This is a genomic window from Myroides pelagicus, assembly GCF_009711055.1.
Classification (GTDB): Bacteria; Bacteroidota; Bacteroidia; order Flavobacteriales; family Flavobacteriaceae; genus Flavobacterium; species Flavobacterium pelagicum.
In genome coordinates this window covers 1-57,671 of sequence record NZ_WMJY01000016.1, presented here as the reverse complement: position 1 = coordinate 57,671, position 57,671 = coordinate 1, and the positions used below count along the sequence as shown (strand labels likewise).

Genomic DNA, 57,671 nt, shown 5'->3' with positions numbered 1-57,671 from the left:
ATAGAAATGGACAATCGCTATAGCTTATTAAAAGACGCTATGGTTAGAAACATCAAAGAATACAATGAAAAATTCAAACAACGCAAATTAAACCCAGAGCAAGGACACCGTTTCTTGCCTTATATTGTACTTGTCGTTGATGAGTTCGCAGATTTAATTATGACAGCTGGGAAAGAAGTTGAGACACCAATTGCCCGTCTAGCACAGCTAGCCCGTGCCATTGGAATTCACTTAATCATCGCCACCCAACGACCATCGGTAAACGTGATTACAGGGATTATTAAGGCTAACTTCCCTGCGCGTGTAGCTTTTAGAGTAACCTCTAAAATAGACTCCCGCACCATCTTAGATGGTCAAGGAGCAGACCAATTAATCGGACGTGGAGACATGCTATATACACAAGGAAACGACCTAGTACGTGTACAATGTGCCTTTGTCGACACCCCTGAAGTAGAAAGATTAACCGAATTTATCGGTGCTCAAAAAGCTTATCCAGAAGCTTATTTATTGCCAGAATACGTAGGAGAAGAAACAAGCACCGCTATAGATGTTGACATCAGTGAACGCGATAGCTTATTTAGACAAGCAGCCGAAGTAATAGTAACTGCTCAACAAGGATCAGCTTCTCTACTTCAGCGCAAGCTAAAACTAGGCTACAACAGAGCAGGACGCTTAATCGATCAACTAGAAGCAGCAGGCATTGTTGGCCCGTTTGAAGGAAGTAAGGCTAGAGTAGTATTAATTCCAGATTTAATCGCTCTTGAGCAATTCTTCCAAGAAGAAGAACAAAACATGTAAACGATAAAAATACAACTGAATGAAAAAGATAATTAATATATTATTCGCTTTTATACTAGTCATCTCAAGTGGATACTCACAAACTAGTCAAAAAGCCAAGAGTTACTTAGACCAAGTCAGCAAAACGTTAAGCAGCTACAAAAACGTATCTATAGACTTCACATATACTTCTCACAACACAGCTAGTCAAGACATTAGTCAAAAAGGTCATATCGACATCCAAAAAGACCTTTATGTCTTGGACTTTATGGGAATAAAGAAAATATACGATGGTAAAAAAATATACACTATATCAACAGAAGATGAAGAAGTGACCGTATCAAATTTAAACAAAGACAAAGCTGATGGGATATTACCTTCAGATATGCTAACTTTTTTTAAAGAAGGATTTTCATATCAATGGGATATCACAGCTACGGTAAAAGGAAAAAAAATACAGTATATCAAGTTAATACCTACGGATAAAAACTCTGGTATTAAAGATATTCTATTAGGAATAGAAGACGCAACTAAAAACATCTTCTCTCAAGTACAAACAGGTAAAGACGGCTCGAAAATGGTATTGAGCGTTAATTCTTTTGAAACGAATCAGACTTTATCGAAAAATCATTTTACCTTTACAGCATCGAAGTACCCGAATTATTACATTAATACAATAGATTAGTTTTTCTTTCTGTGAAAATAATAGATCGCTATATTTTAAAAAGTTTTGTAACAACACTAGCTACAGTGTTTGCTATCTTATACTTTATATTCATACTACAAGCCGTGTGGCTATTCATCACTGAGCTAGCAGGAAAAGACTTAGATGTATTTGTAGTCATCAAGTTTTTATTACTATACTCCCCTAAGATGGTACCCTTAGTACTTCCGCTATCGGTATTATTAGCCTCAATTATGACTTTTGGTAGTCTAGCTGAGAACTATGAGTTCGCGGCTATGAAAGCCTCAGGGATATCGCTGGGAAGAGCTCTACGCCCTTTGTCAGTATTTATATCAGGGTTAGCATTGTTGTCATTTTGGTTTGCAAACAACGTGATACCTATTGCTGAGTATGAATTCATTAACCTCAGACGAGAGATTATCGCTGTTAAACCTGCTATGGCAATTGCTCCAGGGCAATTTACCGATCTGGGAACATCAAATATCAAAGTAGATAAAAAAACAGGAGACAAAGGCCAATACTTGGACAATGTAACTATGCATATGCGCGGAGGTAACACAGGTGCTAATGATGTAGTTATACGCTCTGTAAATGGAGAGCTAAGCTCTTCGGAGAACTCTAACCTACTATCTCTCCACTTACTAGACGGGAACTACTATAGAGACTTGCCAATCAAAAACTACAAAGACAGAGCAAAAGTTCCGTTTATGAAAGTGAAGTTCGACAAGTATACTGTAAATATGGATCTTGCCGCTTTAAACGAAACAGAGAATACAGAAAAGGTAACCAATACCTATCACATGCTGAATATTAGTCAATTGAGCTACACAATTGACTCATTGAAAAAAGAAGTGAAAGACAATAAAATCTCTTACGCAGACAACTTAATGTTAAGAGTAAACAACTTATACAAAGTAGATCAAGAAAATATAGAAAAAAGTCAACAAGTGAGTGACTCTACAGCCACGGCTAGTAAACTTACTTTTATAGAGACTGCCCCTGAAGATTTGTTAGGGCAATTCAACAGAACAGAAAAAGACCGCGTACTGACTACAGCTGGGGAATATGTGAGTAATCTAGTATTCAACACAGAGACTAATGATGCCTCTATCCTAAACCAAATGAAGAAAGTGAATAGTCACTACTTGGCTTTAAACGAAAAGTTTGTAATCGCTTACTCGTGTTTCTTAATGTTCTTCATCGGCGCACCATTAGGTGCAATTATCCGAAAAGGAGGTATTGGACTACCAATGGTAGCCTCTGTCGCTATCTTTATCACCTACCACTTTATCAATACCTTTGGTAGAAAAGTAGCTCAAGAAGACGGAATGAATGCTATCTTAGGCTCGTGGATTGGAGCATTAGCCTTGACTCCACTTGCAATCTTTGTAACCTATAAAGCCACTACTGACAATGGAGATGTCAACTTTATGGCTGTCTTTGATCCATTTATCGATGGCTTTAACTTTGTCAAAGGAAAAATAAAGACACGATTTGCAAAGAAAGTAAAACAACAAGCAGAATAACTGCTTGATAACTAACATGTATAAACAACAAAAAAACAACTATAATGTCACACAATCATATCAAATTAAACACTATTGAAGAAGCTATTGAAGATATCCGTGCAGGAAAAGTAATCATAGTGGTCGATGATGAGGACCGTGAAAACGAAGGTGATTTTATCGCCGCAGCAGAGATGGTAACCCCTGAGATGATTAACTTCATGGCTACTCATGGTAGAGGACTAATCTGCGCTCCCCTAACTGAGTCAAGATGTAAAGAACTTGATTTGCACCCAATGGTAAGCAACAATACAGTGCTTCACCAAACAGCATTTACCGTATCTATTGACCTAAAAGGTCACGGATGTACTACAGGTATCTCTGTTCACGATAGAGCCAAAACTATAGCTTCGCTAGTGAATGAAAAGACCACAGCAGACGATTTAGGACGCCCAGGACATATCTTCCCGCTAATCGCTAAAGAAGGTGGTGTACTTAGAAGAACAGGGCACACAGAGGCTTCTGTGGATCTAGCTCGCCTAGCTGGATTAAAACCCGCAGGTATCTTAGTGGAAATACTAAACGAAGACGGAACCATGGCTAGACTACCTCAATTAATAGAAGTAGCCAAAAAATGGGATCTTAAAATTATCTCTATCGAAAATCTTGTGGCTTACCGCATGAAATACGATAGCTTAATTGAGAAAAAAGAAGACTTCGAAATAGATACGCGTTTTGGTAAATTCAGACTAAGAGCTTACCAACAAAATACTAATCACCAAGTACATATTGCCCTTACAAAAGGAACATGGGATGAAGATGAAGTAGTACTTACTCGTATCAACTCTATGTTAGGTAATAACGATGTCCTTGATGCTCTAAGTGGTAAACTTGACAAACGTATCGAAGCAGCCTTCGATCGTATCAACCAAGAGGAAAAAGGAGCTATTCTATTCATCAATCAAGAAGAATCGAGCACTAGCCTTCTAAAACGCTTATCCTTAATCAAAGATCAAGGAGCATCATTGACTATGGATACACCAAAATTAGCAACGGATCAAAAGGATTTCGGTATCGGTGCACAGATTTTACACGATCTAAAGATTGGTAAGATTAACTTAATGACAAATTCAGAACATGCCAAAAGAGTTGGAATGACTGGATATGGTTTAGAAATTGATGGATATACTAAATATTAGTACTACAACAAATAATTAAAGATTAAGCAGTTAGAAAATAGTTGTGAAAATTCTTTTATATTCCTTCTATTTTCTATTGCATAATCAAAGAAAACCTCTATATTTGCACTCGCAATACCGAACAAGAGCGTTCGACTGGAGAAATGGCAGAGTGGTCGATTGCGGCAGTCTTGAAAACTGTTGACTGTAACAGGTCCGGGGGTTCGAATCCCTCTTTCTCCGCTAAGAAAACCGATAACATTTATTATCGGTTTTTTCTTTTTTAGGGGTATCGCATTATTTTTAAAAGTGCACCTAAAAAGATTCGGGATTCGGTGCACAAAAAAAATACTTCGTGATACTCAGGTCGAATATAAACAACCTTTTCTGCTCTTGATGAAGGAAATTCATTAATTAGAAAAAGTAGTTGGTATGTATTCTTCCCCATTTTGTAGGCTTCCCTAAAAACCGAACAGTTATTAATTCAAAATTATTACCTTTAAACAAAACTATTTATTGTGAAAGTAATTCTTGAAACCCCGCGTCTATTACTACGCGAATTGACTCCTGAGGATGCAGAGAACTTCTATAAACTAAACGAGAATCCAAATGTCACAAGATATACAGGAGACGGGGCTTTTGATAGCATTGAACATGCTAGAGTCTTTTTAGAAAACTACCAAGACTATATACTAAACGGATATGGAAGATGGGCTGTAATCAATAAACAAGACAAACAGTTCATAGGCTGGTGTGGTCTCAAATACCATGAAATGAAAGGGGAAACCGATATCGGCTTCCGCTTCTTTGAACAGCAATGGAACAAAGGGTATGCCACTGAAAGTGCTAAAGTGTGTTTAGACTACGGCTTTAAACATCTAAACCTAAAGCAAATTATCGGTCGTGCGATGAAAGACAATATCGGATCAATCAAGGTTCTTCAAAAAATAGGTTTAGTATACGAGAAAGATGTTCTATTTGATGGAAAGCAAGCCGTGCTTTACTCAATTGAACAATAAAATACACCTTATAAGGTAACTAAAAAAGGCAGAGACACTTCTACAAATGCTCTGCCTTTAGTTATGTCAAAGTGTTTTTATTGACTTATTAATGTGCGTGTTCAGGTGCTCCTCCTGAAGTTTTTGCTAAATGACTCTGCACATAGTAGGCACCATCAATGACAATTTGACTATCTGCTGGTATAGACTCTAAAATCGTTACTTGTGTATACCCTAATTCGGATACGCCAGACTTCACTTCTACACGCTCAAAGTGATAACTCATTCCTCCTGCTTCCTCTACCTCATCTTCTAGAATAAAGATAAACTCTCGACCATCAGCCTTGATTATGGCTTTATTAGGCAGTGCATCAACTGTCTTTTCTCCGATGTGTATCAAAGCATTCACATATAAGCCTGGTATCAATGTATCTAAGACATTATCAATCTTAGCATGGACAATTACAGTCTTGGTTCCTGGTTCAAATGATTTAGTAATACTAAATATCTTCGCTGTCACGACAGTTTCATCAATATTGGTAAAGCTAAACGATACTTTCTGACCTACTTTCACTAATGGTAAGTCTTTCTCATACACCATTAAATCCAAGTGTAGCTCAGAGTTATCTACAATTGAGAAAAGCGATTGTCCAGCCATCACGCTAGACCCAATTTTAATAGGAATAGCAGAAATGTTACCATTAATAGGAGACACTACTCTAAGTGACTTAGCATTTGCTGCTGCATTAACTAAATTCAACCGATTACTCAACGATTCAAATCGAGCCCTTTCTATCGTTAAGTCAGACTTGGTCTTCTGGTAAGTCTTTTCTGAATTTACATTTTCTTGTCTTAAGGTTTGTTGGCGTTTGTACTCCAACTCTAAATACTCCAAATTACTCTTTGATATAGTGTACTGTTCTTTTAACTGAATAAACTCAGGACTGTCTATTAATGCTATCGTCTGTCCTTTTTTTACATAATCCCCTAAGTTCACATTAATCGACGTGATAGTACCACTCAAAAAAGATGATACATCAGCCTGACTCTGTGCAGGTAACTCAGTACTCCCATTTACACGAATGACATCACTTAAATTCTTCTTCCCCAATATACTTAATTGGATATTTGAAGCATTATACTGCGCTTGAGTCAGTTCGACTTCTTTGTTACCTGATTCACCTTCCGCTACAGCCTCACTACTTTGTTCCGTAGTTTCTACTTTGCTTTCTTCTGCCTTATTCTCTTGTGTTTTTTTACAGCTAAACAATAAAAAACTACTAATAAGAGATAGATATATAATTGACTTTTTCATCTGTTCTAATGTTATTGATTTACTAAATAATGAAGGGTATTATGACTGATATTATACTGTAATACAGCATCTAAATAGTTCATTTGTATAGTCAAAGCTGTCTCTACAGATTGAATATACTCTACATATGAAATATCTCCATTATTATATGATTTCATTGCGTGATCCTTGATCAAGCCAGCATTCTTTAAAGCATTGTCTTGATAGTAATCAATTACTTGTTCTTGTGCTTTAATAATGTCTAATTGCTGCTGAACAGCCTCTTCTAACTGTTTGTATAAATACTCTTTTTGCGCCATAGCCTGCTGAACTTCATACTTCTTCGCACGTATTTTGGCGGATTGACTGCCAAAGAAAATCGGAATAGAGATACCAACAGTAAAACTTGGTACTCTCAACTGTTTTCCATAAGAAAAAGGTTCTCCATTTGTCCCTATTATAGTAGCTGAATTAGACTTAATATTATAGCCTACGGATAGATCAGGAAGAAGTGTAGATTTCTCTAACTTTCTATTTGCTTCTATCGTCTCTACATTATTCTGGGCAAGCTCAATTGTATTATTTAAGTGTAAATCAAACGACATATCCGCATCGTGCTTGTCATAAACAATCGAAGGGTTAACAGGTACAAAGTCTTCTTCTAAATTCAAAAGAGCCTTTAACTTTGAAGTTTCATTATTTATCAATGTTCTGTTTTGGGTAATCATTACCCTTAATTCTTGTTCTTTTGCTGAAGCCACATTACTTTCCATCAGCGTAGTCTCTCCGGTCTGATAACGCAACTTAGCTGATTTTGAAAAGTCTTTTAGCAAAGAAGCTTGCTCTGTTAGAAGCACTTCTTTAGACAAACCATAAAGCAAATTCTCCCAAGCCTGTCTGACAGCATAATCCGTATTATTGACCATGGTTTGCTGTTCCAAAACAGCTGTCTCATAAGCTTTATTTAATACTTGCTTTTTCTTGCCATAGGTAAATGGTGAAAAGGATTGAGTTATTGAAAGATTTATATCGGTATTCTCTTTCGTATCCAAATAGCCAAAACCTGTAGTTATATCTGTCTTAGCCAAGTCTAAGTAACTACCCACCATCTGCTTTTTCGCTTTAGTGTTTAACTCAGCTGCTTTAACACCTTTGTTATTGGCTTTGCTAAGTGCTAATGCCTGCTCTAGTGTTAATTCTCTTACTTGTTGTGCTTGCATTCCTACGCTTACCAGCAATAGTATGACAGAGGCTATAGCTGCTTTACTTCTCTTTCCAAGCCCTAAACCTCTTTCTTCATAATAATAGATGATAGGCAATACTATTAAAGTTAAGAATGTAGCCGTGATCAAACCACCGATAACCACAGTAGCTAATGGCTTTTGCACCTCAGCTCCTGCACTTGTACTCAAAGCCATTGGTAAAAACCCCAAAGAAGCAACCATTGCTGTTAGTAGTACTGGACGCAAACGTATTTTTGTCCCTTCGATAATTCGATCGTATAATTCCATACCTTCGTTTTTTAATTGATTAAATTGTCCTATCAGTACAATACCATTAAGCACAGCCACACCAAATAATGCAATAAATCCTACCCCAGCAGAAATACTAAATGGCATATCTCTTAGCCATAAGGCTGCCACTCCCCCAATAGCTGAAAGTGGAATAGCTGTAAAAATCATTAATGATTGTTTGACCGACTTAAAGGTAAAATACAACAGCACAAATATTAACGCTAAAGCAATAGGTACGGCAATCATCAAGCGATTTGTCGCTTCTACTAAGTTTTCAAACTGCCCGCCATAGGTGATATAATACCCTTCTGGAAGTTTTACTTTTTTATCCAACAAAGCCTGAATGTCGGATACTACACTTTTTACATCCCTCTCACGTACATTAAATCCAAGAACGATACGTCTTTTTCCATCTTCTCTACTGATCTGTTGCGGACCATCTTCATAGTCGACACTAGCGACTTGACCTAGCGGTATTTGCTGACCGTTAGTCAGCGGGATAAATACATTTTTAATATCTTCTATATCTCCTCTATCCCCTTGATTAAGCCGAACAACTAAGTCAAATCTCTTCTCTCCTTCATAGACTGAACCTGCTTTCTCTCCTGCAAAACCTGCACGTACTATTTGACTGATATCAGACACTTTCAAGCCATACAAGGCTAGTTTATTTGGATCGTATTTAATCGATATCTGTGGCAATCCTGTTACGCGTTCTAGTTTAGTACTTGCAACTCCTGGAACCTTAGAGACTATTGCGTTAATTTCATCTCCTATACTAGCCAAACGATCTAGATCTTCACCAAAAATCTTAATAGCTACATCGCTTCGAACACCAGTCATGAGTTCGTTGAACCGCATCTGAATAGGCTGAGAAAACTCTGTTCCTGCACCAGGTATTTCTTCTAAAGCTTCCTCCATTAGCCCAATCAACTCTTCTTTTGTCTTAGCCGAGGTCCATTGGTCTTTTTCTTTTAATATAATAATCACATCTGCGGCTTCCATAGGCATCGGATCAGTAGGAATCTCAGCACTACCAATTTTAGAAATAACCATCTTCACCTCTGGAAAACGATCTTTTAAGATTTGTTCTGCGCGAGTTGTCGTCTCTATTTGTTGTGACAAAGAACTACCTGAGGAAATAATAAGATGAGTAGCTAAATCACCTTCATCTAAAGTTGGAATAAACTCCCCTCCCATTCGTCCAAATACAAACACTGCAAAAGCAAACAAACCAAAAGCTATCAACAACACTAATCGTTTTACTTTGAACGCTGATTCTAACAATGGCTTGTACCAACTATATAGTTTATCAATAATCTTATCACTAAAGTTTGGTTTTTCTTTTCCTGCTTGCTTAGATAAAAACAAAGCAGAAACCATTGGCACATAAGTAAGGGATAAAATAAAAGCTCCTAAAATAGCGAATGATACTGTCATGGCCATAGGACCAAACATTTTACCTTCAATTCCTGTAAGAGCCAATATAGGAAGGTATACAATCAAAATAATAATTTCTCCAAAAGATGCACTAGTTCTGATTTTTGACGCTGCTGTGTAAACCTCTTCATTCATTTGTTTTTGCGTCAGTTTCCTATTTTTACCAGCATGAAGTCTATGGACAATAGCTTCGACAATAATAACCGCTCCATCAACAATTAACCCAAAGTCAATAGCCCCTAGACTCATCAAGTTACCACTAACCCCGAATAATTTCATCATCGAAATAGCAAACAACAAGGCCAAAGGAATAACCGAAGCTACAATAAGACCCGCTCTCCAGTTACCCAATAAAAGCACAAGCACAAAAACAACAATCAATGCCCCTTCAATTAAATTGGTTTGTATGGTACTAACTGTTTTATCAATTAGCTTGGTTCGGTCTATAAAGGGCTCTATTGTGACCCCTTCAGGAAGTGTCTTCTCTATCTGAGTCATGCGCTCTTTAACTGCTTTTACGACTTCCTGAGTATTGGAATCTTTAAGCATCATAACCATTCCACTCACATCTTCCCCTTTACCGTCTTTAGTCACAGCTCCATAGCGGATACTGCTACCAATACGAACATCTGCTACATCTCGTATCAACACAGGTGTACCATTATTGGTCTTCACTACGATCTTTTCTATATCAACAAGGCTCTTCACCATTCCTACACTTCGAATGAAGTATGCATAAGGCTTCTTATCAATATAGGCGCCTCCCGTATTTTCATTATTAGCTTCTAGTGCATTGAAGATCTCCAAAATAGAAGTATCCATACTTTTTAGACGATCAGGCTTAACAGCAATTTCATACTGCTTTAGCTGACCTCCTAAGGTATTTACTTCTGCTACTCCTTTTACCCCAATCAATTGAGGCTTGATAATCCAATCCTGAATAGTACGTAAATCCATACTATTATATTTATCTTCATATCCCTGTTCTGGATATACGACATATTGGTAAATCTCTCCTAGCCCTGTGCTTACAGGAGCCAACTCTGGCACTCCTACTCCTGCTGGAATATTCTCTTGAGCCATCTGTAACTTCTCTGTGATCTGTGCTCTTGCCCAATAAATATCTGTATCTTCTGTAAATACAACAGTAATCACGCTAAGTCCAAAGCGACTAATTGAGCGCAACTCCTTGATATTTGGGATTGGTTTTACAGCCAACTCAATTGGGTAGGTAATAAATTGCTCTACCTCTTGTGTGGCTAATGTTGGTGAAGTTGTAATAATTTGCACCTGATTATTGGTAATATCAGGCTGCGTATCCATTGGCAATGTTGCTACAGAATACGTCCCTAAGATTAGTAATCCTACAACAAATAACCCTATGATAAATTTGTTTCGAATACTAAAATTTATGATTTTATCTAACATCTGAATGTCATATTTGATTTTAGGTAATTTTAAAACACAATTGTATTTATAACCTAGCCAATTAAGTTGGCTACGCAATTGATTCTAAACAAATACGTCTTATGATTATACATTGTCTATAATCAATTATAAATACCGTAAAACTATATGACTATCTTAGGAGGTTGCCAGATGGTAATATCTACCTTTTGAGGCAATTTATCCGAATAAGTGGGTGTCTCCTGAAAAAACAACAAAGAGGTTGTTACAGGTTGAAATACATAGACTTTTGCATTCGACACAGCAGCACAACAAGCACATACACAAAGTGGAGAACACATATCTGACGATGTATGAGTGGATTGCTTTTCTATTGGATTTGATGATTCTGAGAAAACACGCTCTGCCAAAGACTCAGACACAAAATACCTATCCGTACATGGGTACTGAGTAAAGGCTACAACAAGTAATAGCATTAGGATAGACAAAATGTTCTGTGAATTTCTCATGGTATAAAGGTAGGTATATTTAACATACAAAAACAATCCTATCGCTATAATTTGTACTTTTTGCAACAGCATTGCAAAGATAAACACCAATCATTCAATCAAATAAAAGAATACTGACCTGTTTTATTATGAAAAAGACTTTGTATTAAATACGCTATTTATCTTTGTTTAATTACCATTTCTTACTTTTAAATACTCGTATCAACAACTTCCTGCCCGTGAAATTTTTCAAAAACTTTTCAAGCTTATTTCCCTCATTTCTCTTACATTTATTCTCCTTACTATAAGTACATACAAACTATTTAATTTCTAAGCGATGCTAAGTACTATATTTACCTACTTTGATAAGATTTACCTGCTCAAAAACCCAGAAAGTCGTAGCTTACTAAGCAATATTATGCAAATACGAAATTATCGTAAAAACCAAGTAATTCAACAGCCAAATAGCCGGTGTAAAACGCTATATTTTGTCACTAAAGGAGTGGCGCGTATTTATTATTTTAAAGACGCAAAAGACATCACAGAACACTTTGCCTTTGATGCCAATATCATTATTCGAGCTGAAAGTCTTTTTACTAAGAGAACAACACCTAAAGCAATACAGGCATTAACGGATTTAACTGTAGTGGCTATCCCAGCACAAGAACTTTTCTGTTTATTTGAAACAAACCTTGAAGTAGAGCGTCTATTTAATAAAATCTTTATACAAGCCTATATACAAACTACCAAACGCGTAGAAAGTCTTCAGTTCCAATCCGCTACTGAGCGCTATTATGAGCTTCTTACACAAACAAATTTAATCAATCAAATACCACTCAAACACATAGCCTCTTATCTAGGCATTACCCAAGTTAGTTTAAGTAGAATACGAGCTTCTATTTGATCATTTTTTATCATTTGTTAAAGAATATCTCCTGTATTAGAGCCAATTTTGTCTAACAAAATCAAGCATACAAACAAATGAAACAAATAGCGTTAGGACTAAAGGAAAACTGGCAACAATTTGCCTTGCTAATCCTTGTCAACATGTTGGTTGGTGGAATGGTCGGACTTGAGCGAACTGTTGTTCCTCTGGTTGGAACACAGGAATTTAATATACAATCAGACCTTGTCATCTTCTCCTTTATCATTGCCTTTGGTGTGGTAAAAGCTTTTACAAATCTAATATCTGGTGTCTTAGCTGATAAATACACGCGCAAAAAAGTACTTATCGCTGGTTGGATAGTAGGATTACCTGTCCCTTTTTTATTAGCCTTTGCCCCTACATGGAACTGGATACTACTAGCGAATATCTTATTGGGAATGAGTCAAGGACTTGCCTGGAGTATGACAGTAAATATGAAAATAGACCTTGTAGGTAAGAAAAGTCGTGGCCTTGCAATGGGGCTAAACGAAGCGGCAGGGTATGGAGCAGTAGGTCTTACAGCCTTACTTACGGGATACTTAGCAGCCAACTACGGCCTAAGACCCCAGCCCTTTTATGTTGGAATAGTTTATACTATTGCCGGACTATTACTCTCTATTTTCGTTATTAAAGATACCCGAGCTTATACTAGTTTAGAAGCAACCCAATCTAATTCAGACCTTACAGAAGATAAACCAAGCCTTTGGTGGGTATTTAAACAAACTTCTTATAAAGATAAAAACCTTTTTTCCATCTCACAAGCAGGCCTTATCAATAACCTAAATGACGGAATGTCTTGGGGAGTATTTCCCTTGTTTTTCCTATCGTTAAATGTATCGCTAGAGGGTATTGGTTGGATCAAAGCCATCTACCCTATTGTATGGGGGGCTGGACAAATAATTACAGGTCCTCTGGCAGATAAAATTGGACGAAAACCGCTCATTGTCTGGGGAATGTTCGTTCAAGTATTTGGTCACATAATTATTGGAAGCCAATGGTTAGAACCTCTAACTGCAGGGCTGATAGGTTCGATCCTATTGGGATTAGGTACTGCTATGGTTTACCCTGCTTTGTTGGCAGGAGTAAGTGATGTAGCAAACCCTCTATGGCGTGCTTCCTCACTTGGCGTATATCGATTTTGGCGCGATATGGGGTATGCTATTGGTGCACTAATGGCAGGAATTGTAGCTAACGCTTTGAGCCTTACTTGGGCTATTCACCTAGCGGGCTTAATCACGTTTATTTCAGGGATTATTGTTTGGGTAAATATGTCTGAAACCAAAAACTTACCCACTAAATAAAAACATTGAAAATATAAAAAAAAGCGTGTTAATCACTAGATGATTAACACGCTTTAATATATATCAGACTTTAATTGCTTATTAAAAAAGCTATAGTCAATTATTTAATCTCCACAACTTCTAATTCGAAAATTAAATCTTTTCCAGCCAATGGGTGGTTAGCATCAACGATAATTGTATCCTCTTTCACCTCAGCCACGCGTAATTGAATTTCTGATCCATCAGGATTTCTTGAAACTAATCCCATTCCTACTTGTGGTTCCATTTCTTGTGGAAGTTGACTTTTTGGTACTTCCATAAACATTTCTTGTTGAACATCACCGTAAGCTTCACCAAATGGAATTTCAATCGTTTTCTTCTGGTTTACTTCCATACCGATTACTCCATTTTCAAACCCTGGAATTAACTGCCCTTGTCCTAAAGTGAACTCAATTGGTTCTCCTCTTTCCACAGAGCTATCAAAGATTTGCCCATCTGCTAATTTTCCAGTGTAGTGTACACGTACTGTGTCATTTTGTTTAACTTGACTCATAAGTTTTTTATTTCTATTTTAATTGGAACCATATTCTATGGTTATTTCCTTATTCACGAAAGTACAATTTTAAAGAAGTAACACAATAGAAAAGCAAACAAAAAAATGTTTTTTCGTATAAACTTAACATTCTTTAAAAAACAAAACAGGGATATTCTCAAAATAAGAATCCCTGTCTATTTATTATCTAAGTATACCTAATACTACTCAAAGTTTATATTCAGCTCTGTTGGAAAAGCAAATCCTTGACCAATAGGACATAGTTGTTTTGCTTTTTTTGCTGTTTCTTCAAATGTAATTTTATCGATAGTAGCTACTTTTGCCTGTACATTTAGTACAGCTTTTAGCAATTTATTTTCATCGTAATGAATATCACAAGACGTGTCCAAACTTGTAATCTCATATTTTTCAGTTGTCAATAACATCGCTAATGTCATATTAAAACACCCCGAATAAGCTGCTGCTAAAAACTCCTCTGGCAATACTGCCTGTTTATTTGGGCGATTCATAAAGTGATAGGTCACTCCATTGAGCAATGGATTCTCCGATGTATATACTCCTTCTCCTTTTTTAAAACTCTCTGACCAGTTGGCACTAATAGTTGCTTTCATATCTATGTGATTTAATTAAAAGACAAAATTATCACCACAGGCACTGCTGTTCAATGGACATAAGCGAAAAGTATAGGACTTTTCTTACTCCATAAACTAAATTTCAAGAAACATTTAGTTTCTTCTATCACGGAATTCTAAAGGTGTACACCCACTTTGTATCTTAAAATAGCGATTGAAATACGAGGTATCAATGTACCCTAAACTATGTGCTATTTCTTTCACGCTCTTATCGGTATAAACTAGTAAACGCTTTGCTTCAAGCATAATTCGACCTACAATAATACAGCTTGGCGATTGCTCCTCATCACTGCTAATACGTTTATTGAGCGTTGCCGTTGATACATTCATAAGTGCTGCATAGTCTGACACCTTGTGCTTACTGGCATAATATTTATCTACCAATTGACTAAACCGTCTAGTAAACTCTCTTTTCTCGACTATTCTTTGTCTTTCATCTTTTGACTGGCTTACCCAAAGCCTGGTCGATTCAATCATAATAAACTTTATAAGAATACGTATCTTCTCCTGACTCCACATATCCTTATTAATCAGCTCTTCTTTAATTTGCTGAAACAAATTTGTAAATAAGAGGGTCTGCCTTGAACCCAAACCTATTTGAGGAAGAGATAGCACATTACTATACAGTATTCCATCACAGGCTAATTCCTTATCGTGTATTTCTATACAATAAAAATCACCGTGAAAATAGAGTAATTCTCCTCTAGCCTTATCATCAATACCAAAGAGTTGATCCTCATTAAAAAAAAATAGAGTGTCTTGCTCACAACTATAAGTTTCAAAGTCAACCTCCACACAAGTACCCTTACACGCATAAAGAATCTTCAACACTCCTAAATGCGTCTTACCTATATCTGTTAGAGCCTCTCTGTGCTGTAAATCTGTTATTCCAACTAATTCCATGTTTTTACCCTAATTTTTGAGACACCTATAACTACGCCATCGTATTGACGATTAGTCCAATATGTGTGAAATAATTAAGAGCACCGAACAACAACCATGTCCACCCTACTAATTGCAATAAGATATATCCATATTTAGCCAAGCGATTTTCATAGTCTCCTGTTGCAAATCGCTCCAATATAAAAGGAGTAATAATCGATGCAACTCCAATTCCTGCATAAACAAGAGAAATACAAACGGCCTCTACCATAGGATAATCTGCTAACATTCCAGAAATAGGTTCTTCTTTGGGAGCTGCAAACAACTGGAAGATAACACCAGCAAATGCAATACCTATCATTCCCAACCCTATACCTATCATAATGTATTTGAAATGACGTAAATCAGCCGATACTTGTTTTAAACTATCACTATCCTCCACAATAGAAATTCTATTTTTGTAAAAGTAAAAAGCAATAACTAATAAAAGAACTCCTAGAACCAAACTAGGCTCTCCAAAAACGATATTATCAAAAGGAAAATACTTCGCCAAAGGCCATACTACAGTCATGTGTAATCCTGTTGTCACTAAGATTATAGCTAGTGCAAATAAATTGATTGCCCAACCTTGAGGATTTACTTTTTCTCTGCTAATCAAATTCTTCCCTATAGCTGCTATTGAAAGTAATGCTGCTCCTGAGGCTAAAGCCATAACAGTATTATACGTCGGCATTTGCTCCCAATCAATAATCAATGGTTCCATATTAATTGTTTTTTTAAGTTTAATGCTAAACTTACTAAAAATATCAAGACCTATGAACTGTTTTACTCACCTAATCAACTGGATTGTATTTTTTCATTTCCCCCTACTATATTATTTATTTTTAAACAACTAAAAACCAACCACATAAAGTCATTAAAATTACATCCAAGACATTTTTTTTACAAAAAACGAAAAAATACGTTTCAAACAATTGTGTATTAATTAAATCTGTATTATATTTGCACCACAATATCGCGGGATAGAGCAGTAGGCAGCTCGTCGGGCTCATAACCCGAAGGTCACAGGTTCGAGTCCTGTTCCCGCTACTAAGTAAAAGCCGCTTAAAAAAGCGGCTTTTTTATTTTATATCGTTAGTATCTATAAAAGTGAACTACAATTATCTCTATAAACTGAAAATAAACTTTTGTAAATAATTGTCTTACTTTTTTTACTAGTTAACTTTTGATTAGCTGCAAGTCTCCGTGCAGTATTCCTTCAGAATACGTGCACTTTCCTTGCCGAGGAGTTGCTTCTGGGCTAGTATACTGCAGGAATACTGCACTTATAGCACTAGCTTGGCAAGAAAATAATAGCAAATAGACTTGAATAACCACATAAATACACTTCTAAATAAGCAAGTGATAGTTAAAAATAAGTAGCTATAATTCTTTCGAATGACAAAAAAACATCTAGTGTACTTATACATAAAGAAGCTTACACAAAAACAAATGATGTTTTCTATCTTACTACTTCCTTTCTTTGAATTGTTGCTTGCGATACACAGACATACTAACAGAATGATATCGCTTGAAAAATTTATTAATATGACTTTCATCTGTAAAGCCAAATTCATCTGCTATTTCACCGATACGCATTGAACTAAAACGCAGACGGTGCTCAATCAACCTAATTTTGTATTGAGCTATATACACCTGCAAAGACTCACCACAATGTTTGCGAAAATAACTCCCTAAATAATTTGGTGCTAATGAAAAATAAGCCGCCATCTCCTGTACCTTTAATTTATCAGGCTCGCGAATATATTGTTGAATATAATTAAGAATACCCCGAATTTTAGAATCGGTCTCTGTCATAGCAGTTTCAATTTGTCGAATAGCTATATTTCGCGCAGCTATGACAATGACTGCATTGACCAAGTGACCAATAATATCCTCATTATACATTGCTTCTTGTGTAACCACCTGCTTCAAAGTTTGCATTAACTGAGCGATAATATCCACATCATCACTATTAGAGAGTAGTGATTCAGATAATTCGGAAGCGTAATATAACAGACATTCAATATGATCGATACTCTTCCATTGGTATTCACGGATATAGTGCTCTCCAAATCGAATAACCATAAACTCACACTCCCCTTCCAAATCAAACTCATGACAATCATTGGGGGTGAGTAGAAATAAATCACCTGCCTGATAATCGATACAATTACCATTGACTGTATGGGTACCAATACCTGAGATCACATAGACGAGTTCAAAGAAGTTAAATTGTCTATTGCGCAAAGGGCACACCGTCACTTTTTCGTAATATACCTCTAAAGGGTTGTACATATTTTCTCTTGCCATAGTGTAAAGCTACCGAAAAACAATGAAATTATACCTTATAAAAACCTAAAACTCGGTATATTTTTGTGTTTTTAAAACAATGAAATTATGAAAGCAATTATATTAAACGACTTTGGTGGAGTAGAACAATTAGTTTACAAAACAGTTGAAAAACCAATAATTGAGCCTCAGGAAGTTTTAATCAAGGTAAAGGCAATTAGCATAAATCCCGTTGATGTAAAAGTAAGAGCAAGATTGGCACCTTTAGCAGAACAACTACTCGACCAGCAGCCGCTTATTCTAGGATGGGATATTGCTGGAGAAGTTGTTGAAGTAGGAGGTGATGTAACTGACTTTTCTATTAGGGATCAAGTATTTGGCATGGTTAATTTCCCTAAACACGGTGCAGGTTACGCACAGTATGTCGCAGCTCCAAGTGAGCACTTAGCTCACAAGCCCAAAAACATAACATATGGCCAAGCAGCTGCCTCTGCTTTAGCAGCTCTGACAGCTTGGCAAGCCTTTACTAAATACGGAAAACTGCGTCCAAATGACCGACTACTCATTCATGCCGCTGCCGGTGGAGTGGGCCATTTTGCCATACAAATAGCTAAATATCTTGGCGCTTATGTCATCGCCTGTTCCTCTTTGAAAAACAAAGACTTTGTACTTTCGTTAGGGGCTAACCAATACTTAGACTATCAAAATACCGACTTTGAAGCAGTATTGACAGATATCGACTTTGTACTAGAATCTATTGGAGGGGATAATACTATCAAGTCTATTAATGTACTAAAACCGTTTGGCACACTAGTGAAACTTCCCTCAGGTGAAACAAACAAAGAGCTAGAAATTGCCCTTGAAAAGTCCTTACACGCCTGCTTTTTTATGTCGGTCTATGCCGACAAACACGATATCAATCAAATAGCTGATCTATTAGCTAAAGGTATCATCAAACCACATGTTGATCAAACATTTGGTTTTGATCAAATTCGACAAGCACACCTAGCCATAGAAACAGGAAGAACAAAAGGAAAAATAATAATTGAAATAGATTAAACTATGAATATTGACCAAGAACTATTACAGGCCATTGCAGCGAGTGATTTCAATCAAATTGATTATGATTACTTATTAGCCCACAACCCCGCGAAAATAGGCATAGAAGAAGCTCGTATTACCGCCGAAAACACCACCACATCGACAGCTGTTGATATTACCATCACTAGTCTATCAATTGATAGTGAATGTGGGGATCATCAAATCCCTTTGCGCATTTATAGCCCTAAAGATATTACCCAAAAGCCTGTCATGTTGTACTTTCACGGTGGTGCTTTCATCTTTGGCAGTCCAGAACAATATGATGATTATTGCATCGATCTAGTCCAGCGCTTGTCCATTAACATCGTCTCTGTAGATTATCGCTTAGCTCCAGAACACCCCTACCCGGCAGCTATTTTTGATGGTTATGATGCCTTAGTTTGGATTGTAGCCAAGGGATCTACATACGACATGGATACAGCCAATATTACAATAGCTGGTAGCAGTGCTGGTGGTGCATTAGCAGCATCTATTACACACTATGCTAGGGATAAAAATAATCATAGTATCCAACAGCAGTACCTCCTCTATCCTCCACTAGATGATAGCCTTAACTCTGATTCTATGCAGCGCCTGGCAAATGCTCCTATGCAATCAAAAGCATCTGCTGAGTTAATGTGGCGCCACTACCTAGCAGACCTACCTAAGGATACACCAAACTACGGGGTACCACTAAAACAGAATTGCTTTAGAAACCTTCCTTCTGCTGTAATTGTAGCCTGTGAGTTTGATCCCTTTTTAGACGAAGCAAAGGCATATGCAGACAAACTTATAAAAGCTGGTGTACCTACTAGATTTATTCAGGTAAATCAAGCTGTACATGCCTTTGATTTCTTTGAGACTAAGCTAACTCATGCTTTTCTTGAGCAACAAAAACAAATACTTCACCAACTTATTTATTCGGTATAAAAAAAGTCCTATTCATTCGTGAATAGGACCTTTAAACTTGTATAATTAACTACAAATTATTTTTTTGAATCTTCTAATGAAGCTTTTCTAAACTCTTTCATTAGTTTTTCTAAAGACAAAGATGATTTACGAGCTCTTGTACCAGCAGCTTTGTTTCCGTTCTCAACTTGTAATGCTGCATCTTTTTGAAAAGCTTCGTACTCAGCAGAAATTTTTTCTAGTAATTCTTTCATGGTATTTTTTACATTAATTTTTAATAATCACAAATGTATAAGAATATGAATACAATTGCTCCTTTTTTTGGTTTTTTTTCACAACAAATCCTACTATTTATAAGCCTTCCAAGCGTTTTTATCTCCAAGTAATCTAGTTAATTTCCTTTTTCGCAATACGATATTTATTCGATTTTACTATTCTCAAGACAAGAACTGCCATTTTAAGACCAAACGTGAATTATATGTTATTTTTAATTTAAAACAACTTATTTTCCGATTTAAAGTTAAAAAATAACAATATAATTAGTAGCTTTATACAGTACCAAGAAGATATTCAAACCAAATTATTCATTCAAATTGATTCAATTATGACTATAAAACCAATAAGAACACAGGAGGACTACCACATGGCCTTAATAAGGATCAAATATTTAGAAGGTTCTGCTAATAATACACCAGAAGCGGACGAATTAGAGGTTTTAAACATTTTACTAGAGCACTATGAAAGAGAAAATGCCCCGATGGGTATGCCTGATCCCTTGGATAGTATAAAAATATTTAATAAGTATCTCAACGATTAAAAAGAACAAAGAGTTTATAACCTATACAGCATAGGTTATAAGCTTTACTATAGATATAAATTTTTTCCCCTTGTATTATTGACAAGTTACACAATAGCCTAGTCAAAACTTCATTATTATGTACTACCCTAGATTCAGTTAACTATGCTTAAAAAAATTACTGCTGTCATTTACCCCCTACTCTTTAGTGGATTAATATTGGGTACATCGGGTTGTCAGGATAATAAAACAACTTATCAAACTGATTTAGATTATTTATATTCAACTAAACCTACTGAGGGTCAAAGAGATTCTATAAGTAAAGCAATAGAACCTCAAACCTTACGTGCATTAAAAGTAAAAAATATCGAATCTTCGCTACCTTTAGTTGATAGCGTACTTGACCAATTGAGCTGGACAGGCAATAAAAATGCTTTCCTTTCACTTAGCCAAAGTGTTATCAAATTTGCTCAAAAAAACAAGGACTTAAATAGAGAGGCTAAAGCCTATCAAGACATCGCTTTTTTTTATAACAACATTGAACAGTCTGACAGTGTATATCACTATTATCTAAAAGCTGAAAACGTCTATAGTATCGCTCAAGACAGCCTGGCCATGGCTGAGAATAAATACTATCAATCGCGATTGCTCTATCGACTTGGTTTGTTTTCAGAGTCTAAAAAGAAACTAACCCAATCAATAGACTATCTGGACCGAAATAAACCAAAAAGCCCAATACTTATTGAAGCCTATCAACTCATGATCTTTTGTCAAACAGAAGAACTATCACTTGATCAAGCACAAACACTATTTGATCAAGCCTTAGATAAGTTAACAAAAGACGAAGGGAGATTCGAGATTTTGACACAACAAAAATATTATTCAGCACTTACTGGCTTATACACAAATCTTGCGTCCTATTACCTAAATATTAATGAATATAAACAAGCAGAATTAACAGCTCAGCAAGCATTAACTTATTTAAACAAAGAATACTCAGCGATTAACTATGCTTATATTCACTCTATTTATGCCTTAGCTAAATATTATCAAGGCAATAATGAAAACATTATTGAGGACTTACTGCTGTCCTACGACATTCAAAAACGTTTGGACTATACAAATTACCAAGTAGAAACAAGCTTAACCCTAGGAGATATTTACAACGACCTAAAGCAGAAACAGGAATCATTGGACTGGACGATGAAGGCGTACACTCTTGCCAAAGAAAACAATCTTTTCAGGCTGCAGAAAGAAGCTATTGAACTACTTCTACTCAACGATAAAAATAAGGCGACTGCCCTATTAATCGACGAATTAATTCACTTAAACAGAAAACTCGACCTCCAACAACAGACCACTAGAGAGAAATTTACTGAAATTGAATATGAAAGTTTCACTTTATCTAAAGAAAATGAGCAACTTAAATACCGTATCACTATTATCATAGGCGTAGCTACCGTACTTACTATATTATTGGTTTTCGTTATTCTATTCTTTAGACTAAAAAGCCGTAATAAAGCATTGGAAAGTCTGAACTTGCGAAAATCAAAAGATCAAGAAATACTAAATCTCTTAATCGAGAATAATAACATAGAGCAACAAGCCGTTCAAAACGAACGCAATAGAGTAGCAAAAGACTTACACGATGGGGTGATTAATAGTTTGTTTACCATTCGGTTTAACTTGCAACAACTAGAGTCTAAAAATACTGATATGCAAACTCTATTAATCAATGAGTTACTTTCACTAGAGCAAATTGTCCGTGATATTTCTCATGCTTTAGCCCAAAGTAACTTGTTTAAAAACAAGAGTTTTGAAAACTTAATTGTAGAACTGGTTCAAAAACAATCCAACTCATTTAAAACAGTATTCAATCTACACATTGAGCAAAACTTAACCTTTGACTGTATTACAACGATTCAAAAAGTGAATATTTACCATATATTACAAGAAGCATTACAGAATATCAATAAACATTCAAAAGCAACTGAATGCCTGATCGATATAGCGATGCAGGATCATCATTTAGTTGTCTTAATCAAAGACAACGGGGTAGGTATCGCTAAAAACAAAATTAACGGTCTAGGTCTTGCTAGTATGAAAGAACGTGCAAAAGTAGCACAAGCCACTTTAAATCTATCTTCCAAAATACAAAAAGGCACAAGTATAACACTGACTATTGACACCAAACAGGCAGAGAGCTAAAACATTACAAAGTAATTATTACTTAAGAATATTGGTTAACCAAGTAAACCTTATCTTTATTTTCATCAAGAAAAGCAAAAATATGATTGCCATCACCAAAAAAAGACTCAGACCAGCATACTCCTAATGGACGATCGACTCCGCCAGCTTCTCTATAGTCAATAATTTCCTCTCCAATTGCAATGAAGTGCTCCTCATTGAACAAAGAGAAAACAGCCTTATCAATCGAATCATAAGGTAAGAAGCCTTTCTCTACACACGCTTGTTTACGCATTGTGTATTCATAGTAAGTCTCGATATAATACTCTTTATCAAAATCTCCTAACTTATGGGGGTAACTTGCTAAGACAGCCTCAATAAAAGCTTGTTTACTCTCATGTGTTTGTGACAAATGCTTAAATTCTCTTTCCATAAATTTGTATAGTGCTTGCACATATTTCCAACCACTAAAGTTTGTCAGCGAACCAGTTAATTTATACTTGTCACCTATTCGATCAAACATAGAAAAAGATTCGTAGGGATTATTGGGCTCGCCTTCCTCTGCAAACCACAAACCATTATGTGAAACAATATGGACTGTTTCTGTGGTTTGATCGCCTTTCCATTGAAACTGTAAACTACACAAGGGGTAATAAAAACCTAAACACTGCTCTGTAACAAATACCTCTGTATAAGCTGGAAACAATTTAATCTTAATACTATCAGTTGCTATATAGGTCAATGTATCACTGCATAATTCACGCCATTGCAAACTGCGCTTTAAACTGTGATCTTGATTACACGATAGACACATTCGAGTTCCATTGTGAATAGTACTAACACCATAAACAACCTTATGACATACCTGACACTGTTCAGTAATCATACCTTTGGCACATAAAGCACACATACCATCGTTTTTTTTTGCTGTCGTAGGTAATATTAGATGACCACAAGTCTTACAGGCTAACTTTTCCATATCGTAAGATGATTAACTTTTCAAAGCCAAAATACAACATATACAATAAACCAACAGTAAATTGTAGTTTAAATCTTCTTTAAATCATTTCGATAATAACAGTATGCACTAACCCTAAATAAAAGAACAACTATTCACAAGTAAGCATTGTTTTAGTCGCTCCTTTCGCGTTGTTTGAGATAGATAAAGCAGGTGTGCTAAGTAAGAAATCAATATGGAATGTTTTGATTTCTTTAATTTCTTTGGGTTTGATAAAAATAGAATGTTCTCCTTGTTTGGCGTGATTAGTGCCATAATACACATGTTCAAATGTCAAGGTATGTGAAGACTTATTGACAATATAAGTATGCTGTCCAAAAGCGGCCTTATACTTCCCTAGAGAAACGGGAAACAAAATAACCTCTTCTTTATATGCAGTACAAGAATAAACGGTCAAAAGTCTAGGGGGAAACAAGTACAATAACCCAATAATCAAGGCAAAATCTAAAAACACCCAATTACTTTTTAATATTCTTTTACTGAATCGATACCGTTGAGAAAGAACTAACCCTGTTAGTGCTAATATTCCTAATAAGATATAAAAAGTATGTATAGAAATTGCCATAGTATATTTTATTATGCTATTGATATCAATTAAAAAATAAAAACACCTCCATACACTGTTTCAATAAGGTATGGTAAAACACTAGTGTAATAATTTTCTATTCACACAAACCAAATATACTATTTTAACTTAAAACACATAAACAATATTACTATTTTAATATAAATACAAAATCAAAAAAAAAAAAAACACTTCTAATTCACATATATACACCTTTATATCTGCTTAATATCTATTTGTTCTCCGCGTATAAGTAGTACTTGATGATTACTAAGTGGAACAAGTGGTAATTGATCCATAAAATCCTCAATAATCTGATCGACTACCTCGGCAAATGGAGCATTCTTAAAATGAGCTATAGGATATTTATCTATAAGACCAAGAGCTGTGGTACCTTCTAATAAGAGAGCCTTTGCTCGCTCATCCATTGCTTCTATATACTTAATATCTGGAGACATCACCATACTTCCGGCAGAAGTTCCTATATATACTTTACCCTGAGCTACCTGATCTATAATTATTTGGTCAGCACCACTTCGTTTTAATTCTTGTAACAAAAAGAAAGTATTGCCTCCTGAAACAAAAATATAATCATTGCTCGTAAGCTTTTCTAGAATCTCCTCTAGAGTAGCATTGGTTAATTCTAACACATCAACTTTAATTCCTAATGCTTCAAATGCTAATTGGTCATTGCTTACATGTCCTGTATACTGCTCTATAATACTTGCTGTTGGAATAAAAGTTACGCTCTTTCCCTTAACCTGTTCTCCTACAAATTCAATAAACAAACTCATGACATCACTAAAAGACGCCGCTAAAAACATTCTTTTCATTACTTCAAACCTTATTATTCAAACCTTAATTGAAGTTGATCCTTTTGATTAAATTCTTTATTCTCTAGTGTTAGCAAAAACTCCTTTCTCCAAAGTCCTCCTCTATACCCCGTCAAACTACCATCGGTTCCGATAATTCGGTGACAAGGAATAAGTATAGCTATTGAGTTCATTCCATTGGCATTAGCTACTGCACGAATACTTTTGGGGATATCAAGGTAATCTGACTGTTGCTTATACGATCTTATCTCACCATAAGGAATTGATAATAACCCCCGCCATACTTTTTGTTGAAAATCTGTACCAATCAAATCTAAAGGAACCGAAAAATCCGTTAACCTTCCTGAAAAATACGCTTCAAGCTCCTGTTTTAACTGCTGAATATATGGATGATCACGTTGAACAATTACAGCTTGTTTTGCCTGAGTTAAACGTTGAAGTTCTTTATCTAAGTCTGCTAAATCAGCAAATTCAAGCAGACATATTCCTTGTGCACTCGCACAAACCACTACTGTACCAATAGGGGTTTCTATTTGTTCTAAATTAATTATTTCTTCCTCCATATCTACCTTACCAGAATTCCTTTTAAATTATTCGTAAATGTAATTATTTTTAAAAGCGCTCTATCAATGCAAATTGCCCTTTATAATAGCAAAAAATAGGTCCCCTTTATTCGAGGGAACCTATTGTTTAATTTATACTAGTTACATTTCTAACCGATTATCTCTTACCCGACAATATGAGTAAATAGCGCCTGATTATCATTTAGGTATTGATAATTAAACGCGTGAGCATCTAACTGTTTAATCAAGCGTTTATAATCATCTTTATTAGCTAGTTCAACACCGACAACAGCTGGTCCTTTTTCTCTATTGGTTTTCTTGGCAAACTGAAAGTATGTGATGTCATCGTTATCTCCCAAGACCTGATTAACAAACTCTTTTAGCGCTCCAGGGCGCTGAGGAAAATTGACAATGAAATAATGCTTCAACCCTTCGTGTAAAAGGGAACGTTCTTTGATTTCCTCGGTACGAGTGATATCGTTATTACTTCCACTAACTACACAGACAACGCGTTTGCCCACCAAGTGTTCCTTATACAAATCCAAAGCAGCAATACTCAATGCTCCTGCAGGTTCGACCACTAATGCCTCTTCATTATACAATTTGAGGATAGTTGTACAAACTTTACCTTCTGCTACTGTCAATACTTCGTGCAAATTTTCCTTACAAATCTCAAAGGTCAATTCGCCTACTCGTTTAACGGCTGCTCCATCAACAAAAGTATCTACACTTGACAAAGTAGTATTAACTTTATTAACCATAGACAATTGCATAGAAGCAGCCCCTTGAGGTTCTACACCGATGACTTTTGTCTGTGGACTCAACTGTTTAAACACTGTACTTACACCAGCGGCTAGTCCACCTCCGCCAATTGGTACAAATATGTAATCAATTGGTTGCTTGATCATCTGTAAAACCTCTAACCCTACAGTTCCCTGACCAGCTATAACTTGTTCATCATCAAATGGGTGTATTAATACTGCCTTAGATAAATCACAAAATGCTTTTGCCTCTACAAAACAAGCATCAAAAGTATCTCCTTTTAGAACAATCTCGACCATTTCTTTTCCAAATAGCTTCACTTGATCTATCTTTTGCTTTGGCGTGGTAATCGGCATAAATATAGTAGCGTGAATACCTAATTGATTACAAGAAAAAGCAACCCCTTGTGCATGATTTCCAGCACTTGCACAGACTACTCCAGTAGCCTGCTGCTCTGGGGTAAGTGTACTTATTTTATTATACGCTCCTCTTAATTTATAGGATCGAACAGGCTGTAAATCCTCCCTTTTCAGATAAATATCTGCCTGATACAGCCCGCTGAGGTTTAGGTTTTTTATTAAGGGGGTTTCTACCGTGACTCGTGCTATATTTTGTTGAGCTTGGTATATTTTAGTGATTAGGTTCATGATTTAGATGGTCTTAGTTTACGTACTTCAGCGCCTGCTTGCCATAGTTCACTTTCTCTGAGTTCTTTCAATTCTTCCTCTAACTTCGCTCTATAGTCTTTTTTACTATTAGCCTCAATTACAATCTCTGCTTCACGTCCAGAAGCAACACTTTCATACAAATTTTCAAATACAGGGGTTGTAGCGTCTCTAAACTTGTCTTTCCAGTCTAGTGCTCCACGCTGAGCTGTAGTTGAACAATTTGCATACATCCAGTCCATACCGTTATTTGCTACCAAAGGCATTAGGCTTTGAGTTAATTCTTCTACGGTCTCATTAAATGCCTCACTTGGCGTATGTCCTTTGCCTCTTAATACATTGTATTGCGCTTCAAAAATTCCAGCAATAGCTCCCATCAAAACACCACGCTCACCAGTCAAGTCACTATACGCCTCTTTTTGGAAGGTCGTCTCAAACATATAACCCGATCCGATGGCAATCCCTACAGCCAAGGCACGCTGCTCTGCACGACCTGTTGCATCTTGATAAATAGCATAACTTGAATTCAACCCACACCCTTCTAAAAACAACGTTCGCAATGAAGTTCCTGATCCTTTTGGCGCAACTAAAAAAACATCAATTCCAGCAGGTGGAACAATACTCGTTTTCTGATTAAACGCTACTCCAAATCCATGCGAAAAATACAGTGCTTTCCCTTTAGTTAGTTGTGCTTTTACAGTATCCCATGTATGTATCTGTCCAGCATCTGATAGTAAGTTCATAACAATCGTTCCGCGTTGACAAGCCTCTTCTATATCAAACAAATTTTTTCCTTCTTCCCATCCGTCAGCTACAGCTTTTTGCCAACTGTCCGAATTCTTACGCTGACCAACGATAACATTAAATTTATTATCTCTAAGGTTTAACGCTTGACCTGGACCTTGTACACCATATCCAATTACTGCTAAAACCTCGTCTTTTAATACTTCTCTTGCTTTATCTAATGTAAACTCTTGTCTTGTTACTACGTTTTCCAGTGTTCCTCCGAAATTAATTTGTCCCATATTATATGTTTTTTAATTGTGTTATTTTTATTATTAAAACCCTTTAATGCTATTCTATCATAGCTTTATTAATTGCTACTCTTCCTGATCGAGTAAACTCAAGGATACCGAAGCTAGATAACTTCGCAAATAAACTTTCTATTTCTTCAATATATCCTGTCTTTTCGATCGCTATAAACTCTCTATCAACTGTAAGAATACGAGCCTGACTCTCTCTGATGATCTGTTCTACCGCGCCATTAGAAAGTAGATCTGTCTTTACCTTATACAAGGCTAATTCCTGATAAATAATTTCTGTATTCTTATGAGCAAACACCTTAAATACTTCCACTAACCGCTCCAACTGACCAATTAGCTTATCGATTTGTTCCTGTGTACTTTTAAAAACAACAGTATACTTAAAAACCTGTTTCACTTCTGACTCAGATACTGTCAAACTATCTAGATTAATATGTCTACGTGTAAACACATTGGTAATTCTGGTAAGCATACCGATACTATTTTCTGTAAATACCGATAAGGTAAATTCTTCTTTCATCGCTTTAATTTTCTAATTTAATAATACCTCTGACACACTTGCTCCTGTAGGAATCATCGGATACACATTCTCCTCTTTTTCAACAATAATCTCTAATAAATAAGCTCCAGGAGCTTCCAATAATTCTACTATAGCCTCTCTTAACTCTGTCTGTTCGCTAATCTTTTTACCTGGAATATTGTACGACTGTGCAATACCTACAAAATTAGGGTTAGTCATCTCGGTAAAGCTATATCGCTTCTCAAAGAACAATTGCTGCCATTGCCTGACCATACCAAGAAAACTATTATTTAAAATAATCATCTTCACCCCAATATCACTTTGCATAATAGTACCTAACTCTTGTATATTCATCTGAAAACCAGCATCACCTGCAATAGCAACTACTGTTTGATCAGGTGAACCTAGCTTGGCACCAATGGCTGCTGGTAAAGCAAACCCCATTGTACCCAAACCACCCGAGGTAATATTTGTATTATTCTTATTATAGGCATAATTACGTGCTGTAATCATCTGATGCTGTCCAACATCACTAACAACAACTATCTCTCCTCCAGTTAATTCCGTTAAAACTTTCAAGGCATCTTCCATCATAATTTTAGTAGAATCATGCAATTGTTTGTTCTTAGCCAATTGAGTTTGTTCATAATCCTTTCCTAATCTAAACTCCTCTAGCCAGTGAGTATGCTGCTTCGGCTCTACCAACCCCATCAATGTTTGTAAAGCGTACTTTGCATCAGCATGAATAGCTACTTCTGCTTTGATAATCTTATTTAGTTCAGCGGCATCAATATCAATATGAATAACCTTTGCCTGTTTGGCATACCTAGAAACATCTCCCGTCACTCGATCGTCGAAACGCATACCGATTGCAATTAACACATCACATTCATTTGTCTTAACATTAGCCGCGTAGTCCCCGTGCATACCAAGCATACCACAGAAGTTAGCATGATTATTAGGCAAAGCACCTAACCCTAAAAGTGTAGAAGCTGTTGGTAATCCCGTCTTCTCTACAAACTGTCTTAACTCTTCTTCAGCCTTTGACAAGACAATTCCTTGTCCGATTAACAAATATGGTTTTTTTGCCTTATTAATCAATTCAGCAGCCTTGATAAAACCTGCCAGATCTGGCTGGGGACTAGGTGCATAACTTCGCACATTCAGACAGCTTTTATAATCAAATGTCGTCTGATCAAACTGAGCATCTTTGGTTATATCGATTACCACAGGCCCCGGTCTGCCTGACTTGGCTAAATAAAATGCTTTAGCTATTGTTGGTGCAATCTCTGAAGCCTTAGTTACCTGGTAATTCCACTTAGTAATAGGCATAGAGATACCTATCACATCCGTTTCTTGGAACGCATCTGTCCCCAACAACTTAGAAGTTACCTGTCCAATGATACACACCACAGGAGTTGAGTCGATATAAGCATCTGCTAACCCTGTGATTAAGTTCGTAGCACCAGGTCCAGAAGTAGCGAAAACAACACCTACCTCCCCTGAAACTCTAGCAAAGCCTTGTGCGGCATGTATAGCTCCTTGCTCGTGACGCACTAAGATGTGATTTAATTCATCCATCTTATCATACAGCGCATCATAGATAGGCATAATCGCCCCACCAGGATATCCAAATACAGTCTGTACTGATTCGCATAACAAAGCGGATATAACTGCCTGAGCCCCTGTTATTTTTTCTTGTTGCATAATTTATTATTTGTGTTGTTGGTCTTGGTTTAGGAACCTCTGTCCTTAAATCTTTTATTTAATCCTCTTTATCAGTAATACAGCCTTCTGAAGCATCAGAAACACTCTTTAAATATTTATATAATATCCCTTTGGTAAACTTCAATTCTGGTCTTTTCCATTTCGCACGGCGCTGTGCTAACTTCTCATCACTGACCAATAATTCTAACTTGCGCTTTTCCACGTCAATTAAAATCTGATCTCCATTTTCTACTAAGCCAATCACTCCTCCATCATACGCCTCTGGAGTAATGTGTCCAACAACAAAACCGTGAGTTCCACCAGAGAATCGACCATCAGTAATCAGCGCAACACTTCTACCTAAGCCAGCTCCCATAATAGCAGAAGTCGGTTTCAACATTTCAGGCATTCCAGGCCCTCCTTTTGGTCCACAGTAACGAATCACAATTACCTCACCGGCCTGTACCTCACCAGCTGAAACACTTGCGATCACGGCATATTCATCGTCATATACTCTAGCCGCTCCTTGAAAAAACGTACCTTCCTTACCACTGATCTTCGCTACACTACCTTTAGTAGCTAAATTGCCATAGAGAAACTGTAAGTGTCCACTGCTTTTGATTGGTTTATCTAAACCTAAGATTACTTCCTGTCCCGCTAGTAAGTCCTCTGCCTGTTTTAAATTTTCAGAAACAGTCTTTCCCGTTACTGTTAGACAGTCTCCGTGTAAAAGTCCTTTACCTAGTAAATACTTCATAATCGCTGGAACACCACCAATCCTGTGTAAATCTTCCATCAAGTACTTTCCACTCGGCTTTAGATCAGCAATAACGGGTACACGATCACTTATCGCTTGAAAATCTTTTAGCGTAATTCTAACATCAACTGCATGAGCCATGGCGATTAAGTGAAGTACAGCATTGGTTGATCCTCCTAAAGCAATAACCATCGTCATCGCATTTTCAAAAGCTTCACGAGTCATAATATCTCTGGGCTTTATGTCCTTTTCTAACAAATGATAAAGAGCGGCTCCTGCATCTATACACTCCTGTTTTTTCTCTTGACTCAATGCGGGATAGGAAGAACTATGTGGTAAACTCATACCCAATGCCTCAATAGCAGAAGCCATCGTATTAGCTGTGTACATTCCTCCACAAGCACCAGCACCAGGACAAGCATGTTTAATCACACCTTTGTAATCTTCTTGTGAAATCTGATTGCTAAACTTCTTGCCCAATGCTTCAAAAGCAGACACAATATTTAGTGATTCACCCTTGTACTTCCCCGAATGGATTGTTCCCCCATACACCATTATTGCTGGTCTATTTAGTCGTCCCATGGCGATAATCGCTCCAGGCATATTCTTGTCACAACCCGGAATAGCTATCACCGAATCATACCACTGAGCATTAACCACTGTCTCAATCGAATCAGCAATAATATCACGAGACACTAGTGAGTATTTCATTCCTTCTGTCCCGTTAGAAATACCATCACTCACACCAATAGTATTGAAGATCAGACCGACCATATCACACTGACTAACACCCTGTTTGACGTATTTTGCCAAGTCATTCAAGTGCATATTACACGTATTGCCTTCATAGCCCATACTGACAATTCCAACTTGCGCCTTTGTCAAGTCCTCTTCGCTAAGCCCTATTCCGTAGAGCATCGCCTGTGCGGCTGGCTGTGTTACATCTTGTGTAATTACCCGACTGTACTTGTTTAGGTTATTCATTGTATTTATTTTTTAATTGGTTGTTATTGCTTGATTAATTAGGTATTACTAGACTATTGGGTACAAAAAAAGCCTCCCGATATCGGGAGGCTTTAGTAATACTGTATCTCTATATAAAAACAAAAATTAGCATAGCGGCTCCCGTGCAAATGTGTTAATCACAATCACAATAATTAGGACCACTAGAATGCTAACTAAATTTCTCATTTCTTTCTTTTGTATAGATCAAAGTTAAAAATAGTTTTAACACCTACAAACATTACTCATCTTTTTTATCAATAAAAATTCAAAGATTAATCACAAACAACTTACATTATTCAAACTTACTCGTTATAAAACATAAAAAAATCAACACCAAAGACAACAAACTAAAAAATACTAACATTCAAACAAACCTAATACTCTATTAAAATTTTAGCAACCCAAAGTATAACAAGTGCTAACTCGCTGTTTCGTTTTAATAAAAAGGACAATATACTTCGTCATTTAAACGCTATTTACAACTAAAAAAAGAAGGGAAAAAGGCTCTTTTAGCCTTATTATAAAATCGAAGAAGAAAAGTTCATGAAAAGGAACAAATCACTTTTGATAATAAAAGGTCTATTAACAAAAAAGACACCGAAGGGTGTCTTTGTATTTTGAATGTTAATAATTTTAAAGGTTTGCCCCGAAGATAGTCGAGGCACTAAATGTTTTCACAACGGAATAATCCTTATTGTGAATTGCTTTCATTATTGTGTTACAAATATATAATCTTTTTTACAATATAAAAGTATAATTATTCAAATAATTTATTGTAATATTATATAGTATTCAATATTTTACTGACAAAAATTAGCAATTATGAAAAAAATACTTGGTTTAGACTTAGGGACAACGTCAATAGGCTGGGCTTACGTACATGAAGCTGAAAATGAAAAAGAAACCTCTTCAATACAAAAACTGGGCGTTCGAGTAAATCCCTTAACCGTTGACGAACAAATCAACTTTGAAAAAGGTAAACCTATCACTACTAATGCTACAAGAACAGAATCACGTTCTGCACGTCGCAATCTACAGCGATACAAATTAAGAAGAGAGCATCTAACAAAAATTCTTACGGAGAACAATTGGATAAGTGAAGCTTCTATTTTAACTGAAATTGGGAACCAATCTACATTTGAAACCTTTCGATTAAGAAATAAAGCTGCCTCTGAACAAATATCCTTAGAAGAATTATCACGTGTACTTTTAATGATTAATAAAAAACGAGGGTATAAGAGCAGTCGTAAAGTTAATAATACGGAAGATGGTCAATTAATTGACGGTATGGCTATTGCTAAAAAACTTTACCACGAACAGTTAACACCTGGTCAATTATCTCTTGAATTACTTCAAAAAGGTATAAAGAAATTACCAGATTATTATCGTTCCGATTTAAATGAAGAACTTGATTTAATATGGTCATTTCAACAAAAGTTTTATCCTGATATACTTACAAAAGCTTTTAAAGATAACATAAAGAACAAAGGTTCAAGAGCAACCTCTGCCCTATTCTGGGTTACCTATAACTTTAATACTGCTGAAAACAAAGGAACAAGAGAGGAGAAAAAAACACAAAGTTACCAATGGCGTGTTGAAGCTTTAAGTAAACAACTAACAAAAGAAGAAGTAGCCTTTGTTATTGCTGAAATCAATGGACAAATACATAATTCATCTGGGTATTTAGGAGCTATAAGTGATCGTAGTAAGATATTATACTTCAATAAATGGACTGTAGGTCAATACTTATATAAGCAGCTACAAGAAAACCCTCACACCCGTCTTAAAAGTCAAGTTTTTTATAGACAAGATTACTTAGATGAATTTGAAACAATATGGAATACCCAATCTAAGTACTATCCAACTCAACTAACTTCTGTACTCAAAAAAGATATAAGGGATACCATCATTTTTTATCAAAGAAAACTAAAATCACAGAAGGGATTAATAAGTTTTTGTGAATTTGAACAAACACAAAAACTTATTAATGGAAAAGTAAAAATAGTTGGTAACCGTGTCATTCCTAAATCTTCACCTTTGTTCCAAGAATTTAAAATATGGCAACAATTACACAACGTAACTTTAAGAAATAAAGAGACTAATGAAACTTGTTATTTAGCAGAAGAACAGAAGGTTCATTTATTTGAAGAACTAAACTTGAAAGGAAAGTTAACAAGTACCCAAGTTCTAAAACTAATAGAAAGTAAACCTAAAAAATGGGAATTAAACTATTCAGAATTAGAGGGAAACAACACTAATAAGGTGTTATACAATGCATATCTTGATATCATCGATGATGAAGGATATGATGTGAGAAATGAGTTAAAAATAAAACTAAACAAAGATGATATAGAATTAACTGATTTAGATGTCGATGCATCTCAAATCAAAGAGATGATTTACACAATTTTTAAAGATTTAGGTATAGACACTACTATCTTAGAGTTTAATGCTTTGTTAGAAGATAAAACCTTTGAGAAACAACAATCTTACCAGTTATGGCACCTTCTTTATTCTTATGAAGAAGATGACTCACCAACTGGCTTAGAGAGACTATATACACAGTTACAGAACAAATTCAGCTTTACTTTAGCACAAGCCAAACGATTGGGTAATATCTTATTTCAGGATGACTACGGTAATTTATCAACAAGAGCTATTAGAAAAATATTTCCTTTTATTAAAGACAATAAATATAGTGATGCTTGTAATTTAGCAGGATATAGACATTCCAAACACTCTCTTACCAAAGAAGAAATTGAGAATAGAGAGCTAAAGAATAAATTAGACTTATTAGCTAAAAATAGCCTAAGAAATCCTGTTGTAGAAAAGATACTAAATCAAATGATTAATGTAATTAATACATTAATTGATTCTGAAAACAATAAACTAATTGCAGAAGGCAAAAAACCTAACTTCCAATTCGATGAAATTAGAATAGAATTAGCACGTGAACTAAAGAAGAACGCTAAAGAACGTGAAGAATTCACAAACTCTATTAATAAAGGAAAAACAGATCATGAAAAGATTATCAAGATTCTACAAAAAGAAGATGGAATTAAGAACCCTAGCCGAAATGACATTATTAGATATAAATTATATCAAGAATTAAAAAACACTGGGTATAAAGATTTATACACCAATGAATACATCGAACGTAAAGATATTTTCACTAAAGAATATGATATTGAACACATCATACCCCAATCCAAACTATTTGATGATAGTTTTTCCAATAAAACATTAGTGCGTCGAAATATAAACCTAAAAAAAGGCAATCAAACAGCATATGATTTTATTCTTACCGAATATGGTAAAGAAAAAGCAAATGACTTTGAGCAAAGAGTTACTGACTTATTTAACCTTGGACAATCAGAAGGTATTTCTAGAAGCAAGTATAAAAAACTTTTAATGCGGGAAAATGAAATTGGAGAGGGCTTTATAGAGAGAGATTTAAGAGACACTCAATACATTGCGAAAAAGGCTAAGTCAATGTTGTTCGATATAACAAGACGAGTAGTTTCTACTTCAGGTAGAATAACAGATCGTTTACGTGACGATTGGGGGCTAATTAATGTGATGAAGGAGCTAAATATTCCAAAATATCGAGATGCAAGCCTTACAGAGTTTATCGAGATGAAAGATGGTAATAAAAAGGAAGTTATAATAGATTGGACAAAAAGAAATGATCATCGCCATCACGCTATGGATGCTTTGACTGTTGCTTTTACTAAACACAATCACATTCAATATCTAAATAATCTTAATGCTAGAAAAAATGAAAACACTGAAAAACATAGTAATATCATTGCTATTGAAACAAAAGAGACTCACATTGTAAAAGATGATTTAGGGAATATAAAAAGAGTGTTTAAAGAACCTATTCCAAACTTTAGACAAGTTGCTAAACAGCACTTAGAAAGTGTTTTAGTTTCTCATAAAGCTAAAAATAAGGTTGTAACCAGAAATGTTAATAAAATAGCAGGGCGAAAGATTGGACAACAAACACTAACTCCTAGAGGGCAATTACACAAAGAAACGGTATATGGTAAAATACGTCAATACGCTTCTAAAGAAGAAAAAGTAGGACCTAAATTTGGCATAGAAACTATACAATTAGTAAGTAATCCAACTTATAAAAAACTATTATTAAAACGATTAGAAGAGAACAATAATGATCCGAAAAAGGCTTTTGGAGGAAAAAATGCTCTTGCTAAATCTCCTATTTATGTAAACTTAGAAAAGAATATTACTATTCCAGAAAAAGTTAAATTAGTTTGGCTAGAAGACAATTATACAATACGCAAGGAAATTTCTCCAGACTTAAAAATAGACAAAGTGATTGATGAGGGGGTAAAGCGAATCTTACAACAAAGACTAAAAGCTTATGATAATAACTATAAATTAGCATTCGCTGATTTAGACCGAAACCCTATATGGCTAAATAAAGAAAAAGGAATAACTATAAAGCGTGTAACAATATCTGGTGTCAAAAATGCTTTACCATTACACACTAAAAAAGACCATTTAGGAAAGCCTATTTTAGACAATAAAGGGCGTGAAATCCCCGTAGATTTCATTAACACCGGAAATAACCACCATGTAGCAATATATGAAGATGAAAAAGGTAACCTTCAAGAAAGTGTTGTTTCGCTATTTGAGGCAGTAAGTAGAGTTAATCAACAGTTGCCGATTATTGACAAAACATATAATCAACATTTAGGTTGGAAGTTTTTATTCTCAATGAAGCAGAATGAATTATTCTTGTTTGCTTCTGATGAGTTTAATCCAAATGAAATTGACTTATTTGATAAAAATAACTACCACACAATTAGTAAGTATTTGTTTAGGGTACAAAAAATATCTACAAAAAATTATATGTTTACTCATCATTTAGAAACAAAAGCTATTGATGGTGAAACTCTAAAAAGCAAAAAAGCACTGGCTGAAAAAAATTATTATTTTGTTCAAACTCCTGAAAAACTACGTAACATACTAAAAGTACGAACTAACCATCTTGGAGAAATCATACATATAGGCGAATATTAACCTAAATTAATACTATGCTCAAAAGAACTATCTATATTGGTAATCCCTCCTATTTAAAATTATCGCATCGTCAACTTAAGATTGACGATGCTTTAACAGGAGATACAAAAGGAAGTATTCCTATTGAAGATATAGGCTTCTTAGTATTAGACCATCCGCAAATAACAATATCACACCCCGTTATACAATATCTACAGCAGCATAATGTAGCTATTATCAGTTGTGATGAATCGCATTTACCCTTAGGGTTAATGTTACCCATTAGTGGTCATATTGAGCATTCAGAACGATTAAAACAACAAATAAACACCTCAGAACCCTTAAGAAAACAGTTGTGGAAACAAACGGTTGAGGCTAAAATATATCAACAAAAAGAAGTATTATGTAAACAAGGCTTAATAGTTGCCCCAATGCTTAAATACCTCAATGATGTAAAGTCGGGAGATAGTACAAACATGGAAGGGATAGCCGCACAGTATTATTGGAGCCAACTCTTTGAAAACTTTACGCGAGAACGAAAAGGTAGCTCCCCTAATAATTTTCTCAATTTCGGTTATGCCATTCTTAGAAGTATGGTTGCAAGGGCTATTGTATGTAGTGGCCTTCACCCTACTATAGGTATCTTTCACCGCAATAAATACAATGCCTACTGCCTTGCTGATGATTTAATGGAACCTTATCGCCCTTATGTGGATGAATTAGTCATACACTGGATTAATAATCCTCTTAATCCATTAGAAATTACCAAAGAAGCAAAAGCACATTTACTACAAATTGCCACAAAAGACGTTTACATTAATGGTCTTACACGCCCTTTAATGACAGCACTAAGCATTACGACAAGTTCTTTGTACAAATGCTTTACAGGAGAAAGTAGAGTTATACATTATCCAATGATCAAATGAGTTTCAGTAGATATAATGCATATAGAATCATGTGGGTACTAGTATTTTTTGATTTACCAACAGAGACCAAGCGACAGCGTTCGGCGGCAACAAAATTTAGAAAATCGTTAATAGACGATGGATTCAACATGTTTCAGTTTAGTATTTACTTAAGGCATTGCCCCAGTAAAGAAAACGCAGAAGTCCATATTAAACGAACGAAAAGACAGCTACCAAAAGAAGGAAAAGTAGGTATATTATGCATTACTGATAAGCAATTTGGACAAATGGAACTCTTCTTTGCAAAAAAAGAAACGGACTTACCGATTATGCCACAGCAATTAGAACTCTTTTAATAGAAACAAAAAAATGCTATAATTCTCTTTAGAGATATAGCATTTTTTTGTTTTTTATTATCGTATAATCCACTCTAAAGCACTATTATAATAGACTTTAACATGAGGTTGTGTGATTACACGATAAAGTTACAATAATTTGAAAGCAATTCACAACTTTATTGTGATGAGTATTTATACTCGCATCGTTGTGTGATTACACGATAAAGTTACAATAATTTGAAAGCAATTCACAACCAAATGATAACGATAGACGAAGTAATAACGGTTGTGTGATTACACGATAAAGTTACAATAATTTGAAAGCAATTCACAACTAGTTACAATAAACAATAATTATTTTTTTAGTTGTGTGATTACACGATAAAGTTACAATAATTTGAAAGCAATTCACAACCGGAAGCGGTTAAGGATGGGCGTAAATTAGGTTGTGTGATTACACGATAAAGTTACAATAATTTGAAAGCAATTCACAACTTGCAAGTCTTGTTTATCCCATCCTAAAAAGTTGTGTGATTACACGATAAAGTTACAATAATTTGAAAGCAATTCACAACTAAGGCACCAAATGGTAAGGCAGGCTAAAGGTTGTGTGATTACACGATAAAGTTACAATAATTTGAAAGCAATTCACAACGTATAACGTAATAAATAAATTAACAAACAAGTTGTGTGATTACACGATAAAGTTACAATAATTTGAAAGCAATTCACAACTATAAGCTGTTCCATTGGTTTGCAATTTCAGTTGTGTGATTACACGATAAAGTTACAATAATTTGAAAGCAATTCACAACCCAACTATAGGGTTTGTGTGATTGCCTTGTGTTGTGTGATTACACGATAAAGTTACAATAATTTGAAAGCAATTCACAACGATTTTTTACGTAACTTAACAGCAACAAAAGTTGTGTGATTACACGATAAAGTTACAATAATTTGAAAGCAATTCACAACATACACACACTCGTTATTGTCTGTACATTTGTTGTGTGATTACACGATAAAGTTACAATAATTTGAAAGCAATTCACAACACGATATACTAGTGTTAGATTCTAATACTAGTTGTGTGATTACACGATAAAGTTACAATAATTTGAAAGCAATTCACAACTAAATAGTTTTTCTATTGATTTTTTACTTCGTTGTGTGATTACACGATAAAGTTACAATAATTTGAAAGCAATTCACAACACGCTATATACTCATTTGATAACTCGTGAAGTTGTGTGATTACACGATAAAGTTACAATAATTTGAAAGCAATTCACAACTTAAACTAAAATGACTCATGCTTTTTATTAGTTGTGTGATTACACGATAAAGTTACAATAATTTGAAAGCAATTCACAACACTATATAAATGTTAAAAAATGAGTTGTTTGTTGTGTGATTACACGATAAAGTTACAATAATTTGAAAGCAATTCACAACATTACAAGAGTATTATCTGAGTTATTAGGGGTTGTGTGATTACACGATAAAGTTACAATAATTTGAAAGCAATTCACAACAGAAAAGTACCATGTACCCCTCCTGTTTTAGTTGTGTGATTACACGATAAAGTTACAATAATTTGAAAGCAATTCACAACGCGCTCGCACGATCTACAACAGCGTAAGTAGTTGTGTGATTACACGATAAAGTTACAATAATTTGAAAGCAATTCACAACAGGTATTGAGATAATGGAAGATGGAGAGTGGTTGTGTGATTACACGATAAAGTTACAATAATTTGAAAGCAATTCACAACAGTTATCCCAAAGCATTCTTTCCATATTTTGTTGTGTGATTACACGATAAAGTTACAATAATTTGAAAGCAATTCACAACATTCCTTTATGTGTATAATAGGGGTATGGTGTTGTGTGATTACACGATAAAGTTACAATAATTTGAAAGCAATTCACAACGATTAACAAACAAATCTTTTTTGATTATTTGTTGTGTGATTACACGATAAAGTTACAATAATTTGAAAGCAATTCACAACTCGCTTAGGCAATGAAGAAAGCCTTTGGAGGTTGTGTGATTACACGATAAAGTTACAATAATTTGAAAGCAATTCACAACGCCCTTAACATCATATACATTATCTTCCTCGTTGTGTGATTACACGATAAAGTTACAATAATTTGAAAGCAATTCACAACATATGTATTATTATTATTTTTAATAGTTATGTTGTGTGATTACACGATAAAGTTACAATAATTTGAAAGCAATTCACAACCGGTATTACTGCTTTTTCTGATAACTTTTTGTTGTGTGATTACACGATAAAGTTACAATAATTTGAAAGCAATTCACAACAGTTATTCCAAAACATTCCTTCCATATTTTGTTGTGTGATTACACGATAAAGTTACAATAATTTGAAAGCAATTCACAACATTTACTTGTGTATAATACTTTGTCGGAACGTTGTGTGATTACACGATAAAGTTACAATAATTTGAAAGCAATTCACAACATCTTTAATGTAGACAAACCCAAGCACATTGTTGTGTGATTACACGATAAAGTTACAATAATTTGAAAGCAATTCACAACTTATTGATTTTACACAAGATAACGTAAGTCGTTGTGTGATTACACGATAAAGTTACAATAATTTGAAAGCAATTCACAACATACCATTAATGGATTTAGTCATATCCTGAGTTGTGTGATTACACGATAAAGTTACAATAATTTGAAAGCAATTCACAACCCGATAGTAAAGTAACCGAGTTATCACTCCGTTGTGTGATTACACGATAAAGTTACAATAATTTGAAAGCAATTCACAACTACCCACTTCATTGGTAAGAAGTGTTTCTGGTTGTGTGATTACACGATAAAGTTACAATAATTTGAAAGCAATTCACAACACTTCGTTTGTTGTACCTGCTAATATAGCTGTTGTGTGATTACACGATAAAGTTACAATAATTTGAAAGCAATTCACAACCTTTAAATAACTATGTAGATTATAGCGATGGTTGTGTGATTACACGATAAAGTTACAATAATTTGAAAGCAATTCACAACGGTTCAACTGTAGGGTGGTTTAGTTCAACAGTTGTGTGATTACACGATAAAGTTACAATAATTTGAAAGCAATTCACAACCTCCAATCACCGTGTATTCGTTCTCAATGAGTTGTGTGATTACACGATAAAGTTACAATAATTTGAAAGCAATTCACAACTGTAACATCTGGCATACCTACTATTCTGTTGTTGTGTGATTACACGATAAAGTTACAATAATTTGAAAGCAATTCACAACCTTTAGATGTAGCTATCAAAGTGATAGAGTGTTGTGTGATTACACGATAAAGTTACAATAATTTGAAAGCAATTCACAACCATTGAAAAGGGAACCGGTAATGCCGGTGGGTTGTGTGATTACACGATAAAGTTACAATAATTTGAAAGCAATTCACAACATGAAGCGTAGCGAAAATGTAATACGTTTTGTTGTGTGATTACACGATAAAGTTACAATAATTTGAAAGCAATTCACAACATTACCAGTAGTTAAGATATAGCAGCATGAGTTGTGTGATTACACGATAAAGTTACAATAATTTGAAAGCAATTCACAACCATGCTTAAACCTTCTTATTAAAATTATTAGTTGTGTGATTACACGATAAAGTTACAATAATTTGAAAGCAATTCACAACTAATAACCTCTTTGATGTTTTAACATAAGTGTTGTGTGATTACACGATAAAGTTACAATAATTTGAAAGCAATTCACAACAATGGGGTTGGTTTTATGTGATGCTTCCTTGTTGTGTGATTACACGATAAAGTTACAATAATTTGAAAGCAATTCACAACAGTGGTTGACAGACTGTGAAAATTCGAAAAGTTGTGTGATTACACGATAAAGTTACAATAATTTGAAAGCAATTCACAACCACAACATCTAATGCTTGTATAAATAGATTATTCCCGTTGTGTGATTACACGATAAAGTTACAATAATTTGAAAGCAATTCACAACCAAACCCCTAAGATTGCTAATAGATTGCCAGTTGTGTGATTACACGATAAAGTTACAATAATTTGAAAGCAATTCACAACTAATCATACCATTTAGGAATTGAAATGTTTGTTATATGATACTCGATAAAGGTACAATAATTTGAAATATTTCTCCAACTTATTTAGGGATTAAGATAATAGTAAAGTATTTAGATATTCATGAAGTTAAAAAATAGGCAATCCATTCAGTACACTAGTCTCTCTATTTGTTGCGAAAAAGAGCCTTTTAATGAAACAAGTTACGAACAAGAGCAAAACCAAACAGGAACCCAAAAGCAGTTCTTTTGATTCTTCTTTCAAGCCCTTAGTCTAGTTTTTTATGAAGTAGGCTATAGTACCACAAGAATTCCCTTTAGACTTTTTCTTCTACTGGGTCTAATTAGTTGCTTTAATCAGAAAAAAAACTAAAAGGATATTTTTTCGATTTACTCCCCTTTACCTCCTTTTACTATCTTTTATCATTTCTTTAAACATTGCTCTTTCAAATAATCAGTAACTTTCCTTCTAAGAACGAAAGCCATAAATATTATGAAAACACAAATACCCTACTCTTTCTTAGACTTAGCAATCATAGGCCAAGACAAGAGCACAACAGCAACTTTACAAGATGTTCTAAAAGTAGCACAAAAAGCCGAAAAAGTAGGTTTTACGCGTTTGTGGTTTGCCGAGCATCACAATATGCCGCATATTGCTTCGTCTGCTACAGCTGTACTTATCGGCTATGTGGCGGGTGGAACTAATACCATACGTGTAGGCTCTGGTGGGATCATGCTGCCAAATCACGCCTCATTAGTCATCGCTGAGCAGTTTGGTACCTTAGATGCCCTATATCCTGATCGCATTGACTTAGGACTCGGTAGAGCTCCTGGTACTGATCAAGCAACAGCCATGGCTCTGCGCAGAAATGACATGCATGCAGTCAATCATTTTCCTCAACAAATAGAAGAGCTCAAACGTTACTTTAGAGGTGATGATCAGGCTAAGGTAAGAGCCTTTCCTGGCGAGGGAGCGAAGGTACCGATGTGGATACTGGGTTCTAGTACAGATAGTGCCTACTTAGCTGCCGAATTAGGTCTTCCGTATGCATTTGCAAGTCACTTTGCCCCAGAACAGATCATGCAAGCTGCCAATATTTACCGCAAAAACTTTGTGGCTTCTGAGCATTTGGACAAACCTTATTTTATGCCTTGTGTCAATGCCATCGTATCTGATAGTTTGGAAGAATCTTTTCGCTTGGCTACTTCTTTCTATCAAATGTTTTTGGGAATTATTCGAAATGATCGAAAGCCTATGCAACCTCCTTGTGATTCTATGCAAGGGCTATGGTCGGAGGTTGAAGAATACCATGTTTTGCAAAAAACGTCTTTATCTTTCATCGGCGACAAAGAAACAGTCAAGCAAGAGCTTCAAAATTTCTTTACCATCGTCGAGCCTGATGAGGTCATGATTACAACGCCTATTTATCATACTGATGATCGCGTAAAAAGCATTGCATTGTTTGCAGAGATTATGCAATCCTTCTAAATACATCAGCCCCCAAAGAATCATATACCTTGGGGGCTGTTTTTATGTTTATTCGAAAAAAAGCGATGCCACTATCACCTACTCAATAGTGTTTAATTCGCTGACCTCCATGACGTACTTCACAATTAGCTGAGGAGGGGTCACACCGCTCTGACGCCAGTAGATATCCCCCTGTTTGTTAAGCAAAATAAGCGTAGGCACACTGCGTATATAGAACTCCTCTACCCACTCGCGATCCTTGTCTAAATTGACCATACGCAAGTCTACATACTCCTCTATATCAGCCTTGATATGATTAACTACCCCGGTCTGCGTACGACATGGCGCGCACCAATCTGCGTAAAACTGCAAGAGGATTGGTCTGTCCAAATTGTCAAAATCTATTGTATTATCCATGGTCTGTATTCTGGTGTTATTGATTGTCTGCTTGATCTCACAATCCGATAGCTATTTTTTATAAATGGTTTGGCGATATTGTTGTCCCCAGTCCATAATCTCTTTGATTACTTTCTCCAAAGTCTGTCCGTATTCGGTCAGCTCGTATTCTACCGAAATTGGCTTTGTGTTTAATACTGTACGTTTAATCAAGTGATTAGCTTCTAGATCTTGAAGTTCTTTAGAAAGCATCTTCGTGCCAATCCCTTCTACTTCTCGCTTGAGATCCATAAAGCGCATCTTTCCACCATGCATGAGTGTTCCTAAGATATATACCTTCCATTTGCCAGAAAGTAGACTCATTGTATCCTTTATCGCTACTATTCTCACCTGACATTGAGGCGAAGCATTCAACAGCTCTTTTTTACTCATATCACACTTAATTAATTGGCTAAAATTACGCTTTTTGTAAGCAGTACCCAAAAGGAAAGTAGTTTCCAAAAGGGAACTTATAGGAATATCTATACAGAGAGTCTTTAAGTTTGTCATTGGAAACAATAAAATAAAATCTTATGAATAAACAAAAAATTGCCTTTTGGGTATCGACTGTACTGTTTTCAGTATTCATGCTATTTAGTGCCTACAATTATATCGCCTCAGAAGAAATGAAGCAAGCCTTTGTACACCTGGGATTCCCTGATTACTTCAGAGTGGAGCTAGCCGTAGCGAAGGCTATTGGCTCAGTGGTGCTTTTACTTCCTATGCTACCGCGTACCCTGAGAGGCTTTGCCTACGCAGGTTTTGTCATTAATATCGTATCCGCTGCCGTTGCTCACCTTGCTATCGGGGAACCTGTAAGCTCTTTGGGCTTCGTATTAATCGCAGCTATCTTATTAACTATTTCGTATTTCAGCGCTTTTTGTCCATGTGCAAAAAAATGCTAATCCTCGTACGGGCGAATTGATATCCCTCGTACGGGCGAATTGCAATTCGCCCCTACATTATTTCGCGAATGCCTTTTCGCACATACGATTCCTCGACGGGCGAATTGATATCCCTCATACGGGCGAATTGCAATTCGCCCCTACATTATTTCGCGAATGCCTTTTCGCACATACGATTCCTCGACGGGCGAATTGATATCCCTCATACGGGCGAATTGCAATTCGCCCCTACATTATTTCGCGAATGCCTTTTCGCACATACGATTCCTCGACGGGCGAATTGATATCCCTCATACGGGCGAATTGCAATTCGCCCCTACATTATTTCATGCTTATGATATATTTTCTAAAAACTACTTATACGTAATTTCAAGGCTTAATAGACCGTACTCTTTTTGAATACTGAGTCTCATCTGATCACTTTCATAACTATCAGTCGCTGTCTTAACGAAATTTGTCAACTTCAACAATAACTCTTCTTCTAGTAAATCTATTCTTTTATTCATATTACCTGTTAGGTAGATATCGTATTTTAATCCAGTCGGTTTGCTAGCTAACGTTGTCGAATCTATTAGATGACCAATTGTCGAAAAGGAATAAGAAACATCAACAGACACCGTTTTTTTGTTAATCAACAACTGACTTGAAGAATTCTCATAGTTCTTTGGTGATAAATCTAGTAAAGCAAAAATAGCCTCATAGGTCATTATTGGTGTCACTCCTTCTAATTTCTCTAGCTTCATTCTATCTAGAATTTCACCTACATTAATATATTCGCTAAATACCATTCGAAAATGTGTATCTAATAAATATGTCTGAGTAGCAATATCAAACGGAACCTCTATCCTAGCAGGTGGTATTACGTAGTTTCCTTTCTTGCCTATAAACCCTGTATAGCCATCTTGAGTCACTGGTGCAATATCGCCTAAAAACATATACGCATTTGTATATCTTGGCTCAATGATCATCTCTCCTTTTTTATTAATATACCCAAACAAATTATCCAGACGCACTAAGGCAAGGTCTCTGATAGAGAAAGGATGTATCTCTTGGTAGATAGCAGGAATAACAACGGCACCTTCTCTGTCTAACCAGCCAAACTTATTCCCTTGTTCAAACATATAAAGGTCTCCATCGACATGCAAATCCACAAAATTATCTGTCAATAAGACCTTGCCTTCTTTATCTATAACAGCTACACTATCTATACTATGGTACACGACTGCTACGCCATATCTAAACATTTTGGCGAAATAGTATTGAGGCTGAATGACAAAATCTCCATTTGTATCAATATATCCCCACCCTTTCTCTTGATCCTTCACTGGAGCTAGCCCTTCATTAAAACTCTTTACCTGCTCATAAATAGGCTGCACAACTACCTCTCCTTTTTTATCAACAAATCCCCAGCGCAAGAGACCTTCATCGTTATACACCGCAAACTTAGCTAAACCATTGGTGTAATTCCCTACTACCTCTGCAATGTCCATTGTGAACAATTCTTCCCCTGATTGGTTTAAAGCAATAGGGCGACTATCCTCTCTTGTTCCCCAAGCAATCCCTTCAGAAAAAACGGAAGCATTTACATAGGTTGGAGGAATTACATATTGGCCTTTTGTATCAATATACCCCCACGTCTTTTGCTTGTTATCAGCCTGCACTAGAGCGAGTCCCTCTCTAAAAAGAGAACCTTTCAGATAGTTGTTTTTTAAAACGGTATTGCCCTTTTGATCAATATATTCTATATATATTCCTCTCATGATTGGAATTAACTCTGTGCTATACTTGGTTGCATAACTAGAAAACAAAAGTGAGATTACTGATAATACAACAACTAATTTTAAAGTCTGTTTCATAAAATTATTTAATTCTATCCTCCTCACTATCAATTATCGTGCTACCATTCTTCTATTAATACCTATATTTGACCAAGTAAACGAACAATATTCCATCTATTTTAAAATTAATTGTTTAATTCAACACCAATTTCTCTAAAGTAAAATCAAGTTTGACAGGAAAGTCATAAATAACTATCAATTAGCTTTCTATCGTTAAAAATTCGAGAACTCAAATACAATGTATTGCTCCTATTCAAAAAAAAAAGCCTAACTACACTTGTAGTTAGGCTGATATATCATAAAACTTTTTTTTCTTATTGCATGCTCTCTACACACATGATGGCACATTTTTCTCCGTCAATAGCAGCTGATATGATACCACCTGCATAACCTGCACCTTCTCCACAAGGGTAAAGTCCTTTAATCTGCGGGTGGACTAAGGTGTAATCTTCACGAGGAATACGTACAGGAGAAGAAGTTCTACTCTCTGGAGCATGAAGGATAGCTTCGTTGGTAAAATACCCCTTCATTGACTTACCAAACTCTTGGAAGCCCTCTCTCATGATTTGCGTTAAGAATCCAGGAAACACTTCACCCAACTCTGTAGAAGTTGTCCCTGGCACATAAGACGTCTTCGGTATAGAAGACGACACTTTAGACTGTGAGAAATCAACCATGCGCTGTGCTGGTACTCGCTGTGTCTCTCCAGCCAATAAGAAAGCTCGCTGCTCTATCGCTTTTTGAAACTCCATACCTGCTAAGGCACCGTGTTTCTCAAAAGGCTTAAAGTCCTCTAGTCTCAACTCTACTACGATACCTGAATTAGCAGTTGGCTGATCTCGTTTTGACGGTGACCATCCATTGGTTACTACTTCCCCTGGAGCTGTCGCACAAGGAGCAATCACCCCTCCCGGACACATACAGAATGAGTACATTCCACGTCCATTGACCTGCTTTACAATAGAATATGGTGCAGGAGGTAGGAACTCCCCTCTGTAGTCACATGAATACTGTATCTTGTCAATTAAAGACTGTGGGTGCTCTGCACGTACCCCTAAGGCAAATGGCTTCGCTTCAATTAGTACTTGCTTACGATCCAACAATTCGTATATATCACGAGCAGAGTGCCCCGTAGCTAAGATTACTTTCTTCGCTTCGATGACATCTCCTCCATTGACTACTACACCATGTATTTCACTTGCTTTAATAATAAAGTCAACTACTTTTGTTTCAAACAAAACTTCTCCGCCAAACTCGATAATTTTAGCGCGCATATCCTGCATAATCTTTGGTAACTTATTCGTTCCGATATGTGGATGAGCTTCTACTAAGATATCTTGGGTAGCCCCGAAAGCCACCAACAACTCTAAGATACGGTTGACATCACCTCGCTTTTTAGAACGCGTATAGAGCTTACCATCTGAATAGGTACCTGCACCTCCTTCTCCGAAACAATAATTCGAATCAGGGTTCACAATGTGATCTCTATTAATAGCTTTTAAATCTCTACGACGACCTCGAACATCTTTTCCCCTCTCTACAACGATGGGCTTTACCCCTAATTCAATCAATTGTAAAGCAGCAAAATATCCTGCAGGTCCTGCCCCTACAACAATTACTCTTGGAGCGTCTTGAACACTTTTATATTCGGGAAAGCCGATGTGTCTATGCACAATATCTTCGTCTGCAAAGAATATAGCTACCTTCAAATTAACCTTTACGGTGCGCTGTCTAGCATCAATCGATCGTTTAAGGATTGTAATATGCTTAATGTCTCTAATTGGACACTTTAATTGGTTGGCAACGTACTGAGTCAATAGATCAGCAGTACCTGCTACTTCAGGAAGAACTTGTAACTGTAATTCTTGTGGCATTTTGTTATAAAGCAAATAAAAATTATGCGACAAAAGTAAACCAAAAAAGCTATCATTTTCCACCTTTTATTAAATGAAACCTATTTTTTTTACAATTGACTAAATAAAAAAACCACAACACCTATAAAACATTGCATTAAGGTCAAACAAAAATGTCTTATTTCATAAGCTGTTTACTCAATTCCCCTAATCGCTGTAACTTTTGATCAACTGATATAGACCATGGAAGACCAATACACAAACGAATACAATTTTGAAACTGTTCTTGTACAGTAAACATCCGTCCTGGTGCAATACTAATTCCTTCAGCAATAGCCAAATCGTATAATGCTAAAGCATCGATACGCTGATCTAGTTCTATCCATAGAGACAATCCTCCCTGTGGACGATTGATTTTGGTATGTACAGGAAAACTGGTAATAATTGTATTGAGATATTTCTGGTAATTCTCATAAAGACCGTGTCTCAGTTTTCTCAAATGCTTATCGTACTTTCCCGTACGCATAAAACTAGCCACTGCCTCCTGCATCAATCCCGGGGTAGAAATCTCATGCAACAATTTTTGGCGAAGGATCTGCTCTTTATATTTACCTGGTGCCACCCACCCCACGCGATACCCTGGCGCCAATGTCTTAGATACCGAACTACACCAAAGTACATTACCTGTCTTGTCATAAGCCTTACAACAACTAGGTCGTTGATTCCCAAAGTATAGATCACCATAAACATCATCCTCTATCAAAGGAATATTATGCTGATCCAATAGGGCTACTATCTCTTTTTTGTGGGACTCAGGCATACAACTCCCCATAGGGGTATTATAATTAGAAATAAGTAAACAAAGATCAATATGATCTATAGCCTCTCTAAGCGCACTAACCTTAATCCCAGTGACTGGATCTGTAGGCAACTCGACCACTTTAAACCCTAAATCAATCGCTAACTGAAACACACCTGGATAGCAGGGACTCTCAATAGCAATGGTATCTCCAGGTTTACCAAGTGCTAATAGACACATGGATATAGCACTCATACTCCCGTTAGCAGTAACAATATCCTCTTCCATCAATGAACCTCCCCACGTGATAGATCGCTGAGCAATCACTCTTCTCAAGTTTAAATTTCCCGAAACAGAATCATATTCAATTCCTCCATTAACCAGTGTCCTAGAAGCAGCGAGCATCTCCTTTTTCATTTTCATCACTGGCAAAAAATCGTCGTAAAGTGTACTATAAGAAAATAAAGTCAACGAGCGATTGCCCATATTACTATATACTTTTCGAATAATCTCTTTAGGCTCCTTATTATTGGCGAGCAAAACCGGCTTACTAACTTCCGGCAAAGGAATATCTACAAAAGAAAGATTAGTGACAAAATAACCCGATTGCGGTTTTGCCTCTACCAATCCATTAGCCTCTAACTCTTGGTAAATGCGCGAAGCTGTATTCATACTCACTTTATAAGTGGTACAAAGCATTCGCACCGAAGGTAATCTATCCCCGGGCTTTAATACACCACCTCTAATCTGATCAGCTATCGAAGTGGCTATTCGCTGATAAATGTATTCTTGTTCCATAACAATTGCAACTGTACTCGTATAAATATACAAAATTGATACTGTACTTACCACTATAATAAGCGAAGTTTGCTGAAAAGAAATGAAAAAAAATGAAACAAGTATTAAGTACATTAGACAATACATCAGCGATGACCAATAATACTAATGGTTGGATCAACGGATTTATAGGTGTATTGCTATTCAGTGGATCAATGCCAGCGACAAAAATAGCGGTATTATCGTTAGACCCGTTGTTTGTAACAGCTTCAAGAGCAGCTATTGCAGGGGTATTAGCCCTAATCTGCTTATTAGCCTTCAAAGAAAAACGACCAACGAAGCAACAAATATTACCTTTACTAATCGTCGCAATAGGGGGTGTTATAGGCTTTCCACTCTTATCAGCTTTAGCCTTACAACACATTACTTCAGCACATTCGCTTGTATTTTTGGGAATACTACCTATGAGTACAGCCGTATTCGCGGTAATAAGAGGAGGAGAAAAACCAAAACCAATCTTTTGGTTATTTTCAATTATGGGAAGTCTATTAGTTATTGGATTTGCCGTTTTACAGGGAGGTACGAGTTCACTAATAGGAAATGTACTCATGTTACTCGCTATCATACTATGTGGACTAAGCTATGCAGAAGGAGCAAAACTATCCAAATCATTGGGTGGTTGGCAAGTTATCTCTTGGGCAGTCGTGTTATCACTTCCCATCTCAATTGCTTGTGTAGTAACAACACTGCCAATAGCAGCTACATTAGTACCAGTAAGTGCATGGGTAGGAACTGCTTACTTAGGGGTGTTTAGTATGTTTGTTGGATTTGTCTTTTGGTATAAAGGCTTAGCTCAAGGAGGAATAGCCCAAGTAGGACAATTACAATTACTACAACCATTCTTTGGATTAGCACTAGCTGCATTTTTACTAAACGAACAGGTAAGTTCTAATATGTTATTGGTAACCCTAGGGGTTATCCTATGTGTGGCAGGTAGCAAAAAATTCGCTTAATACGCCAAACCAAATACACAGCGAAAAGCAGTATCGAGTTAATCCTTTGTACTGCTTTTTTTCGTTACTATCTACGCAGGTGAAAAGGACTCAATCTGCATTGATTTGCCTTTATCGAATCACATGAATCACTCTGCTTTTGCAACAAAACTTCCCTCTGCGCCAACTGATCCTGCCATTGTTCCTTGTAACACAAAAGGCACACAATACCTTTAACTCTAATTCGATTCTCCAATGTCGCTTTGTTTAGACCTTGCTTAACTAATTCGTCAATTGCTGGATTGAGTAAGTCTATCTGACCTTGTTTTAACTGTACGGCATTCTGATCAAGTGTCTGTTCAATTCGCAAGAGATAAGGTAACACTCTATCAGATATTGTCTTGATCTGCTGTTGGTCTTCAATACTCATTCGATAAGGTTGTGCCTGAGCCAATACAGGTAGTAAGACCAATAAAGAAATACTCAAAACTCTAAACATAAATACAAATATACCCTTAAATATACAAATAAATCGATTAATGCTTAACAGGTAAACCCCGTTTAGATTAGTGAATTAATAGTATCTTTGCTCCATAATAGATGAATATATGATATTAGAAGATACTATAGTAGCTCTAGCTACCCCATCAGGAGCAGGAGCTATTGCCATCATAAGGGTATCGGGTAAAGACGCAATCACACTGGTAAATGGCATCTTTAAATCGATAAAAAATAAAGACCTAACAAAGCAAAAAACGCATACACTCCACTTGGGACATATCGTCGATGGAGACCGTGTAATAGATCAAGTATTAATCTCTGTATTCAAAGGGCCTAACTCTTATACAGGAGAAAATACAATTGAAATTTCGTGTCATGGATCAACCTTCATTCAACAGCAGATCATTCAACTATGCCTTCGAAAAGGGGCAAAAATGGCACAAGCTGGAGAATTTACGATGCGTGCATTTTTAAACGGCAAGTTAGACCTCTCACAAGCAGAAGCTGTAGCAGACTTAATCGCTTCAGATAACGAGGCAAGCCATCAAATCGCAATGCAGCAAATGCGTGGAGGGTTCTCAAGTGAGATTGCCAAACTGCGTGAGCAATTGCTAAATTTCGCTTCGTTAATCGAATTAGAACTAGACTTCTCAGAAGAAGACGTAGAGTTTGCTGACCGTACTCAGTTCAAAGAACTAATTGATCGCATTGAATTCGTCTTAAAACGACTAATCGACTCTTTCGCAGTAGGTAACGTAATCAAAAACGGTATTCCAGTTGCTATCGTAGGAGAACCAAATGTAGGTAAATCCACCCTATTAAATGCTTTACTGAACGAAGAACGCGCAATCGTATCAGATATCGCTGGAACTACCCGTGATACAATTGAAGATGAATTAGTCATCGATGGTATAGGCTTTAGATTTATCGATACGGCAGGTATTCGCGAAACAAAAGATGTTGTCGAGAGTATTGGTATCCAAAAAACTTTTGAGAAGATAGAGGCTGCCCAGGTAGTCATCTATTTAATTGATGGTGCCAAATTAAATAGTAGTTCATTAGAAGAAATCAAACTTGAGCTTGAAAAACTGAAAAATAAATACCCTCTAAAACCTCTTCTTGTCGTATGTAATAAGAGAGACTTACTAACTGCTGATCAAATCACTCAGTATCAAGCAAACATTGAGAATTTAATGCTAATGTCTGCTAAAGATAATATAGGTGTGGAGGAATTAAAACAAGCTCTATTAAGCTTTGTCAATACAGGTGCTCTTCGCAATAACGAGACTATCGTGACTAATACCCGCCACTATGACTCTCTGCTGAAAGCTCTAGAGGAAATCGAAAAAGTAAAATGGGGGCTTCAGACGAATTTATCTGCAGACCTTATGGCTATCGATATCCGCCAAGCCTTATACTTCTTCGGTGAAATAACAGGACAAGTTACCAATGATGAGTTATTAGGGAATATTTTTGCGAACTTTTGTATCGGTAAATAACCTGTCTTTTTAATACTTTTATTTGATTTAAAATGCTTTGAAAATCAAATAGTTGTGTGTTAAATGTTTTTATAAGATGTCCTTATTTTCTATATTAGTCACAACATATTCACAACATAATAAAAAAGTGTTGTGAAAGTGTTGTGAAAAATCGGTCTCCCTTAACCTAATATAGATATTATGAACATCACACTTAAACAACGAAAACTACCTAGTGGAAGAATAAGTCTTCTAATTGAGTACACAAAAGGAGTTGAAGTTACTTCTACTGGAAAGAAGAAGTATATCAGAGAATTTGAAAACCTAAAACTCTTTTTACATGGCGCTCCTAATAGTCCAAAGGAGAGAAAGGAAAACAAAGAAGCCCTTCAAATGGCTGAGAATATCTTAGCTATTCGACAAAGTGAAAACCTTAGAGGTAAATATGGAATTAAGAATAAGCATAAAGGGCAACGTTGCTTCCTGGATTTCTTTCTTGAAAAAACAGAAGAGAAATATGAAAGTCCTAAAAACTACGGAAATTGGACAGCTTCTTTTCTTCATTTAAAACGCTGTGTCTCCCCTACTTTTACTTTTGATGAAGTAGATGATGAATTTTTAAAAAAAGTCAGACATTACTTTGATACAAAGGCGCTTACTAAAAGTAAACTCCCTTTATCATTAAACTCAAAATACTCTTATCTCAATAAGTTTAGAGCTGCTCTTAGATTAGCCTTTGAAGAAGGTTATCTAACAATTAACTATGCTCAAAAAGTAAAGAGTTTTAAGCAAGCTGAAAGTCAGAGAGAGTACCTTACGTTTAATGAAGTGCAAAGCCTGGTAAAAACTGATTGTAAATACGAAGTACTTAAACGAGCCTTTTTATTTTCTTGTTTAACTGGTCTTCGTTGGTCTGATATTAATAATCTAGTTTGGTCTGAAGTAAGAGATGAAGATCATGTTTGTAGAGTCATCTATAGACAAGAGAAAACAGAAGGTGTTGAATACCTTTATATCTCCAAACAGGCAAGAGAACTCTTAGGAGAAAGAGAATCACTTAACCAGCGCGTTTTCACTGGTCTTAAATACTCAGCAGTTTACAATAACGAAATTGTTCGTTGGTGTAACAGAGCAGGTATTCACAAACATATTACCTTCCATAGTGCTAGACACACTAATGCGGTACTACTCTTAGAGAATGGAGCGGATATTTATACGGTTTCCAAGCGCTTAGGACATCGTGAAATTAGAACTACTCAAATCTATGCTAAAATCATAGATAGTAAAATGAAAGAAGCCTCTGAGCTTATTCCAGAGCTTAAATTTGGATTTTAAACCAAAGGATTAATTACAGATTATAATTATGCTAAAGCCAAGTGGTACTTAAAAGTACACTTGGCTTTAGTCGTTTATGATATAATAGTAGTTTGCTTCAAAATCTAAAAACAATTGATTATGGAAACTATTAAACTTATACTTGAAAAACTTGATTATCTAGAGCAACTTATCATCTCTAATAATAAGGAAATTCTGTCTGTGGAAGAACTAGAGAAATACACTGGTTTTAAAAAATCGTATATCTATCACCTGGTTCATTACAGTAAAATCCCCTACTCTAAACCGAATGGTAAATACTTGTTCTTTCAGAAGTCTGAAATTAATGAGTGGCTGCTAAAAAACAAGTCTTTTGGAAAGCTTTGGAGTTCTTCTCCAGTTTTAAACTGTTTGAAAAACTCATCCGGAAATAGTTCTTTTGTTTCCATAACTATGTAAATATTAAATATATAAAAAAATTCTACTCAGTTTTAACCCAAGCAGAATTTTATACTTACACAGTTTTCGGTATAGTGTCACTTGAAATTTACATTTGGAAGTAAAAATTACTAAACGTGTCATTCTATTACATCGAAAAAACACTATCCTTATAGAATCCTATAACTCCCTTGTTATAAACATATTCATATTTTGCCTTGATTAACTCTCCTTGAGTATTAAAATAATCTTTTTGTGTCAATAACAATTCTGTCAAACTAATTTTGCCATACTCATATTTCAACTGATCAGCTTCAAAAGATTTTTGAGCAAATAGTAGAGCACTAGACACTGATTTCAATTTCTCTTTAGACGCGACTAAATCATTATTTGCCTGACTTAAGACCTTAATCAATCTGTTTTTTTCTATATCGGTTCTAACCAAACTCTGCTTATGTTGAACTTTAGCTCTTTTAACATTATAGCGAACAGCAAAACCATTGAATACAGGAATAGATAAGGATAAACTAAATCCATAATTCTTATTGTTATTCCATTGTTCATTAAAACTAAAATTGCTATTACTATCACTATAAAAAGATCCATAATTTAGCTGTAGATTTAAAGATGGTAAATAAGCAGATTGACTAATTTTAATATTTAATTTTGCACTCTCTTCTTGTTTTTTAACCATCAAAAAACCTGGAATTTCCTCATATTTTTTTTCTACATCAATTTGATAATCATCATCAATTTCTCCAAACTCCTCTACGTTTAAAGCCTGCAAATGAATGCTAGATTGGATTGAAATATTAGCCAACTGTTGCAAATTTAAATAATACATCTTCAATGTATTTTCAGTTGTTATCAAATTTGAATACTCAGATGCTATTTGTGCATCAAGCTTGAATAATTCACTTTCCGCTATTACACCCTCTTCAAACCTTACTTGCAAAAATTCTTTTTGTCGTTTTGAAATTTCATTTTGCTTCTTATAGCTTTTTATCAATTCTTCAGTATACAGTATCGCCGTATACAATGAAGCCACTTCAATGGTTATATCATCTCTAATCTTTTCAATTATAGTTTTTTGAATATCAATCCCAGCTTTCGCCATTTTTATGCTGTTGCGTTTTGAAAAACCTTCAAACAAAACAAGATTACTTGCTAGACTTCCAGAATAAGATTTAAACTTTGTATCAATGTATGAATTTGAATAAGGATCTATACTTCTTCCAAAAGCATTATTATTAGAAGCACTAGCATTTAAACTTGGATAAATATCTTTTCTAGTCTTCTGATATTGAATTACTGCAAGTTCCTCTTCTAATAAAGCTTCTTTTAGCTCTAAGTTATTTTCTAGAACTAAATTCAAACAATCTTTAAAAGTCAATGTATCTTGTCCATACATTAAGTTTAATTGAAAAAACAAAAAGAATAAAATACACTTTCTCATCCTATTGTCGTTTAAATAAATCTCTAAATTGATACAATAATCGTTCGATAAGCTTTAAATCATCAGTAACGATGTCAGCTCTACCCGACATTTCTTGTTGGAATACTAATTCTTTATTATATGATGTTCTTAAGCCATTTGGTAAATCAATATCGACCAATAAATTGTTTTCTTTATCGGGTATAAGAGCGAATGATTTCACTTTACCTTTTATTATACCAAATTCTCTGTCAGGATAATTATCTAATCTAATATTTACTGTTTGTCCCTCCTTTATTTTTCCAGAATTATGCACTGTCGCTTTCACCTTTCCAATAAAATTATTATTTTGAGGAATAATAACAAACACATTTTCTTCAGCCACAATGTTTTGATACTCTTTCCATATCTGTAAAAAGGAGATTCTTCCATCAATAGAAGACCGAATTACATAGCTCTGTTCCCAATCAAAAATTGACTTTTCCAATTTATTAAATGATAAAATAACATCTCTTTTCAGTTTCAATTGATCCTTCGACTCACTCAATACAGTCGTTTTTTTATTTTTATTCAAATTATTCAGAGAAGAACGTATCAATATTATTTGTGACTCCAAATCATTAATACTTTTTTGTTGCTGCAGAAACTCCATATTTTTAGTCTCCCATTCTTGACTAGGAATTACACCTTTATCAAATAATCTTTTATATCGATCTAGTTCCGTTCTTTTATACGTGGTTATTTCGGTCGGACCATGCCACCTATTTCGGT

General features: G+C 35.6%; 46 protein-coding genes, 2 tRNA genes and 1 CRISPR repeat array (1 of these 49 running past the window's edge). Of the genes, 22 read left to right on the top strand and 26 right to left on the bottom strand.

The features are described 5' to 3' along the window. The 6 genes from GJV77_RS08475 to GJV77_RS08450 all read left to right on the top strand — a co-directional run. Positions 1–798, top strand: the end of a protein-coding gene (locus GJV77_RS08475; RefSeq protein WP_155035937.1) for an FtsK/SpoIIIE family DNA translocase. Its footprint begins 1,740 nt before the window's first position; only the last 798 of its 2,538 coding nucleotides appear in the window; the start codon falls outside the window, past its left edge; the stop codon is at positions 796–798. A gap of 19 nt (positions 799–817) precedes the next feature. After that, the gene (locus GJV77_RS08470; protein WP_155035936.1) at positions 818–1,462 is read left to right on the top strand and encodes a LolA family protein; all 645 of its coding nucleotides are present in this window, start codon (positions 818–820) and stop codon (positions 1,460–1,462) included. An 11-nt stretch (positions 1,463–1,473) separates the two neighbouring features. Further along, positions 1,474–2,988, top strand: a complete 1,515-nt coding sequence (locus GJV77_RS08465; RefSeq protein ID WP_162521596.1) for an LptF/LptG family permease — start codon at positions 1,474–1,476, stop codon at positions 2,986–2,988. 44 nt (positions 2,989–3,032) lie between these two features. Further along, a complete protein-coding gene (gene ribB, locus GJV77_RS08460) occupies positions 3,033–4,166 on the top strand; it encodes a 3,4-dihydroxy-2-butanone-4-phosphate synthase (RefSeq protein ID WP_155035935.1) in 1,134 nt (377 codons plus the stop codon). A gap of 137 nt (positions 4,167–4,303) precedes the next feature. After that, positions 4,304–4,388, top strand: a tRNA-Ser gene (locus GJV77_RS08455). A 275-nt stretch (positions 4,389–4,663) separates the two neighbouring features. Beyond that, complete coding sequence (locus GJV77_RS08450) at positions 4,664–5,164, top strand: GNAT family N-acetyltransferase (RefSeq protein WP_162521595.1); 501 nt, start codon at positions 4,664–4,666, stop codon at positions 5,162–5,164. Between the two features lie 88 nt (positions 5,165–5,252). On the opposite strand, the gene GJV77_RS08445 is transcribed toward GJV77_RS08450, so the two are convergent. The 3 genes from GJV77_RS08445 to GJV77_RS08435 form a co-directional block, all read right to left on the bottom strand. Continuing rightward, positions 5,253–6,458 carry an efflux RND transporter periplasmic adaptor subunit gene (locus tag GJV77_RS08445; protein ID WP_155035934.1) on the bottom strand — a complete coding sequence of 402 codons (1,206 nt, stop codon included), beginning with the start codon at positions 6,456–6,458 and terminating at the stop codon, positions 5,253–5,255. Between the two features lie 11 nt (positions 6,459–6,469). Continuing rightward, positions 6,470–10,819: a CusA/CzcA family heavy metal efflux RND transporter gene (locus GJV77_RS08440; RefSeq protein ID WP_155035933.1), complete on the bottom strand. Its 4,350-nt coding sequence runs from the start codon at positions 10,817–10,819 to the stop codon at positions 6,470–6,472. A 143-nt stretch (positions 10,820–10,962) separates the two neighbouring features. Continuing rightward, positions 10,963–11,307: a hypothetical protein gene (locus tag GJV77_RS08435; RefSeq protein WP_155035932.1), complete on the bottom strand. Its 345-nt coding sequence runs from the start codon at positions 11,305–11,307 to the stop codon at positions 10,963–10,965. 397 nt (positions 11,308–11,704) lie between these two features. Here GJV77_RS08435 and GJV77_RS08430 point away from each other — a divergent pair, with 397 nt between their 5' ends. Next, positions 11,705–12,190 carry a Crp/Fnr family transcriptional regulator gene (locus tag GJV77_RS08430; RefSeq protein WP_205012525.1) on the top strand — a complete coding sequence of 162 codons (486 nt, stop codon included), beginning with the start codon at positions 11,705–11,707 and terminating at the stop codon, positions 12,188–12,190. A gap of 77 nt (positions 12,191–12,267) precedes the next feature. Further along, on the top strand, positions 12,268–13,512 hold the full coding sequence (locus tag GJV77_RS08425) for an MFS transporter (protein WP_155035930.1): 1,245 nt from the start codon (positions 12,268–12,270) through the stop codon (positions 13,510–13,512). A gap of 100 nt (positions 13,513–13,612) precedes the next feature. Here GJV77_RS08425 and GJV77_RS08420 read toward each other — a convergent pair whose 3' ends face one another. From GJV77_RS08420 to GJV77_RS08405, 4 genes are all read right to left on the bottom strand, one after another. Continuing rightward, a complete protein-coding gene (locus GJV77_RS08420) occupies positions 13,613–14,044 on the bottom strand; it encodes an FKBP-type peptidyl-prolyl cis-trans isomerase (RefSeq protein ID WP_155035929.1) in 432 nt (143 codons plus the stop codon). A gap of 203 nt (positions 14,045–14,247) precedes the next feature. Then, on the bottom strand, positions 14,248–14,655 hold the full coding sequence (locus GJV77_RS08415; RefSeq protein WP_155035928.1) for an OsmC family peroxiredoxin: 408 nt from the start codon (positions 14,653–14,655) through the stop codon (positions 14,248–14,250). A gap of 114 nt (positions 14,656–14,769) precedes the next feature. After that, on the bottom strand, positions 14,770–15,579 hold the full coding sequence (locus GJV77_RS08410) for a helix-turn-helix domain-containing protein (RefSeq protein ID WP_155035927.1): 810 nt from the start codon (positions 15,577–15,579) through the stop codon (positions 14,770–14,772). A 31-nt stretch (positions 15,580–15,610) separates the two neighbouring features. Then, positions 15,611–16,321: a DUF981 family protein gene (locus tag GJV77_RS08405; RefSeq protein ID WP_155035926.1), complete on the bottom strand. Its 711-nt coding sequence runs from the start codon at positions 16,319–16,321 to the stop codon at positions 15,611–15,613. Between the two features lie 253 nt (positions 16,322–16,574). Here GJV77_RS08405 and GJV77_RS08400 point away from each other — a divergent pair. After that, positions 16,575–16,647, top strand: a tRNA-Met gene (locus tag GJV77_RS08400). 420 nt (positions 16,648–17,067) lie between these two features. Here the strand turns inward: GJV77_RS08400 and GJV77_RS08395 are convergent. Beyond that, on the bottom strand, positions 17,068–17,910 hold the full coding sequence (locus tag GJV77_RS08395) for an AraC family transcriptional regulator (RefSeq protein WP_193563677.1): 843 nt from the start codon (positions 17,908–17,910) through the stop codon (positions 17,068–17,070). A gap of 87 nt (positions 17,911–17,997) precedes the next feature. Here GJV77_RS08395 and GJV77_RS08390 point away from each other — a divergent pair, with 87 nt between their 5' ends. Both GJV77_RS08390 and GJV77_RS08385 read left to right on the top strand, forming a co-directional pair. Next, on the top strand, positions 17,998–18,948 hold the full coding sequence (locus tag GJV77_RS08390; RefSeq protein WP_155035925.1) for an NADP-dependent oxidoreductase: 951 nt from the start codon (positions 17,998–18,000) through the stop codon (positions 18,946–18,948). Positions 18,949–18,951: 3 nt separating this feature from the next. Next, the gene (locus GJV77_RS08385; protein ID WP_155035924.1) at positions 18,952–19,899 is read left to right on the top strand and encodes an alpha/beta hydrolase; all 948 of its coding nucleotides are present in this window, start codon (positions 18,952–18,954) and stop codon (positions 19,897–19,899) included. A gap of 56 nt (positions 19,900–19,955) precedes the next feature. On the opposite strand, the gene GJV77_RS08380 is transcribed toward GJV77_RS08385, so the two are convergent. Beyond that, positions 19,956–20,132 carry a histone H1 gene (locus GJV77_RS08380; protein WP_155035923.1) on the bottom strand — a complete coding sequence of 59 codons (177 nt, stop codon included), beginning with the start codon at positions 20,130–20,132 and terminating at the stop codon, positions 19,956–19,958. 389 nt (positions 20,133–20,521) lie between these two features. On the opposite strand from GJV77_RS08380, the gene GJV77_RS08375 reads away from it, so the two are divergent. Continuing rightward, positions 20,522–20,695, top strand: a complete 174-nt coding sequence (locus GJV77_RS08375; protein WP_240142842.1) for a hypothetical protein — start codon at positions 20,522–20,524, stop codon at positions 20,693–20,695. Between the two features lie 144 nt (positions 20,696–20,839). Next, the gene (locus GJV77_RS08370; RefSeq protein ID WP_155035921.1) at positions 20,840–22,882 is read left to right on the top strand and encodes an ATP-binding protein; all 2,043 of its coding nucleotides are present in this window, start codon (positions 20,840–20,842) and stop codon (positions 22,880–22,882) included. A gap of 22 nt (positions 22,883–22,904) precedes the next feature. On the opposite strand, the gene GJV77_RS08365 is transcribed toward GJV77_RS08370, so the two are convergent. The 9 genes from GJV77_RS08365 to ilvD all read right to left on the bottom strand — a co-directional run bounded on the left by GJV77_RS08365 (position 22,905) and on the right by ilvD (position 32,278). Continuing rightward, the gene (locus GJV77_RS08365; RefSeq protein ID WP_155035920.1) at positions 22,905–23,840 is read right to left on the bottom strand and encodes a hypothetical protein; all 936 of its coding nucleotides are present in this window, start codon (positions 23,838–23,840) and stop codon (positions 22,905–22,907) included. A gap of 130 nt (positions 23,841–23,970) precedes the next feature. Next, entirely contained in the window at positions 23,971–24,444 is a 474-nt protein-coding gene (locus GJV77_RS08360) for a hypothetical protein (RefSeq protein ID WP_155035919.1), read from the bottom strand. 215 nt (positions 24,445–24,659) lie between these two features. Further along, positions 24,660–25,277: a Type 1 glutamine amidotransferase-like domain-containing protein gene (locus tag GJV77_RS08355; RefSeq protein ID WP_240142841.1), complete on the bottom strand. Its 618-nt coding sequence runs from the start codon at positions 25,275–25,277 to the stop codon at positions 24,660–24,662. 14 nt (positions 25,278–25,291) lie between these two features. After that, the gene (locus GJV77_RS08350; RefSeq protein WP_155035918.1) at positions 25,292–25,840 is read right to left on the bottom strand and encodes a methylated-DNA--[protein]-cysteine S-methyltransferase; all 549 of its coding nucleotides are present in this window, start codon (positions 25,838–25,840) and stop codon (positions 25,292–25,294) included. 164 nt (positions 25,841–26,004) lie between these two features. Then, on the bottom strand, positions 26,005–27,249 hold the full coding sequence (gene ilvA, locus GJV77_RS08345; RefSeq protein ID WP_155035917.1) for a threonine ammonia-lyase IlvA: 1,245 nt from the start codon (positions 27,247–27,249) through the stop codon (positions 26,005–26,007). Further along, positions 27,246–28,292, bottom strand: coding sequence for a ketol-acid reductoisomerase (gene ilvC / locus GJV77_RS08340; RefSeq protein WP_155035916.1), 1,047 nt, complete (start codon positions 28,290–28,292; stop codon positions 27,246–27,248). Before ilvC ends, ilvA begins: the two co-directional genes overlap by 4 nt. A gap of 49 nt (positions 28,293–28,341) precedes the next feature. Then, positions 28,342–28,830: an acetolactate synthase small subunit gene (gene ilvN / locus GJV77_RS08335; protein WP_155035915.1), complete on the bottom strand. Its 489-nt coding sequence runs from the start codon at positions 28,828–28,830 to the stop codon at positions 28,342–28,344. Positions 28,831–28,842: 12 nt separating this feature from the next. Next, on the bottom strand, positions 28,843–30,537 hold the full coding sequence (ilvB, locus tag GJV77_RS08330; RefSeq protein ID WP_155035914.1) for a biosynthetic-type acetolactate synthase large subunit: 1,695 nt from the start codon (positions 30,535–30,537) through the stop codon (positions 28,843–28,845). A gap of 58 nt (positions 30,538–30,595) precedes the next feature. Continuing rightward, positions 30,596–32,278, bottom strand: a complete 1,683-nt coding sequence (gene ilvD, locus GJV77_RS08325) for a dihydroxy-acid dehydratase (protein ID WP_155035913.1) — start codon at positions 32,276–32,278, stop codon at positions 30,596–30,598. 843 nt (positions 32,279–33,121) lie between these two features. Between ilvD and cas9 the strand changes: the two genes are divergently transcribed. From cas9 to GJV77_RS08305, 4 genes are all read left to right on the top strand, one after another. Next, entirely contained in the window at positions 33,122–37,348 is a 4,227-nt protein-coding gene (gene cas9 / locus GJV77_RS08320) for a type II CRISPR RNA-guided endonuclease Cas9 (protein ID WP_155035912.1), read from the top strand. Between the two features lie 14 nt (positions 37,349–37,362). Next, the gene (gene cas1 / locus GJV77_RS08315; protein WP_155035911.1) at positions 37,363–38,253 is read left to right on the top strand and encodes a type II CRISPR-associated endonuclease Cas1; all 891 of its coding nucleotides are present in this window, start codon (positions 37,363–37,365) and stop codon (positions 38,251–38,253) included. Next, complete coding sequence (gene cas2, locus GJV77_RS08310; RefSeq protein ID WP_155035910.1) at positions 38,250–38,588, top strand: CRISPR-associated endonuclease Cas2; 339 nt, start codon at positions 38,250–38,252, stop codon at positions 38,586–38,588. The genes cas1 and cas2 overlap by 4 nt, the downstream gene beginning before the upstream one ends. 107 nt (positions 38,589–38,695) lie before the next feature. Continuing rightward, positions 38,696–42,671: direct repeats of the CRISPR family, unit length 50 nt; unit sequence GTTGTGTGATTACACGATAAAGTTACAATAATTTGAAAGCAATTCACAAC. A 489-nt stretch (positions 42,672–43,160) separates the two neighbouring features. After that, positions 43,161–44,156, top strand: a complete 996-nt coding sequence (locus GJV77_RS08305) for an LLM class flavin-dependent oxidoreductase (RefSeq protein ID WP_155035909.1) — start codon at positions 43,161–43,163, stop codon at positions 44,154–44,156. 78 nt (positions 44,157–44,234) lie between these two features. Here the strand turns inward: GJV77_RS08305 and GJV77_RS08300 are convergent, their stop codons facing one another. Continuing rightward, complete coding sequence (locus GJV77_RS08300; RefSeq protein ID WP_155035908.1) at positions 44,235–44,552, bottom strand: thioredoxin family protein; 318 nt, start codon at positions 44,550–44,552, stop codon at positions 44,235–44,237. A gap of 51 nt (positions 44,553–44,603) precedes the next feature. After that, complete coding sequence (locus GJV77_RS08295) at positions 44,604–44,963, bottom strand: winged helix-turn-helix transcriptional regulator (RefSeq protein ID WP_155035907.1); 360 nt, start codon at positions 44,961–44,963, stop codon at positions 44,604–44,606. A gap of 140 nt (positions 44,964–45,103) precedes the next feature. On the opposite strand from GJV77_RS08295, the gene GJV77_RS08290 reads away from it, so the two are divergent. Further along, positions 45,104–45,475 carry a DoxX family protein gene (locus GJV77_RS08290; RefSeq protein WP_155035906.1) on the top strand — a complete coding sequence of 124 codons (372 nt, stop codon included), beginning with the start codon at positions 45,104–45,106 and terminating at the stop codon, positions 45,473–45,475. A gap of 353 nt (positions 45,476–45,828) precedes the next feature. Here GJV77_RS08290 and GJV77_RS08285 read toward each other — a convergent pair whose 3' ends face one another. The 3 genes from GJV77_RS08285 to GJV77_RS08275 all read right to left on the bottom strand — a co-directional run bounded on the left by GJV77_RS08285 (position 45,829) and on the right by GJV77_RS08275 (position 50,763). Continuing rightward, positions 45,829–47,331, bottom strand: a complete 1,503-nt coding sequence (locus tag GJV77_RS08285; RefSeq protein WP_155035905.1) for a WG repeat-containing protein — start codon at positions 47,329–47,331, stop codon at positions 45,829–45,831. 296 nt (positions 47,332–47,627) lie between these two features. Next, entirely contained in the window at positions 47,628–49,187 is a 1,560-nt protein-coding gene (locus tag GJV77_RS08280; RefSeq protein ID WP_155035904.1) for an NAD(P)/FAD-dependent oxidoreductase, read from the bottom strand. Between the two features lie 157 nt (positions 49,188–49,344). Then, entirely contained in the window at positions 49,345–50,763 is a 1,419-nt protein-coding gene (locus GJV77_RS08275) for an aminotransferase-like domain-containing protein (RefSeq protein ID WP_155035903.1), read from the bottom strand. A 92-nt stretch (positions 50,764–50,855) separates the two neighbouring features. On the opposite strand from GJV77_RS08275, the gene GJV77_RS08270 reads away from it, so the two are divergent. Continuing rightward, the gene (locus GJV77_RS08270; RefSeq protein WP_162853987.1) at positions 50,856–51,755 is read left to right on the top strand and encodes a DMT family transporter; all 900 of its coding nucleotides are present in this window, start codon (positions 50,856–50,858) and stop codon (positions 51,753–51,755) included. Between the two features lie 67 nt (positions 51,756–51,822). Here the strand turns inward: GJV77_RS08270 and GJV77_RS08265 are convergent, their stop codons facing one another. Beyond that, positions 51,823–52,233, bottom strand: a complete 411-nt coding sequence (locus tag GJV77_RS08265; protein ID WP_155035902.1) for a hypothetical protein — start codon at positions 52,231–52,233, stop codon at positions 51,823–51,825. A 109-nt stretch (positions 52,234–52,342) separates the two neighbouring features. Here GJV77_RS08265 and mnmE point away from each other — a divergent pair, with 109 nt between their 5' ends. The 3 genes from mnmE to GJV77_RS08250 all read left to right on the top strand — a co-directional run bounded on the left by mnmE (position 52,343) and on the right by GJV77_RS08250 (position 55,486). Then, positions 52,343–53,734 carry a tRNA uridine-5-carboxymethylaminomethyl(34) synthesis GTPase MnmE gene (gene mnmE / locus GJV77_RS08260; RefSeq protein WP_155035901.1) on the top strand — a complete coding sequence of 464 codons (1,392 nt, stop codon included), beginning with the start codon at positions 52,343–52,345 and terminating at the stop codon, positions 53,732–53,734. A gap of 180 nt (positions 53,735–53,914) precedes the next feature. Then, complete coding sequence (locus GJV77_RS08255; protein WP_155035900.1) at positions 53,915–55,048, top strand: site-specific integrase; 1,134 nt, start codon at positions 53,915–53,917, stop codon at positions 55,046–55,048. A gap of 120 nt (positions 55,049–55,168) precedes the next feature. Beyond that, complete coding sequence (locus GJV77_RS08250; RefSeq protein ID WP_240142840.1) at positions 55,169–55,486, top strand: helix-turn-helix transcriptional regulator; 318 nt, start codon at positions 55,169–55,171, stop codon at positions 55,484–55,486. Between the two features lie 127 nt (positions 55,487–55,613). Here the strand turns inward: GJV77_RS08250 and GJV77_RS08245 are convergent, their stop codons facing one another. Both GJV77_RS08245 and GJV77_RS08240 read right to left on the bottom strand, forming a co-directional pair. Further along, positions 55,614–56,921, bottom strand: coding sequence for a TolC family protein (locus GJV77_RS08245; protein ID WP_155035899.1), 1,308 nt, complete (start codon positions 56,919–56,921; stop codon positions 55,614–55,616). A gap of 1 nt (position 56,922) precedes the next feature. Beyond that, positions 56,923–57,671 (bottom strand): HlyD family efflux transporter periplasmic adaptor subunit (locus tag GJV77_RS08240; protein ID WP_155035898.1); only part of this gene is annotated, 749 nt, incomplete at its 5' end.

Excerpts from the sequence above, each read along its gene's own strand:
- GJV77_RS08420 (WP_155035929.1), bottom strand. The coding sequence starts at position 14,044 with ATGAGTCAAGTTAAACAAAATGACACAGTACGTGTACACTACACTGGA.
- GJV77_RS08285 (WP_155035905.1), bottom strand. The coding sequence starts at position 47,331 with ATGAAACAGACTTTAAAATTAGTTGTTGTATTATCAGTAATCTCACTT.
- GJV77_RS08375 (WP_240142842.1), top strand. The coding sequence starts at position 20,522 with ATGGCCTTAATAAGGATCAAATATTTAGAAGGTTCTGCTAATAATACA.
- GJV77_RS08360 (WP_155035919.1), bottom strand. The coding sequence starts at position 24,444 with ATGGCAATTTCTATACATACTTTTTATATCTTATTAGGAATATTAGCA.
- GJV77_RS08290 (WP_155035906.1), top strand. The coding sequence starts at position 45,104 with ATGAATAAACAAAAAATTGCCTTTTGGGTATCGACTGTACTGTTTTCA.
- GJV77_RS08305 (WP_155035909.1), top strand. The coding sequence starts at position 43,161 with ATGAAAACACAAATACCCTACTCTTTCTTAGACTTAGCAATCATAGGC.
- ilvC (WP_155035916.1), bottom strand. The coding sequence starts at position 28,292 with ATGGGACAAATTAATTTCGGAGGAACACTGGAAAACGTAGTAACAAGA.
- GJV77_RS08280 (WP_155035904.1), bottom strand. The coding sequence starts at position 49,187 with ATGCCACAAGAATTACAGTTACAAGTTCTTCCTGAAGTAGCAGGTACT.
- GJV77_RS08410 (WP_155035927.1), bottom strand. The coding sequence starts at position 15,579 with ATGGAATTAGTTGGAATAACAGATTTACAGCACAGAGAGGCTCTAACA.
- GJV77_RS08255 (WP_155035900.1), top strand. The coding sequence starts at position 53,915 with ATGAACATCACACTTAAACAACGAAAACTACCTAGTGGAAGAATAAGT.
- GJV77_RS08395 (WP_193563677.1), bottom strand. The coding sequence starts at position 17,910 with ATGGCAAGAGAAAATATGTACAACCCTTTAGAGGTATATTACGAAAAA.
- GJV77_RS08265 (WP_155035902.1), bottom strand. The coding sequence starts at position 52,233 with ATGTTTAGAGTTTTGAGTATTTCTTTATTGGTCTTACTACCTGTATTG.
- cas9 (WP_155035912.1), top strand. The coding sequence starts at position 33,122 with ATGAAAAAAATACTTGGTTTAGACTTAGGGACAACGTCAATAGGCTGG.
- ilvB (WP_155035914.1), bottom strand. The coding sequence starts at position 30,537 with ATGCAACAAGAAAAAATAACAGGGGCTCAGGCAGTTATATCCGCTTTG.
- GJV77_RS08470 (WP_155035936.1), top strand. The coding sequence starts at position 818 with ATGAAAAAGATAATTAATATATTATTCGCTTTTATACTAGTCATCTCA.
- GJV77_RS08355 (WP_240142841.1), bottom strand. The coding sequence starts at position 25,277 with ATGAAAAGAATGTTTTTAGCGGCGTCTTTTAGTGATGTCATGAGTTTG.
- GJV77_RS08415 (WP_155035928.1), bottom strand. The coding sequence starts at position 14,655 with ATGAAAGCAACTATTAGTGCCAACTGGTCAGAGAGTTTTAAAAAAGGA.
- GJV77_RS08275 (WP_155035903.1), bottom strand. The coding sequence starts at position 50,763 with ATGGAACAAGAATACATTTATCAGCGAATAGCCACTTCGATAGCTGAT.
- cas1 (WP_155035911.1), top strand. The coding sequence starts at position 37,363 with ATGCTCAAAAGAACTATCTATATTGGTAATCCCTCCTATTTAAAATTA.
- GJV77_RS08295 (WP_155035907.1), bottom strand. The coding sequence starts at position 44,963 with ATGAGTAAAAAAGAGCTGTTGAATGCTTCGCCTCAATGTCAGGTGAGA.
- GJV77_RS08385 (WP_155035924.1), top strand. The coding sequence starts at position 18,952 with ATGAATATTGACCAAGAACTATTACAGGCCATTGCAGCGAGTGATTTC.
- ribB (WP_155035935.1), top strand. The coding sequence starts at position 3,033 with ATGTCACACAATCATATCAAATTAAACACTATTGAAGAAGCTATTGAA.
- GJV77_RS08250 (WP_240142840.1), top strand. The coding sequence starts at position 55,169 with ATGGAAACTATTAAACTTATACTTGAAAAACTTGATTATCTAGAGCAA.
- GJV77_RS08435 (WP_155035932.1), bottom strand. The coding sequence starts at position 11,307 with ATGAGAAATTCACAGAACATTTTGTCTATCCTAATGCTATTACTTGTT.
- GJV77_RS08350 (WP_155035918.1), bottom strand. The coding sequence starts at position 25,840 with ATGGAGGAAGAAATAATTAATTTAGAACAAATAGAAACCCCTATTGGT.
- GJV77_RS08405 (WP_155035926.1), bottom strand. The coding sequence starts at position 16,321 with ATGGAACCATTGATTATTGATTGGGAGCAAATGCCGACGTATAATACT.
- GJV77_RS08370 (WP_155035921.1), top strand. The coding sequence starts at position 20,840 with ATGCTTAAAAAAATTACTGCTGTCATTTACCCCCTACTCTTTAGTGGA.
- GJV77_RS08445 (WP_155035934.1), bottom strand. The coding sequence starts at position 6,458 with ATGAAAAAGTCAATTATATATCTATCTCTTATTAGTAGTTTTTTATTG.
- ilvN (WP_155035915.1), bottom strand. The coding sequence starts at position 28,830 with ATGAAAGAAGAATTTACCTTATCGGTATTTACAGAAAATAGTATCGGT.
- ilvA (WP_155035917.1), bottom strand. The coding sequence starts at position 27,249 with ATGAACCTAATCACTAAAATATACCAAGCTCAACAAAATATAGCACGA.
- GJV77_RS08390 (WP_155035925.1), top strand. The coding sequence starts at position 17,998 with ATGAAAGCAATTATATTAAACGACTTTGGTGGAGTAGAACAATTAGTT.
- GJV77_RS08270 (WP_162853987.1), top strand. The coding sequence starts at position 50,856 with ATGAAACAAGTATTAAGTACATTAGACAATACATCAGCGATGACCAAT.
- GJV77_RS08430 (WP_205012525.1), top strand. The coding sequence starts at position 11,705 with ATGCAAATACGAAATTATCGTAAAAACCAAGTAATTCAACAGCCAAAT.
- cas2 (WP_155035910.1), top strand. The coding sequence starts at position 38,250 with ATGAGTTTCAGTAGATATAATGCATATAGAATCATGTGGGTACTAGTA.
- GJV77_RS08425 (WP_155035930.1), top strand. The coding sequence starts at position 12,268 with ATGAAACAAATAGCGTTAGGACTAAAGGAAAACTGGCAACAATTTGCC.
- GJV77_RS08365 (WP_155035920.1), bottom strand. The coding sequence starts at position 23,840 with ATGGAAAAGTTAGCCTGTAAGACTTGTGGTCATCTAATATTACCTACG.
- GJV77_RS08440 (WP_155035933.1), bottom strand. The coding sequence starts at position 10,819 with ATGTTAGATAAAATCATAAATTTTAGTATTCGAAACAAATTTATCATA.
- GJV77_RS08380 (WP_155035923.1), bottom strand. The coding sequence starts at position 20,132 with ATGAAAGAATTACTAGAAAAAATTTCTGCTGAGTACGAAGCTTTTCAA.
- GJV77_RS08300 (WP_155035908.1), bottom strand. The coding sequence starts at position 44,552 with ATGGATAATACAATAGATTTTGACAATTTGGACAGACCAATCCTCTTG.
- GJV77_RS08245 (WP_155035899.1), bottom strand. The coding sequence starts at position 56,921 with ATGAGAAAGTGTATTTTATTCTTTTTGTTTTTTCAATTAAACTTAATG.
- mnmE (WP_155035901.1), top strand. The coding sequence starts at position 52,343 with ATGATATTAGAAGATACTATAGTAGCTCTAGCTACCCCATCAGGAGCA.
- ilvD (WP_155035913.1), bottom strand. The coding sequence starts at position 32,278 with ATGAATAACCTAAACAAGTACAGTCGGGTAATTACACAAGATGTAACA.